Consider the following 44315-nt stretch of genomic DNA (forward strand, 5'->3'; position numbering starts at 1 on the left):
ATCAAAATACCTATATTTCATTAGGGTTTTGGGATAAAAGTTTACATTTGGATAAGACTCTTGTTGCAAATGAAGTCACTATTGTCAACATAAAAATAGATTTTGAAAACTATCTTACAGAATCTTTTGAAGAAGAAATAAAAGTACAAAATAATCAAACTGAATTGATTTTTAAAAATCATTTTTCCGAAGAAGATGATGTTCTTCATTTTATCGCAATGAAGAAAAACTCTAGGATTGTACAAATGGGATTTGTTAAATAAAAAAAAATAGGCTGCAAACAAAGTTTACAGCCTATTTTAATTTATAATAGTTACATCTATTTTTTATCTTTCTCTCCGGTCCAAGACCCACTTCTTATAGGAGTTGGCGACTCATTTGTCCAGCTTCCATTTCCTTTTTTCTCTGTATTTAATGTTCCTGTAAACTGACCATCTGCGGGAACGACCAATTCTGCAGTAAGCTGCCCAGACCTGTCTAAGAACCCTGAAATATTATAATTTTCATTACTCGTTTCATTATACATTGTTCCAGTAACTTTTCCGTCACTGGCAACTACCAGCTTCCACAGGCCTTTTTCAGTACCTTGATAAGTTCCAGACCAGGTTCCTATGTAATCGTTTAGGGTTTCGTCGTCTGAAGTACAGCCAATTAATGAAAAAATGGTCAATAAAAGTAAAAAAAGTTTCTTCATAGGTTAGAATAGTTTATGAAATAAGTTTATTTATTCAATTAATTTTTAAAAAGCTATCCAATATTTCAATATAATTGTGAAAATATTAAAAAAAGGTATGCTTCTTTGAATTGGGCAAATATATTAATTTAATTTTATAGTTTAATATTTTACAGAAGATAATTTTTAACGGTTTTAAGGAAATTTATTTTCAAATAATATTTTTCGTCATTTAGGTTTTCTTCTGCTCAGTGAAGGGGGACTTCTAATGAAAAACAATTTTAAATTGAGAAGATTTTTGAAAATGTGATTAGAGTCATAAATAACTGACTAATAAATCATCTAGTTTTGAAAAAATTAATAACCACAGAGATTTAGGTTTAAGTACATATAAAAACCTTCCAAATTTGGAAGGTTTTTGTTTTTACGAGGTGGAGAATACGGGGATCGAACCCGTCACCTTTAGACTGCCAGTCTAACGCTCTAGCCAGATGAGCTAATTCCCCTTTTTCAGATTGTTATTTCTGAAGCCGTACAAAAGTAACTATTTAAAGTGCATACACAAACTTTTATTAAAATTTTCTTTCATTTTGCAAAATATTTTGAGTGAAAAATGAGAAAATTATTTAATAATCAATTAATTACCATTATTTATTGATTGTTTTTTAACTGTAAAACTCTTTGTAAAAAAGACTGCTTAGCAATTTTTTCTTCTGCTTCATTAATCGCTTTCAGTAAATGGTTCTCATTATCAGCTATTTCTTCTAATACTTTGGAGATAATTTCCCAGGCAGGTTTCATTTTTTCTATCAATTCAATGCCTTTTGGTGCCAACTCGATCAAGCGTTTGCGTTCATCTGTTTTATCTTTTTTGGATGTAATCATTTGTTGCCTTTCAAGTTCTTTTAAAAGGCTGATTGTTGAAGGGTGCGTATATCCTATTTCATTAGCAATTTCTACAACGCTGAGTGTATTTTTGTGATGAAGTGTAAAGATTACCGGAAACCATTTGGGTTCGAAATCTATTCCAAATTCTTTATAAACTAACGCTCCCTCTTTACGTAATTGCTCGCTAAGGCGTTGTAATCTTGTAGATAAAGCTAAAGTTCCAGATTCGTTGATGACATTCATAAACTATGATTTTAAACTAAGAAAACAAAATACATTATCGGCATTCATTAAAGGGAATTTTGAAGGAAGTGATTCTTTTTCAATGATCTTAAAGTGATTTCGTTCGTAAAAACGTAATGCAGCCTGAAGTATTGATACGGTCCCTAAATATACTTCATTTATTCCGTTTTTCTGACAATAAGCAATCAGTATTTCTAATAGTTTCTGAGCAATACTGTGTTCTTTTCCTCTGAATTCTTTTTTCACAAACATTTTTCGAATTGCCGCCGCTTTTTCATCAAATTTAACCAAAGCAATGGTTCCTACAAGTTCACCGTTTATGAAAGCTCCCCAAAAACTCCCGCCATTGGCAAAATAAAAATCCTCGATTTGCATAAGGTCTGGCTGGTCTTCTATTGTAATGGGAACATTAAATTCTTTTTGCTGAATATTCAGAACCAAGTCTATGATTTCTTCTGAATGTGTATCGTTTACAAGATTAATTTCTAACATAATATTTAATTTACGTACAAAACTACGTAGTTAACTACATACATGCAATAAAAAATTAAAATATATTTAAAAATAAAGAAATTCAGTTATTTTAAATTTTAGTTAAATAAAAAACGTGCACTGTTTCCAGCACACGTCTTAACAAGATTTGAATATATAATAACTAACTTTTCGTTATTTCCATCCGCCGCCTAAAGCTTGGTATAAATCTACTGCAGCTTTCATTTTACTGTATTCTGCATTTGAAATATTAAGCTCTGCGTTTAATGAGTTGACACTTGCATTTAAAACTTCAAGGTAATTTGCCATACCGTAGTTGACCAATTCCTGAGAATAATCAACCGATTTTTTATAAGAATCCAGCTCTTTTTTCTTTAAATCTATAAAAGAATCCTGAACCGAGAATACTCTTATGGCATCAGAAACTTCTTTTCCGGCAGTCAAAATAGACTTTCTGAAATTCAGATATGCCGTTTCTTTGTTGGCTAAGCTTACATCGTAATTGGTTTTGATTTGTCTCTTGTTTAAAATTGGTTGTGCTAAACCAGTTACAACATTTGCAAAAAGAGAGTTTACACTAAACAAATGATCGATATCTACCGACTGTACTCCTCCACTTCCTGTTAGTTTTAAGGTTGGATAAAACTGAGCTTTGGCAACATTGGTTAACTCGAAAGCATTCATTAAATTAAACTCTGCCTGCATCACATCGGGACGATTTGACAGCAAACTTGCAGGATATCCTAAGGCTAAACTCTCAGGTAACGACTGCGATTTTAAAGAAGATCTTGCAATCGTCTGCGAAGAATCACCCATCAACAAACTCATCGTGTTTTCCAAAAGTTGAATTTGAGTATCAATATCGATCAGTAAAGATTTAGCATTATAAACCAACGCTTGACTTTGCTGAACTGCAACTTCTGTTACTGTTCCTGATTCTTTTAAAGCTTTCGTGGTTTCTAAATTAGTTTCTCTTACTTTAATCGTTTCCTGAATGATCCTTTTTTGATCATCATACGTCAACAACTGAAAATAAGCAGAAGCGATTGATGCTACCAGGTCACTTTTTACTGCTTTATGTGCAGCTAAAGTTCCTAAATAAGTTGCCAACTGAGCTTTTTGCTGAGACTTCATTTTTCCCCACAAATCTGCTTCCCAACTGATGGTTGCTGTAATATCAAACTGATTGACATAACGTCTCTCCCCGATGATTTGACCAAACTGTGTGTTGATTGATTGGGTCTGGAAAGTGTAGTTTGGGCCAATTGATAAGGTAGGTTCGTAAGCTGCTTTCGCTTGTTTTAAATAAGCTTCTGCAGAAGTGATACTCTGTACTGCGATTCTTACATCAAGATTGTTTTCTAAAGCTTTTGTGATGTGGCCCTGAAGAATAGGATCTGTGAAGATTTCTTTCCAGGAAACATTCGCAATACTTGTACTGTCTTGAGGCAGCATATCGGTACGGAATAGTTTTTCGTCAACTGCAGTTGCAGGCCTTTCGTACTCTTTTCTTACCATACAAGATGATAAAACAGCGAACGTGACCACTGAAAAAGCTGTTCCTTTTATTATTATTGATAAATTTTTCATTATTTAAATCTTAAAGATTTCTTATTCAGCTAAGTTCATTTCTTCGTGCTTGATAGGTTTTATTTTTTCCTGTAAAGTCTGGAAAATAACATATAAAACCGGAATCACAAATACTCCCATAATTGTACCTATCAATAATCCAATCGATGCACCTGTTGCAATTGATCGGTTACCAACCGCACCAATTCCACTTGCTAAAACCAATGGTAATAAACCGAAGATAAATGCCAATGATGTCATCAAAATTGGTCTCAATCTCGCTTTGGCTGCATTTACGGCAGACTCTACAATGGTTTCACCATGATGTCTTCTCTGAACAGCAAATTCGATAATCAAAATCGCATTTTTCGCCAACAAACCTACCAACATGATTAATGCAATCTGGAAGTAAATATTGTTTTCCAAGCCCATTATTTTCTGTCCGAAATAAGCTCCCATTACCCCAAGAGGAAGTGAAATTACCACAACCAAAGGAAGAATATAACTTTCGTACTGAGCAGAAAGAATGAAATAAACAAAAACCAAACTCAAAGCAAAAATCAATAAAGTCTGAGATCCTGAATTTAATTCTTCTCTTGTAAGACCTGTAAACTCAACATCGTAATTTTGATCAAGTGTTTCTTTAGCTACTGCCTGAACTGCCGTAATTGCATCCCCTGAACTGTAACCAGCCTTGTTTGCTCCTGTAATCTTTACTGATGTAAATAGGTTATAACGACCCACAGATTGAGGTCCATAAGATTTCGTCAACGTCACAAACTGTGAAATAGGCGACATCTCTCCAGAGCTTGTTTTAATAAAGTATTGATTAAGATCTTCAGCATTTATTCTGTTTTCAGGAAGCGACTGAATCATTACCCTGAACTGTTTTCCATATTTGGTAAAGTCAGCACTGTAAATTCCACCAACATATCCCTGCATTGTAGACAAGATATCATTTACAGAAACTCCTTTTTGTTTAGCTAACGGAACATTGATTTCCATTAAATACTGAGGATATTTTGTATTAAATGAGGTCTGAGCAAATTCAATTTCTGGTCTTTGCATTAGGTTTCCGATAAACTCATTGGTTTTAGCATCAAGCTGAGCAAAATCACCTCCAGATTTATCTAAAAGTACCATCTCAAAACCTGCACTACTACCAAATCCTGGTACACTCGGTGGTTGGAAAAATACAACTTTAGCATCAGGAACTTTTCCTGCAAGACCAAATAGCCTCTTTGTAATCTCGTCAGAAGATAATCCATCTCCTTTTCTGTCGTTAAAAGGTTTAAGTTTAACAAAGGCAAGACCATTATTACTTCCATTTCCAGACAATAATCCTCTACCGGTGGAAATAGTTACATTCTGAATTCCAGGGATCTGCATTGCATTTTTCTGCAAAGTTTTCAGAACATTATAGGTTCTTTCCATAGATGCTCCTGGAGGAAGCTGTACGTCTGTAAAGATAATTCCTCTATCTTCTGTCGGTACAAAACCTTTCTTCATCGTTCCATTTGCCCAATAAATAATACCACATGTAGCGACAAGAATTACTACAGTGACCCATTTATGTTTGATCAGGAAATTAAATCCTCTTCCATAACGTTCAGTTGCTGTTTTGAAACCGATATTAAATTTATAAAAGAACTTCTGAATGAAATTTTTATTCTTGTAATCTTCATGATGATCTTCATGAGGTTTTAAAAATAATGAACATAAAACCGGACTTAAAGTCAATGCATTAATTGCTGAGATAATAATTGCAATAATTAAAGTAATCCCAAACTGCTGATAAAATACTCCGGTAGGACCTGTAATAAATGTAACAGGAATAAATACCGCCGCCATTACCAATGTAATTGAAATGATCGCACCTGTAATCTCGTCCATTGCCTCTACCGTTGCTTTTTTAGCATTGGAGATTCCATGTTCCATTTTAGCGTGAACTGCCTCGACGACGACAATCGCATCATCTACCACAATACCAATTGCTAAAACTAAAGCGAAAAGCGTTAATAGGTTTAATGAATATCCAAAAAGATTCAGGAAGAAAAACGTACCCACAATTGAAACCGGAACCGCAATCGCCGGAATTAATGTTGATCTGAAATCTTGTAAGAAAATATATACTACAATAAATACAAGGATGAAAGCTTCAATCAAAGTATGAATTACTTTTTCGATAGATGCATCCAGGAATTCGTTGGTATCAAAGTTAAAGGTGTATTTTACACCTTCAGGGTAAGAACTTTCGTTTTCTTTCAGTTGTTTTTTAATGTTATCAATAATCTCCTGAGCATTAGATCCCGGAGTTTGAAATACCCCCATACTGATTGATGGGTAATCTCCGTTTTCACCAACACCACTGTAAGATAATCCGCCCAGTTCTACTTTGGCAACATCTTTCAACATTAAGTTTTGTCCGTCTGGAAGAGATTTGATGATAATGTCATCATATTGTTCCTTTTCACTGAACTTTCCTACATATTTAATGATATACTCAAAAGAACTTCCGCTGTTTTGACCTAAAGATCCTGCTGCAGCTTCTCTACTCTGGTCGTTAATGGCATTGGTAACATCGGTTGGAGTAATTCCGTATGCTGCTAATTTTGCCGGATCAAGCCATACTCTCATCGAGTAGTTTTTTCCACCAAAAACGTTGGCTTCCCCAACTCCATTAATCCTTTGTAAATTTGGAATTACATTGATATTCAGGAAGTTTTGAAGGTAAGTGTCATCAATGTTTTTGTTTTCAGAATAAAAAGAAAGGTACATCAACGCACTCGTTTGTTGTTTCTGAGTAACAACTCCCGCACGGGTAACCTCGCTTGGAAGTAATGGGCTTGCTCTCGAAACACGGTTTTGAACGTTCACCGCGGCAATATCTGCATCTATTCCCTGTTTAAAAAACACCTGGATTTGAGCTGAACCATCATTTCCTGCTGTTGAAGTAATATAATCCATCCCTTCAACTCCATTAATTTGTTCTTCCAAAGGAACAACAACACTTTTCATTACAGTTTCAGCATTAGCTCCTGTATAATTGGCTCTCACACTCACCGTTGCCGGAGCAATGTCGGGATATTGTGTAACCGGAAGTGCTGTAAGTCCCAAAACACCGAGAATAACGATGATAATGGAGATTACAGTGGATAAAACCGGTCTGTTAATAAAGTTCTTTATCATTAGAATTTCGGTTTTACAGATTGAACGAGACTATCCATGCTGATTTTTTTAGGCTTTACGGCTGTACCTGGCTTCACATTTCCAGTTCCTGCAGCAATAATTATTTCACCATTTTTAACTCCAGATTTTATTAAAGCCAAATTGTCTATTCTTTCAATGACATCAACAACTGTATTTCTTGCTGTATCTTTTTCAACTTTATAGACGTAAACAATTCCTTGTTGTTCGTACGTTGCGCTTTCCGGTACAACTAACACATTGTCATAATGTTTAGGGAATCTGATGGTTCCACTGTTACCATTACTTAAAAGTTTCTGTGCATTCTTAAAAGCTACTCTAAACTGAATTGTTCCTGTTGAACGGTCTAAAGAACCTGTAATGGCTTCAATTCTTCCTTTTTCAGGATAAATACTTCCGTTTGCTAACTGAAGCTCTACCATAGGAAGGTTTTTTATTTTTTCAGAAATATTTGCTCCTGTAGATTTTTCTAAGAAATTGAAATATTCTTTTTCATTCATTGAAAAATAAGCGAAAATTTCTGAAGTATCTGAAATTGTCGTTAAAGCAACCTGATCTGTAGGACCTACCAAACTTCCTACTTTTAGTGGAAGTTTACCAATTACACCTGAAATAGGAGCACGAATCACTGAATAATCAATGTTTGCTTCTACCCCTTTGTAATTAGCAACTGCTTGTCTTTTGGCAGCAATAGCCTGTTGTAAACCAGCTTGAGCCTGAGCTAAACTCGCTTGAGCGGTCTGTAACTGAACATTACTGATAATGTTTTTCTGAACCAGTGGTTTCAGTTTATTTACTTCCACATTCGCTGCATTTACCTGAGCTTGTGCTGCTGCAATGTTCGATTCTGCAGCACCGATTCCTGCTTTTGAGGCAGCGGCATTTTCCGTTAAAATGTTAGTTTCAAGACGGAATAATGGTTGTCCTTTAGTTACATACTGACCTTCGTCTACCAAAACCTGAGTAATATAACCCTGGATTTTTGCCCGAACATCATTATTAATTCTACCTTCAATACTTGCAGGGAAATTGTCGTACCCTACTATATTTTTAGTCTCTACCGAAACTACAGGAAAAGGTTTTGGGCCATCCTGTTTCGGAGCTTCTTTTTTGCAGGCAGTCAACGAAAATGCTGCTACAGAAAATAGTATAAGCTTGTTTGTCATTTTATAGTTTATTAAGAGATTCCTGAATATTTGTTATGTTTTTATTTAAAAGAGCTTTGTAGACTTCAATTCTTTCATCGTCTTCTTTATGCTCATTTTTTCTGAAGTTTTTAAGGTCATCTAGCAGTTTCAATTCATCCTGCATTTTTTGAACAATTTTTTCGAATCTTATCTTTTTATAATCATCGTTGGCAAAAAAATAACGCTTTCTTTCATCCATTTTATTAACATCAATAATTAATTCGGAGTTAATAAGTAAATTAAGATTAGTGGAAATCGAACTTTTGCTTGCTGAAAAGACTTCAACAAACTCATCAAAGGTAATTCCTACCTTATCAAAATCGAAAATAAGATAGGAATAAATTTTTGAAGCCAGAGGGGGCAGATTAAGAACAGTGCCATAAAATTTTACAGCATCCTGAAATATTTTCTCATCTACTTCTAGACTTTTTTTCATTATTGAAAATTTTGAACAAATGTAGAAATTAGTTCGGAACTAAACGAACAAAGGTGATAGAGTTTATAAATAAACAGTTTCTTAAAGAATCAATGAATATTGATTTAACCTTTAGTGCTTTTTCAAATCACCACTTTTTCAAACGCTTTTCTTACACCACCTGCAAGAACAACTTCACCACAATAGGAGTAACCTTTAGATTCTAAAATCTTTAACATAGCAATGTTATCAAAATTGGTATCTACTTTAATGCTTTGTACATTTTGTGTCCTTACAAAATCTTCTACATAATCAAATAATTTTTTCACAAGTCCTTGTCCTGCAAATTTTTCTGATACTGCAATCCTATGAATCACTAAAAATTCTCCTGTCGTTAACCATGCTCCTTCAATTGAGCTGTATGCGGGTTCATCATTGAAAATTAGTGCAACAAAAACAGCAACTTCATTATCTACTGTAATTACATATCCAAATTCTTTTGAAACATCACTTTCTACAGTTTGCAAATTGGGATAACCATTTTGCCACTGTGTACTTCCATCTATTCTTCTTCGTTCTATAGACTGTTGTATTATTTCCCAGATTATATTAATATCGGCAGCATTGGCTTTTCTAAAAAGGATTTCGTTTTTATTGATCATATGAGATTTATATTACAGACTTTAAAATTGGGAAACAACATAATTAATGCCAAAAATGAGACATTAAAATTTTATTAAGAATACTAATTTTTTTAAAGCTTAAGACCAAAAAACCGAAAATTAACAAGAATTAATTTTCGGTTCCGAAGTAGTAAAATTTAAAATTATGAAATTTTTTATTGATTTTGATTTTGTTGAAGATAGGCATCGATAATCTCGAATGCTTTCTTTTCGTCATGTAAATCTACCATTACTTTTAAACTTGTCGCTGTAGGCGTTGTTGTAAAAGTCAGATAATTATTTTCAACATCACTAGTGATTTTTGCATCATCTAATTTTGATTTTATTAACTGAATTTCGGTAGATTTATCGCTTTCAAAAACAGATACTCTCGTGTTACGTTCCATATAATATACATTTTGAGTATCTAAATATAGGACGTTTTTTTCAGAATTCCAAATTTTGAAGCTTTAAATCTTATTAATATTGTTTTCAATTTTATCTAAAGCGATCTGAATTTCCTCTTTCGCAACATTCAAATGGGGTCTGAATCTTATAGATTGATCTCCACACGAAAGAATAATTAAACCGTCGTTGTATAACTCATTTCTGATGTGATCTCTTTGTTCACCTGATGGTAGATCTATGGCACACATCAAACCTTTACCTCTTGCATTAGATAGTTTTTCAGGATGTTTCTGAGCTAGATTTTGAAGCCCTTCCAAAAGATATTCTCCTACAATATTGGCATTTTCTAAAAGGTTCTCTTTTTCGATAACTTCCATTACCAACTGGAAACGCAACATATCAATAAAGTTACCACCGAAAGTAGAATTGATTCTAGAGCTTTCTCTGAAAACATTATTAGGGATCTCGTCAAACTTTTCTTTATTTGCCAAAACTCCACAAACCTGAGTCTTTTTACCGAAAGAAATAATATCCGGTCTCACGCTTAAATGCTCAAACGCCCACATTTTACCTGTAATTCCGATTCCGGTTTGTACTTCGTCGAAAATTAAAAGAATCTCGTGCTCATCGCAGATATTTCTTAGACCTACAAAAAATTCGTCTCTGAAATGATTGTCACCGCCTTCAGCTTGTATTGGCTCAATAATGATACAAGCAACTTTATCAGGATTTGCAAGAATTGCTTCGGTAATTTGAATTAACGCTAAATTTTCGTTCTTAATGGTTTCTTCTAAATTCTCTTCTGTGATTGGGAAATGTAATTTAGGATTCAAGATCCTTGGCCACTCAAACATCGGAAAATATTGATATTTACGTGGGTCTGAAGTATTGGTTAAGCTTAAAGTATAACCGCTTCTTCCGTGAAATGCCTGTCTGAAATGGATACAGATACCAGCTTCAGTTTCAAGACCTTTTTCGAAATTTTTTCTGGTTTTCCAGTCGAAACATGCTTTCATCGCATTTTCAACACCAAGAGCTCCCCCTTCGATAAAAAATGCATACTGCAACTCTTCAGGAAGTACCACTCTTTCGAAAACTTCCAGAAAATGAGCATATTCTTTAGAATAAACATCTGCTAATGTGGGTTTGTTGACTGCCATTTTTCCCAACCACTCAGATTTTTCAACCAAATAAGGGTGATTGTATCCAATAGAAGCTGAGCCGAACATTGAAAACATATCAAGGAAATTTTTCCCTGAAACCGAATCGTGAATCCAAGACCCATGAGAATTTTCGATATCCATTACAAAATCGAAACCGTCTGCTAAAACGTGTTTACCTACTGTTTCTTTTACTTTATTTGACTGAATTTCTAATATATTATTCATATTAATTTTAAAATTTTTTAAGTGAAATGGATCAGGAGATTCAATAGATAAATGTATTGAATCTCCTGATTCTAAATTATTTTAAAGATCAAATTTAATTCCTTGAGCCAACGGAAGACTTGCTGTGTAATTGATGGTATTGGTTTGTCTTCTCATGTAGTATTTCCAGACATCAGAGCCCGATTCTCTACCACCTCCTGTTTCTTTTTCACCACCGAAAGCACCACCAATCTCTGCACCAGAAGTTCCGATATTTACATTCGCAATTCCACAATCTGAACCTGCATGAGAAAGGAATAATTCTGCTTCTCTCAAATTCTGGGTCATAATTGCTGAAGATAATCCTTGAGGAACATCATTCTGAATCGCAATAGCTTCTTCTAAAGTTTTGTATTTAATTAAATATAAAATTGGGGCAAAAGTTTCGTGTTGTACGATTTCGTAAGAATTTTTAACTTCTGCAATGCAAGGTTTTACATAACAGCCAGATTCGTAATCTTTACCTGTTAATACTCCACCTTCAACAACGAATTTTCCGCCTTCTTTTTTGCATTTTTCGATGGCTAATTCGTACTGATTTACCGCATGAACGTCGATAAGCGGACCAACATGCATATTTTCATCCAAAGGATTTCCGATTTTTAACTGTCCGTAAGCTTTTGCCAAACGGTTTTTCACTTCGTTATAAACAGATTCGTGAATGATTAATCTTCTTGTAGAGGTACATCTTTGTCCTGCAGTTCCTACAGCTCCGAAAACCGCTCCGATAATCGACATATCCAAGTCTGCATCTTTAGAAATAATGATGGCATTGTTTCCGCCTAATTCTAAGATTGATTTACCAAATCTTTCAGCAACTTTAGAAGAAACCATTCTTCCAACTCTTGTAGAACCTGTGAATGAAACCAACGCAACACGTTTGTCATCAACTAATTTTTGTCCAATCGTGTGGTCTGCAACCAATACACTTGAAATTCCTTCAGAAAGATTGTTTTCTGCTAAAACTTCATTCATAATATTCTGGCAAGCAATCGCACAAAGAGGTGTTTTTTCTGATGGTTTCCAAATGGTAACGTTTCCACAAATCCATGCTAAAGCAGTATTCCACGCCCAAACTGCTACCGGAAAGTTGAATGCAGTAATAATACTTACAATACCAATCGGGTGATATTGCTCGTACATTCTGTGACCCGGTCTTTCAGAATGCATGGTATAGCCGTGCAATTGTCTTGATAAACCAACTGCAAAATCGCAGATATCAATCATTTCCTGTACTTCACCAAGCCCTTCCTGTAAAGATTTTCCCATTTCGTAAGAAACAAGTTTCCCTAAGTCGTCTTTGTATTCTCTTAATTTTAAACCAAGCTGACGTACAATTTCTCCTCTTTTGGGAGCCGGTACCGTTCTGAATTCCAGAAATGCTTTCTGAGCAGATTCTAATACTTTGTCGTAATCTTTCTCGTTTGATAATTTTACTTTACCAATTAGTCTTCCATCTGCGGGAGAATAACTTTCTATAGATTTTCCTGATGCAAAAAATTTCCCTCCTGTAGAAGTTCCTTTATTTTCATCTTTGATTCCTAAATTTTTTAATGAATTTTCAATTCCGAAATCTTTGATTTTTTTTGACATAAAAATGTAACTTTTCGTTTTGCCTAAGATAAAAATAAATATGGTATCAGGAAAATTTTTATGATTTAATACTGTTTTTATTTGGAATAATTATAGATATACTTATCTTTGTACCACAACATTTACCAGTTTGAAATGGAAAATAAAGAAGTTATCAACGAGCAAAATGCAGAGAAAAGTACAAGATGGAAAAAGATGCTGAAGAAGTTCGGAATCTGGGGAATTGTCTTTTTTACCGTAAAAGGAATTATTACTTCTACCTTAATTTATTTTCTAGGTAAAAATTTCTGGAGTGTGATTAATGGTTTTTTTACTGGCGCTGCTCAATAAAAAAGCAAAGAAATTATTCTCTGCTTTTTTACTTTATTTAAAATAAATTTTACTCTTTTTTCTTTCTCCCGGCGTTGATTAGATTCTGATTAAGAAGGTACTCAATCTGTCCGTTGACGCTTCTAAACTCGTCATTTGCCCATTTTTCAAGAAGTTTGTAGGTAGACTCATCTATCCTTATCACGAAAGATTTTTTGCTTTTGTTTTCGGGAGAGTTCTGAGTTTTTTCTGATTTCATTTTCTTCTGTTTTTCAAATTGCTTCTTTTGACGCAAAGAGCGCAAAGATTTTTCTTAAATTATTGAAAATATTTTTCGTTCGCAAAGGCGTTTCACTCAGCAAAGAATATTCATAGATTATTATTAAGTCTTCTTATCATCAATCTTATTCTTAGCCTCAAACTCAACCTTAATTATACAATGTTCCTGCATTTAAAATTGGTTGTGCTGCTTTTTCACCACAGAGAACAACCATTAAATTGCTTACCATTGCGGCTTTCCTTTCGTCATCCAATTCAACAATATTTTCTTCTGAAAGTTTCTTTAAGGCTAAATCTACCATTCCTACAGCGCCTTCTACAATCTTAGTTCTTGCTGCAACAATCGCTGTTGCCTGTTGTCTTTGAAGCATTGCTCCTGCAATTTCTGATGCGTATGCCAAGTGAGAAATTCTTGCTTCTTGAATGATAATTCCCGCTTTTGAAAGTCGGTCGGTTAATTCTTGTTCCAAAATAGAATTGATCTTTTCACCGCCTTCTCTTAAAGTAATTGGTGCGTGGTCGTCTTCTAAATTATCATAAGGAAAGCTCATTGCTAAATGACGAACCGCCGCCTCGCTCTGCATTTTTACAAAATCTGAATATCTTTCAACATCAAATGCCGCTTTGTAGGTGTCTCCTACTTTCCAAACCATTACCACCGCAATTTCGATGGGATTACCCATTTTATCGTTTACCTTCAACGTCTGTCCTTGCAAGTTCTCCGAACGTAAAGACATTTTCTGAGAAGAGTACAAAGGATTAATAAAAAACATCCCGTTATCTTTTACAGAGCCTACATATTTTCCAAAGAAATTAAGCACTCTTGAATGGTTAGGTTGAATAATCATTAAACCTTTTAATAGAAAACAGGTAACAAAAAATGCAATAATTGAAATAATGATATAAGTGATATTAGGATTTTCTCCATCATTTATACCATAAACAAAAGCATAAGCTGAACCTCCCAATAATAGAAGAGAGATTACTAATGCCAAATAACCTGACATTGGTTTTAAAGTTTTTTCCATGATCTTTATTTTTAAAGTGATACTATTTTGATATCATAAAGATATGTATAAGTTTTGAATTATAAATTATTAGTTATTAGTTTTTTCTTGCTGGAAATTATACGATACTTTTCATCTAATCAATATTTTTATTGATAATTAAACTTTTTTAATTTCAATAAAAACAAAAAAAAATCCCGAAAAATAACTTTCGGGATTTCAATAATATAATTAAGATTAAATCTATTTTTTCTTTAATGCAGTAAATCTGAAATAAGAAACTAATGATAGTAAGAACATTGTTGCTAAACCAATATACACCCAAGCCGGAACCGGAACGGGGTCACCCGCTGCATAAGAGTGAAGTCCACTTAAGTAATAGTTTACTCCGAAATACGTCATTACCATTGAGCAAAATGCAAACATCGTTGCAACATGTATTGCCCATCTGCTTCTTAATCCCGGAACCAATCTCATGTGTAATACAAAAGCATATACCATAATTGAGATAAATGCCCACGTTTCTTTTGGATCCCAGCTCCAGTATCTTCCCCAAGATTCATTTGCCCAGATACCTCCTAAAAAGTTTCCTACCGTAAGAGCAAAAAGACCTATTGTTAAAGACATTTCAGAAACAATTGCCAATTCTTTCAACGTAGAATCATTGTGGGTTTTAAATAGGTTTTTATCTGCAATAATATAGAATACTAATGAAATTACTGCAATAATCATTGACAGTGCAAAGAAACCATAACTTGATACAATAATCGCAACATGCACAATTAACCAGTAAGATTTAAGAACGGGAACCAATGGCGTAATCTGTGGGTCTAACGCAGAACCTCCATGAGCAAATCCCATCATGATTACCGCAACCATAAATCCTGCAGCTGGAATTAATGCGTTTGAAGTATTTTCTTTCTTAATCTTTTTTGTGGTAGACTCTAATGCTTTTTTTCCTAAGCTCGGTTTACCAAACCCGAAATAGAACATTAATCCTGCAGAAATCCCTACCCATGAGATGAATATAATTGCTTCGTAACCGTTACTCCATGGAGCGTGGCCCGAGATAAACCATCTTGCAATTAATCCTAAGAAATGGCAAATATATCCTACTATTCCTACATAGATTATTCCTTTGATGATGTTATTAAGTCTTTTATTTGGTTTAAATAAGGCTACAAACCCTAAAATCAATAATAAACTTCCAATGATGGTATAGAAAATCAATAATTTGAAATTGATATCTGCTTTGTTCATGAATACCTCAAGATTAACTTTTGCTTCTGATGGAACGACTGCTTTCGCCCATTTTTGCTGATAATCTGAAAGTTTTTTCAGTTCTGCGTCTGCTTTGCTCCAATCTCCTGTTTTTTGTGCCTGAAGTGCTTCTGCGAAGTAAGGTCCCATTACTTTTTGAGATTCCATATCTGGCTCCATTTTTTGGTCTAACCAAGAATGCCAAGTGTGATTCGGGTCGTTTTTTACAGGAACAATTCTCATAAACTGGCCACTGAAAAATTCATTAAAAATCTGAACTCTCTCGTTTAGTTTAATGACTTGCTTATCGTATTCAGATTGTGCAGCTGGTTTTTTACGGAATGCAGTGTTGTACTCTTCATCTAAAATATAAGTAAGATTTCCGTTGGCATCAGCCGGGAAAAGGTTCATTAGAGAAGTATAACCGTCTTCATCAGCTTTTGTAATTCTTAAAAGCTCCTCACCTCCTTTTGCATCAACTTTAATTAAAGGAACCATCGTCCAGCTTGGTGTATCTGTGTTGATAGACAAGAACCACTGTTCGGCTGTTAAGTATTTTCCGTCTGTTCCTTTAAATTTATCTCTTTTGTAAAGTTTTCTTAAAACATCTAAAGCCTGGGTGTTAATAGGAACAATTCTACCTTCAAAATTCTGCACTAAAAGATATCCAAATTTATCAGCATGTTCTTTGGTGATTTTATTTCTGGCAATCATTTCGTCTGGCGAAATCATTCTCATTTTCGTTAAAGGAGCAGCTAAAGAATTCTGCTGATTTCCTTGTGGCTGAATTGCCTTAGGAGCAACGTCATGAGTATGCCCATCACCTTCTACGTGTACATGTTCTCTGCTTCCGTCTGTTGTACCGTGAGTTTCAATTTTCTGAGCGCTCAAACTTAAGCTTAACAATAATAAGATTACCGTTGCAGCTCTTTTCTTGTTGATGTCTTTAAGCATTTTATTAAGTTTCCAAAAATGGGTTCCTTTCCAGAAGAACATCACAAACATACCTCCGAATAAAAATGCATAACCAATATAAGAAATTAAAGTTCCCCAAAAGTCATGATTTACAGATAATAAAGTTCCCATTCTGTCTGGAGTATAACTCGCCTGGAAAAAGCGGTAACCTTTATAGTTAAGAACGTTATTCATGTAAATTTTATAAGGTGTCTGTTTTCCTTCATCGATGATTTTTATGTGACTTTCGTATGCGCTTGGAGATGAACTTCCAGGATAAGTTTCCATCACGAAATCATCTAATTTTATTGCAAAAGGAGTGGTGTAAATTTTAGGACCAAAACCCACCATAATATTTAGGTTATCCATGGTTACCTGTTTGTAAGCATTAGGATTTCCTCTTTCTACAGAAAGTTCTACAATTTGTTTTGTTTTCGGGCCTTCAATTTCTATAGTCATTGCATCAGGAACGTTTTGGTCCTTCTTTTTGTCGCCTTCAAAAGCCATTAGTTTTCCTTTTTTAAGACCTTCAGGAACTACTAATTTTAGTTCGTTAATACTGTAAAGGCTTCTTAAAACCAAAGGTTGATACTGGTCTTTCGCAGTATTTCCTGTTGCCTGGGTTGCCATGGTCATATAGGTAGCGTCAACGGGAGTTTTAATCAACATTTGTCCGTTTTCCTGTTTAAATTCTACAGCCCCTTCAATGGCTCTGTTGAAGGTCACCAAAGTTCCGTTGATTGATTTTGTTTCTCCAGATTTGATGTAGATATTCTGTCTTCCGGTTTCTGCGGTAGATACTAAATGAAGGTATTCTGCTCCATTTTTATCAGCTACTAAACTGTCTTTTTTTCTCTGAACATAATCCAAAGTTTTTATCTTAACCGGTTTTCCGTGGAAATCATAAGTTGCTTTAAAATCTTTGTGCAATGGAGACATTAGATATGGAACATCCTGATAATTCAGAACATCTCCCTTGTCTTCGATTTGAATTTTAAAGAAATTTTTATCGGTAACGATTTCGTTTGAGGTCTCACCTTCTCTGATGCTCATTTGACCTTCAAAACTAATGTATCTGGTAATGGCACCCCCAACGAAAATTAAGATAAATGAAAGGTGAAACACCAAAACGGGCCATTTTTCTCTTTTCCAGAGGCGGTATCGTCCGATATTTCCCACAAAATTAATGATGAGGAGAAGCATAATGAGTTCAAACCATTTTGCTTCATAAATTAAGGCTTTTGCCGTTGGTGTTCCATAATCGTTTTCTAGGAACGTTGCATATGCCATTGCAAATGCATAAACCAGCAATAGAACAGCCATTGTTCTGGTGGAGATAATTATATCCTGCAGCTTCTTCATGATATTTTTTACTTGACATGCAAAAATAAGGATGATAAACCGAAAGAGGGCTAAAAAAAGCTGTTTTTTGTCACATTAAAAGGGATTTAGCTTATTTTGAAGCATTCTTAATAAGCTTGGTTTTATTAAATAAAACACAAAAATAAGTCTTGATTTCAGGCATTAAATATGACATCAAAAAACAAACGTGATTTCTCCTAAAAAATATTTAAAATCTAAAAAAAACATTAAATTTGCGCAGACTGACATTATGGAAAAGAAATCACAAAAAAACCGAGCAGCAATGCCTGAAACTAGCAAAATCTTATCAAAACAACGTATTTTTTTCGGACTTACACTTATTGTTTTCGCCGGAGTATTAACGCTGTCTTTTATTTCCTATTTAATGAACTGGAAAGCAGACCAAAGCCAGGCAGGAACATTTTTAGATAAAACGGTAAAATCATCAAACCTATTTGGTAAGCTTGGCGATTGGCTTGGCAATATTTTTATTTTTGAAAGTATTGGTGTTGCTTCATTTATCATAGCTTTTCTATTTGTAGTCTTAGGAACGATGATTTTAAAGAAAAAAATCTTTAAACCTTGGATGACTTTTGGGCATTCACTATTTTTCATTTGCTGGTTACCAATATTATTGGGTGCAATTACAAGAGGAAATGGTAATGGTGGCGTTTTAAGTGGAGTGTATGGATATCAGATTATGGATTCTCTTTCTGCAATTATCGGAACCGTTGGTCTTTGGGTGGTTTTAGTTGTAAGTATTGCACTTTATTTTATTCTTGAATTTAATCTTAGACCAAGCTCAATAAAAGCTAAACTTGATGCAATTAATGAAAATACCATCGGGAAAGTAAAATCAATGATGCCAAATTCTGACCAGGATTTTGATGCCGATGAGGAATTGGAAGAAGAATTACATGATGAAGAACAGAATATTACGGTTACCGAAATGTCTAGTCCTAAAAAAAGCACTGAAGTAGCTAAAAAGAATGTAGCTGCTCAGGAAGTTAAAGAAAATCAGTCGATTGCAGAAGTTGAAACAATTATAACGCCTAATCAAACTTCTTTTGAGGAAGATAAAGAAATTACTCCTACTTTAAATTTAAATATTACTACAACGTCTACAATCCCTACGATAAAACCTGAGGATGCTTTTGATGCGCCTGTTTCAAATTTTTCAACATCTTCTTCTTCGTTTTCTTCTTCTCCTGCTGAACCAGACGAAATTAAATTTAAAGTAGAAGTTGCTCCTGTAATTGACATTATAGATGAAGCTGATAAACAATCTCAAGATTTGGTAGACAAACATGGTTTGTATGATCACCGATTAGATCTAGCGAAATTCCAAATGCCTCCAATCGATCTATTGAAAGAATATGGTAATGAAGAAATCTCAATTAATAAAGAAGAATTAGAAGAAAACAAAAATAAAATTGTTGGTCTTTTGAAGACTTTCAACGTTGGAATTGCTGAAATTAAAGCGACGATAGGGCCAACAGTTACTTTGTATGAAATTGTTCCTGAAGCAGGGATTAGAGTGGCTTCCATTAAAAAATTACAGGATGACATTGCCTTGAATCTTTCTGCTCTAGGAATTAGAATTATTGCGCCAATGCCTGGAAAAGGAACAATCGGTATTGAAGTTCCAAGAAAAAATCCTACAATGGTTTCGATGAGATCAGTGATTGCTTCTCAGAAGTTCCAAAATACAGATATGGATCTACCTGTGGTTTTCGGTAAGACAATTTCTAATGAAGTGTTTATGGCAGATTTGTCTAAAATGCCTCACCTTTTGATGGCGGGAGCAACAGGACAAGGGAAATCTGTAGGTATTAATGCAATCCTTACTTCTCTACTTTACAAAAAACATCCAAGTGAACTGAAGTTTGTGATGGTAGACCCTAAAAAGGTGGAACTTTCATTATATTCAAAAATTGAAAGACATTATTTGGCAAAACTTCCGGATTCTGATGATGCGATTATCACAGACACCAATAAAGTGATTAATACTTTGAATTCTCTTTGTGTAGAGATGGATCAGCGATATGATTTGCTTAAAAATGCTTTCTGTAAAAATTTAAAAGAATACAATAAAAAATTTACCGAAAGAAAATTAAACCCTGAAAACGGACATCGATATTTACCTTATATCGTTTTGGTAGTCGATGAGTTTGCAGACTTAATTATGACTGCCGGAAAAGAAGTTGAACTTCCGATTGCAAGGTTAGCGCAGTTGGCAAGAGCGGTAGGAATTCACTTAATTGTTGCTACGCAAAGACCTTCGGTTAATGTAATCACGGGTATGATTAAAGCCAACTTCCCTGCAAGAGCAGCATTTAGAGTAATCTCAAGTGTGGATTCAAGAACAATTTTAGATTCCACAGGTGCAGATCAATTGATTGGTAAAGGTGATATGCTTTATTTTAATGGGAATGAAATTTTAAGACTTCAATGTGCCTTTGTAGATACTCCGGAAGTTGAAAGACTTGCTGAATTTATTGGGGAACAAAAGGGTTATGCGTCTGCATTCTTACTTCCAGAATATGTTTCTGAAGAAGCGACAAGCACCGTAGGAGCTTTTGACCCTAACGAAAAAGATGCTTTATTTGAAGATGCAGCAAGAATTATTGTTTCCACTCAGCAAGGTTCTACTTCAATGCTTCAGAGACAGCTGAAATTAGGATACAATAGAGCTGGAAGAATTATGGATCAATTGGAAGCAAGCGGTATTGTTGGTGGATTTAATGGTGCTAAAGCGAGAGAAGTTCTGATCAGTGACCTGTATTCTTTGGAACAGTTTTTGGAAGATCTGCGAAATTAAAATTTTAAAAAAACAATTTTTAACTTTCAGGTTTTATGAAAGTCTAAATAATAGAAAAATTTAAAAATGAAAAAAATAATATCAAAAATTGTTGTAGGAACATTGGTAGTAGGAAGTATTGGTTTTGTGCAGGCTCAGAAAATTGATGCCAAAGCAAAGAAAATATTAGATGATATTACGGCAAATTACAATTCTAAAAAGAATTCATACTTCAAATTTGCTTTTGGAAGTGGAATGAACGGAACTGTTTCTAAAACCGAACCGGGAATTTATTATTCTGCAGGTGATAAATACAAGTTGAAAATCATGGAAACGGAACAGATTTTTGACGGAAATAAAATCTACAACATCAATACAGAAGACATGGAGGTGACCGTGGCAAAGCCAAATGCAAACAGCACGATGTTCTCCCCCATCAATTATCTTACTTCTTACAGAAAAGACTATAATGTTGCTTACAGCGGTAAAAAAACGGTAGATGGTGTGAGCGCAGATTTAATTAAATTAACGCCGGTAAAAGCAAACGGATTAAAATATATTTATCTTTATGTAGATTATGCAAAAAAGCAAATGCTGAAACTAGAGCAGCATGGTAGTAATAAAGATATCTCTGTAATTGCGATTAAAGAATACAAGGAAAACCAGCAATTAGACCCGAATATGTTTGTTTTTGACAAGACAAAATTTAAAAATTATCTTGTTACAGAATTATAATTCTAAATAAATATTAAAATTTCAAGTCACAAAGAAAACTTTGTGGCTTTTTCATTAATTTTGGCGAATGTTTAAAATCTTAGACCGATATATCATCAAGACCTTTTTTGGTCCGTTTTTATTTATATTCAGTGTACTGTTTTTTATATTTATTGTAAACATTATCTGGATTCAGCTGGGTCAGTTTATGGGTAAAGGTTTAACGACTTTACAAATCATGAAGCTCCTTTTCTACCTTGGAGTAAGTGTAGTAAGTATGGTTTTACCTTTAACGGTGCTTTTGGCGAGTATAATGTCTTTCGGTGAACTGGGAGAACGGTACGAACTTGCTGCTATGAAAGCCGCCGGAATATCTTTAACGCGTGTGATGTTACCGCTTTTAGGAGTAACAGCTGTTTTAGCGGTCATGCTCTATTTTTTCTCAAATAATATTATTCCCGATTTTCAGAGAAAAGCGAAGAATATGCTTTTTAATATTGCTCAAACCAAACCTGCATTGAATTTTACGCCGGGGCAGTTTATTGATCAGATTCCTGGTGTTATGGTAAAATTTGATAAAATTAAAGGTGAAGATGGAAGAGATCTGGAGGGTATATTTATTCACAAAAAAGCAGGTAATTTCGAAAATCAACAGACGATTGTTGCCGAAAAGGGAAAATTTGCAAATGCTGTGAATAGAAAATATATGAAGCTTATCCTTTATAACGGAAGTGTAATTGAAGATAGTTATGCCGGAAAAGCAGATAATGTAAGATTAAAACAACCCGACCAGGCAACAAAATTTGATACTTTAATTACGCATTTTGACATTAGCGAATTAATTGATAAAGCCATCGAAAAAGAACAGATTACAGACGACTACCGTTTTCAAACGTATACAGAGCTTTTAGGTACCATCGATAAAGCTAAAAAAGACAACAGTAGAACTGCGGACAATATCAGTAACGATATTATTTCTCAAACGAATTCTGTAGTTACATATATGGATAAAAATAAAACCAAAGCTCCGATAAAATCTCAATATAAATTAGACACCATAAAAGGAGATAAGAAACTACAGATTCTTACCAATGCGTATTCTAGGTTAGATAATCTGAAAACCAATTTAGATGCTAAAGAAAAAGAGATAGATCCTAGTGTAAAATATTTCAGCAAAGTGGTTATTTATCAGCAGAGAATTCTTACCTACTCTTTTACCTGTATCATATTTTTTATGATTGGTGCCAGTTTAGGATCTATTATCCGAAAAGGTGGAATGGGAGTTCCGGTAATCATAGCGATTGTAATATTCATTATTTTCTATGTCATTAATGTAGGTTTTGAAAATGTAGCGTGGTCTGGTAAAATGAGTCCGTATCTTGCGGCTTGGCTTCCCAATATTATCTTATTTCCTTTTGGAATTTTAATGACTTATAAAGCCTTAACAGATTCTCAGTTATTCGATTCTGAAAAATATAAAACTTTCCTTAAACCAATCACAAAATTGTTTGTGAAAAATAAAGAACATAAGAGATACCAATAATTATAAAAAATACTTAAAGATTCGGAGGTTTTCCGAATCTTTTTTTGTGGCATGTTAAAAAAATATCATTTAAGTTTATTTAATTATAAAAATTTACCTTTGCGGGAATTAAAATAAATTGATATGAAGAAATTATTACTTGTTGGATTATTAAGCCTGGTATCATTTAATGGATATGCTCAGGATGATAATACTGAATACGAAATGAGAGCTGGCGAAAAAACTGGCTATATCATCGACAAAAGCGGAAAGAAAATTGAAGGTATTGTAAGGTTGGCAGGTGACGAAATGAATCCTTGGACTAATCAAAAGAAAGTAAAATTCATTGCTTCTGCTGATATTGATAATGCTAAGAAGAAACAAAAATTCAAAACCTTCGATACAGATGATTTGAAAGGCTATATGGCGATTGACAACAATAACGAAAGACGTTTTGAATCCATAAAATACACCAATACAAAAGAAGCTTACAACACATCGAATGGTGGATTAAGCGGAGGATTAAAAGCATTTAATAATCTTACAAAAAGCAATCAGTTTGCTGAGTTAGTGGCAGATGGTAAGATTAAAGTATACAAATTGTACGGTTATCCGACAACTTTTTCAGCGGGAGGTCAGGTTGCTGTAGCAGAGGAAGAAACTAAAAAAATGAGAGAAAATCCGTCTTATATTTACTCTAAAAAAGGTGGAAAAGCGGAAGAACTAACAATGGCAAAAGCAAAAATAATCGTTGCAGACTGCCCTGTTGTAAAAGGAAAAGTGACAAGCGGAGAATACGGTTCTTTAAAAGAAGATAAAAAGAAAAGATCCGGATTGGGGAAATTCATCAAAAATGAAATCGACAATGCAATGTCTGACAATCTTTCTATTGTAAATGAGGTAATCTATGATTATAACGAAAATTGTAAATAAATTTTCATTAAAATAAAGAGGAAATACATTTGTATTTCCTCTTTATTTTTGAGTATATGTTAATCGTTGCAATGAGAAATTCCTCCATTAGAACTCAAAGGTGTATTTCCATTTCACCTTTCACAATAATATCGTCAACTACCAAAAAATTGTGAATCTCTATCTTTACGTTTCATACAAGGAATAAATGCAAAAAGAGGATCCATCACTGAATCCTCTCTTTTTATATTTTCAAAGCCTGAAAATTATACTTTCATAATTTCAGCCTCTTTTGTCTTCAAATGGTCGTCACAAAGTTTTACATGTTTGTCTGTAAGCTCTTGGATGGTAGCTTCCACATTTTTAACTAAATCTTCAGAAACTCCTTCCAATTTCTTTAGTTCTTTGATACCGTTTTGTCTTGCATTTCTTACAACGATTTTAGTATCTTCAGTTTCACCCTTAGCTTGTTTAGCCAATTCTTTTCTTCTGTCCTCCGTTAAAGGGGGTACGTTCAAGATGATATTTTCTCCGTTATTAGAAGGTGCAAATCCTAAGTTAGAATTAATAATTGCTTTTTCAATAGCACCGATTGCAGTTCTGTCCCAAGGTTGAATAGAGATGGTCATCGCATCCGGTACAGAAACGTTGGCAACCTGGTTAAGAGGAGTTGGAGCACCATAATATTCTACCATCACATCCTGAACCATATTCGTAGACGCACGTCCTGCTCTGATTCTTTGAAATGCATGATCTAAGTGCTTAATAGCCCCTTCCATATCATGTTTTACAGATTCTATAATAAGATCTAATTCTTCCATTATATAATAAAAATTTGATAAGTTACACATTGTTTAAAGATGAGTAATAGGTAATAAGTAATAAGTAATTATAATGCTAAAAACCTAATCCCTAAAATCTATTATCTGCTACCTTACTATAAATTTACTAAAGTTCCTACATTTTCTCCGTCTACAATTTTCAATAAATTACCGTCTTTATTCATATCAAAAACAATAATTGGCAATTTATTTTCGTGGCTTAATGTAAAGGCTGTCATATCCATTACTTTAAGGTCTTTTTCAAAAACTTCTTCGAAAGTTAAAGAATTATATTTTACTGCATTTTCGTTTTTCTCAGGATCGCTGTCGTAGATACCGTCTACTCTTGTTCCTTTTAGAATAACATCAGCTCCAATTTCGATAGCTCTTAATGTTGCAGCAGTATCTGTGGTAAAATAAGGGTTTCCTGTACCAGCTCCGAAGATTACGACTCTACCTTTTTCAAGATGTCTTACCGCTCTTCTTTTAATAAATGGTTCAGCCACTTTATCCATTTCGATAGCAGATTGTAATCTGGTTTTAATTCCTGCATCTTCCAAAGCGCCTTGTAACGCCATTCCGTTGATAACGGTTGCAAGCATTCCCATATAATCGCCCTGTACTCTATCCATTCCTTTTGCAGCTCCTGCTACACCACGGAAAATGTTTCCTCCTCCAATTACAATCGCAATTTCGCAGCCTCTGTCAACCACTTTCTTGATTTCCTGAGCATATTCCATCAGTCTGTCGGTATCGATACCGTATTGTCTGTTTCCCATTAATGCCTCACCGCTCAGTTTCAGAAGGATTCTTTTATATTTCATTGTAAATTTTAATAATAGTTTTTAAGAATTAATTTTCCTGAAAATTAACTTTGCAAATATAATCATTATAAATATTGAAAAAAAGAAAAATATTATACATAAATAATGACATAAATATTTTGATAAGTAGTAAAAAGGATTATTTTTGCATTAATTAAATACTGATTTGAAGAAAGTACTAATTTTTTCACTATTTCTTTCGGGAATTGTTTCATTTGCGCAAAATGGAACAAATGTTTATTCTTTCTTAAATATTCCCGTCTCTGCAAGACAGGCTGCTTTAGGTGGCGATGCAATTACCATTAGAGATCACGATGTATCTTTTGCTATTGCCAATCCGGCTTTGTTGAATAAAGATTCAGATAAACAGCTTTCGATAAATGCTTCTACTTATTTGGCAGACTCAAAATTCGGGACAATTGCTTTTGCTAAAGATTTAGACAATGGGCATATGGTGACTGTAAATGCGAGATATTTAGGCTATGGAAATATTCCCAGAACCGACGAAAGTGGTTTTGAAATGGGAGAATTCTCAGCTTCAGACGTTGCTGTAGGTGCAGGATATGCTTATCAGTTTGAAGAAGACTGGACGATTGGTGGTGGTTTAAACTTTATTACTTCAAAAATAGATACTTATACTTCTTCTGCCCTATCGGGAACTTTAGGAATGACCTATCACAATAAACAAAACAAAGAAGTAGCTTCTGTAGTTCTGAGAAATTTTGGATATCAGTTTAAATCGTTCAACGGGGAAAGAGAAAATCTTCCGTTTAGAATAGATTTAGGATATACAAGGATATTGAAAGCGATACCTCTTGCCATTACTATAACAGCTCACGATTTACAAAAATTTGACATTTCTTCTGATTATAATGTTAACGGACAGGAAATTGGTTTCGGAAGAAAACTTGCCGATCACTTTTCTCTAGGTGCCGAACTTTTCCCTGAAAAAGGCTTCAATATAAGATTAGGATATAACGTGAGAAGAGGAAACGAGCTTGCGGTAGTAGATCAAAGAAACTTTACCGGATTATCTGCTGGTTTTGGTCTCAAGATTTCAAAATTCCGTTTAGATTATGCTCATGTGAGGTATCATAACTCTTCCAATGTCAATCAAATCGGAATTTCTGTAGATTTAAGCGGTCATCGAGGAGAGTAAGTTTATTGCAAAACTTTAAATATTCAACTTTATCATTCATTCATACTTGATTTTTTCAGAAAATTTCTTGAAATTTGTCCTATGAAAAAACCAGTAATCGCTATTGATGGATTTTCTTCTACCGGAAAAAGTTCTATCTCAAAAATTATTGCCGAAAAATTGGGCATCGTCCATTTAGACACCGGTGCTTTATATCGGGGCATTACCTGGTTTGCTCTGCAAAACTGTATGAATGAAGATGGTACAATTAATTTACCTGAACTTTTCAAATCATTTCATTTAATTGAACTTGAATTTATAAAAGAAGAAGATGAATTGATTCTTTTGCTTAATCATATCAATATTTCCAAAGAAATCCGCAGCAATGAAGTTTCTGAAAATGTTAGCTTAATTGCAAAACAGAAAGAAGTAAGAGATTTTTTACTGGATGCACAAAGATTAATTGCAAAAAATGGCGGTGTAATTATGGATGGAAGAGATATCGGAACCGTAGTTTTACCTGATGCTGATTTTAAATTTTTTCTTACCGCAAGTATCGACGAACGTACAGCACGTAGATATAATGAGCTTTTATCTTTAGGAATTGAAGCTGATGAAACTCATGTAAAAGAAAATCTTATAGAAAGAGACCGTATTGACAGTGAAAGGGAAATTTCACCATTGCGACAGGCAGAAGATGCAATCTTAATTGACAATACAAACCTGACAAAAAGTCAAACAATAGAATGCATATTGCAATATCTTACAAAAATTAACAGTTTTTATTAGTCATAAATCTTGATTGGTATATTAATTGTAACCTTTTAAAACGAAAACTAGTATTTATTAACTATTAAAAAAACAAAAAATGTCTAGAAAAGGAAATAATACAGCAGGTATTTTAGCAGGTCTTTTAGCAGGTGCTGCAGCAGGTGTAATTTTAGGAATGCTTTATGCCCCTGAAGAAGGAAAAGAAACAAGAAAAAAAATCAAAACCAAAGCAAACGATCTAAAAGATCAGGCTAAAGATAAATATGGTGAAGTATCTGAAATCGTAAAAGATCAGTATGACAACATCTCTTCTACTTTCAAAGAAACTGCCAATAATGTGGCACATACTGTAAAAGATGGATATGACAAGTACAAAGATCAAATCGTTTCTAAAACGACCGACATGGTAAAAGATGTAGAATCTGGATTAAACGATCTTAAGAAATAATATTTAATTTTTATTGAATATAAAAAAGGAACTTTAAGTAAAAGAGTTCCTTTTTTTGTAACTTTTAAAAAAATATACGGATGATTGAAACTATTAAAGAATACGCATCAAAAAGAATAGATCTTCTGAAAATTGAAGCCACGGAAAAATCTTCAATTTCTGCAGGTGTTATTGCTTATTTAGTGATATTGTTGGTGGCATTTGGCTTTTTTATCATTCTCTTTAATTTTGGTTTGGCATTTCTTATTGGGAAAGCTTTAGATAATTATTCATATGGATTCTTAATTGTTGCTGCATTTTATTTTGTGGTGATGGTTTTAGTTGCTACCTTTAAAAAAAGAATCGTAAATATGGTGGCAAATAAAGTAATCGAATTTTTAAATCATTAAACTATGGGCAGAAATTACGAGAGTCTGGAAGAACTTAAAAGAAAGAAAAAACTTTTGAAAAGTGAAATTACCGATTTGGAAGCTCTTTTAACTTTTAAAAACACAAAAGAAAGTTTAAGCGCATTTACCAATGGGCTCAGCGATCAATATTTAAAAGAAAAGATTGATGAAGATGGTGAAGAAACAACCGTAATCAGAAAAGATGTTATCGCAAAGCAAATCACATCTGAAGTAAAAGACCTGTTGCTAAGTAAAAATACGGCAATGGGAATTGCAGGAAGTGCTTTTAAAGGTGATGCAATGGATGCTGTTGTAAAACTGGCTGTAACTGCTTTTGTAGCAAATTACGCAAAGAAAAACATGAGAAGTTCAAACTGGAAAAAGAAAATCTTGGGAGCAGCATTAATTTATGTAGCACCCATGGCTTTAAAATTTGTCCGCACTAAGTTAGAAGCATATCAAAAAACAAAAAGTGTATCCAGTATGGAGCAACTTATATAATCTTAGAAGTTAGAATCTAGAGGTTAGATGTTAGTTTAAAATAAAATTTGTTTTACTAATTTCTAACCTCTAACTTCTAATTTCTTTTCTATTTTGAAAACATTTGTCCTAAAATTATTCCTGCAGCCATAGAAACATTTAGGCTTTCTGTAGACTGAGATTTTCCAAATCTAGGAATACTTATTTTTTTGTGAAGAAGTTTCTCTGTTTCATCACGCATTCCATTCCCTTCGTTTCCTAAAATTAAATTGATTTTCTTCGGTTTTTCGAAATGATAAATATTTTCTCCTTCCATATCGGTTCCCACGTTGATATTTTCAGTTTTTGAAAGATATTCTGTCAAATTACAATAAACGATATTTACTCTTGTAAAAGAACCCATCGTTGCCTGAATTACTTTCGGGTTGTAAAAATCTACGGTATCTTCACTGCAAATAATCTGTTCAATTCCAAACCAGTCTGCCAACCGGATAATCGTTCCTAAATTCCCAGGATCCTGAATTCCATCTAAAACCAATTGAAAATCTTCATCTATAAATTCAGATTTTTCTAGCAACTCACAAACCGCTACAGAATCTTTAGGATTTTGTAAAAAACTTATTTTTTTAAGTTCATTTTCAGTGATCTGTGTAAACTGTACATCTTTGGACAGAAAATTGTTAGGTTCTGTAGAAAATATTTCTTTAATTTTAAAGTTAGAATTAGGAAGTTCAAGAATAGTTTTATTCCCTTCAACCAAAAACAAATTGTATTTTTGTCTGAACTTCTTTTTATCTAAAGATTGTAAAATTTTAATTGTATGAGCTGTAAGCATTTTAAGAATTCTCCTCAAAAATATTATAAAATAATATCATTTGCAACATTTGTTGGATTACTTTATGCGTGCAGTACCACAAAAAAAGTTCCGGATGGTGAATATCTGCTTACTCAAAACAATTTTGAATTTGAAGATAAAAAACAGTTTTTCGACGATGAACTGCAAGATTATGTGCAGCAAAAGCCTAACAAAAAGCAGCTGCTCTTCATGCCTTTAAGCCTTCTTTTCTATAATGCGGCCAATCCTAAATACGATACTATTCTTAATGAGTACATGACGTATCCGAGTGAGATGAGAAATCAGAAACTTCGTGATTCTCTTTTCATTAAATACAATATGCAAAGTAGTGTAGGAAAAAGTCTTTTTATGGATAGGTTGTATCATAATTGGGGAACTCCGCCTGTGATTTTAGATCAGACAAGAACGGAAAAAAGTGCTCAATCTATTGAAAAAAGAATGACGTACAGAGGGTTTTGGGATGCCGAAGTGAAATACGCTCATAAGCTTGATTCAGCATCTAAAAAAGCATCTGTAAATTATTCTATTAAGCACAACAGCCCCACAAATATCAAAGAATATTATTACAATATTCCCGATCTTGGTATTAAAGGACTTTATCAGCAAAAAATGCATGAAAGTTTGGTAAGAAGTGGGCAATTGCTCGACCAGACGGTTTTAGAAAAAGAAATTACACGAATCAACGATTGGATGCGTGAAAATGGATATTACAGATTCAATGCAGGGAATGATGAAGTAGGTTTTGTAGCAGATTCTCTTTTGAGCCGAAAAGAAGTTCCTTTGATTTTAGAAATCCGTAAAGATTCGATAAATCGTCCGTACAAAAGAGCTACATTTGGTAATATTGATGTTGCAATTGTAAATCATCACTCAGATTTCCCTAAAAAAACAGTGAAAGACAGTCTTAGAAGAATTAGATTTCATAAAATGAATGAAAATTATAAGACTTCAGCGTTATGGAGAACGATTATTGTAGATAGCAAAACGGTCTATGATCAAAAAAAATTAGATCTTACTAAAAGAAATCTTTTGGCGATGAATAATTTCAGTATACTTAAAGCTCGAGATTCTTTGAGACAAGGTGGGGCAACTGCGCCAAACGACAGTATTGTAGATGTTTTATATATTTTAAAACCTTTAGATAAATATGAACTGAAAATAGGGACCGATGTTAATTATTCGCAATTATTAAATTTAGGGGTCTCGCCTTCGGTAGATCTTACGACTCGAAATGTTTTTCGTGGTGCCGAAAACTTGACGACGAGTGTTGCAGGAACTTTTGGGTCGATCAGAAATCCTAAAAATTTAGATACCAGAATTTTAGCATACGAATATTCTGCACAAGGTTCTTTGAGTTTTCCGAGACTTTTGCTTCCTTTTAATTATTATAAACTGATTCCTAAAAGATACACTCCTACTTCATCGATTGTTTTGGGAGCTTCGGTACAGAATAATATTGGTTTGGGAAGAACCAACTTTAATACTGGTTTAAATTATTTTGCCAATGTAAATGATCAGGTTTCTCATAGATTAACACTGTTTAATACCCTTTTCAGTTTAACGAAAAATAAAGAGAGTTATTACGATTTCTTTGTGAATGATGATGTGGTAAGGCAGACCGTTTTTAACGACTATTTCCTTACTAACCCTCAAATTAAACAAGATTTTGAATCCGGAGTTTTGACCAGAGACCAAGTTTCAGAAAAAATCGTTACAGATCTAGGATACGCGGCATCAGCAGCACTCGATCCTAAAAGAAAAGACGATCTACTTTCTTTTCTTGGAACAATTGTCAATAAAGACAGGCAGACCCAGGACGTTCTTATTTCATCGATGATTTATAATTTTATTTATAATGAAATTGGTAAGAAAGATTATCCTAATGCTTTCTATTTTAACGGAAAAGTAGAATTGGCAGGAAATATTCCAAGTGTTTTCAACCGAAGAAGAGAAGACGATGGTGGTATTTTAAGAAGTCCTGAAAGAACAATTTTCGGAATTCCATACGCGCAGTTTGTTAAATTTGATTTTGATGTAAGAAAATATTTTAAATTTAACGGTAATCAGACTTTAGCATTACGCCAATTTATTGGGATAGGTATTCCTTATGGAAATTCATCAGCAATGCCATTTGTAAGATCGTATTTTAACGGAGGTTCCAATGATATCCGTGCTTGGGTTGCATTTGGTGGTTTAGGGCCAGGGGCTTCTCAGATTGATGAAAAAGTGCGTACTTATTTGATGGGAAATATTAAACTGACAACCAACATAGAATACAGAATTCCGTTTACCGAGATGTATGAAGGTGCTATTTTTACCGATATTGGAAACGTTTGGAATACTGAAAATAATGGTTTTGATGATCAGTTCAAATTCAATAAATTCATCAGAGAAATGGGGATTGGTAGCGGGTTTGGTTTAAGAGTGAACGTTGCTTATATTACGCTGAGAGTCGATTTAGCATATAAAATCTATGATCCAAACAAACCAGATGGCGACCGATGGAGATTTCATGATATTAAACCATTAAAACCTACTTTAAATATCGCTTTCGGATATCCTTTCTAATCAATCAGGGGAAATCCCAAAGATAAAATAAACTACAGCGGCCACTCTTGCCAGTATTTCGCGAGATTGGTTTCTGTAGTAACTCTCTGGTTTTGTTACATCTTGCGCATCAAAACCTAAAGCATTCATATTGTTGTTTCTTGCAAAAAACAATGCTCTCAAATTATGAAACCCCTGAGAAACAATAATTACGTTTTTCTTTTTGTAAACATCTTTACAACGTAGAATACTTTTGTACGTATTAAAACCTTCAGGGTCTTCCATAATGATGTCTTCAGGCACACCTTCCTGATAAATCAAATAATTCTTCATAGCAGCAGGCTCGTTATAACCTTTGCTTTTTTCCCCGCTTACAATGATTTTTTTAATTTTTCCGTGATGATAAAGCAATGCGGTAGCATCCATTCTTTTTGTAAAATACGGATTAGAAAGTCCGGAACGCATTCTTGGTGAGGTTCCTAAAACGAGCGCAATTTCTCTGGGTGGAATCTTTGAAATTTTCGTGTAAGTTCTTCCATTGGTAAGGCCGAAAACCCAGGCATTAGATAAACATATCAGAAGAAAAACAATTTCTACTGACACAAAAAATAATTTGAATATGTTTCTGATTATTCTCAATTGAAATCAAAGTTAAGCTTTATTTTCTTAGTTTTTGCAATAGACATGCATGCTAATATTTTTCCTTGCGCTTCTTCTTTTTCTGTAAGATATTCATTTTCCAAAAGCTCTACTTCGCCTTCTTCTACAGTACATTCGCAGCTTCCACAAATCCCGGATTTGCAGGAATAAGGAACAGGAAATTTTTGAATCAAAAGCTGCTGAAGAATTTTCTCACGGTTATTTGGAAGTTCAGTCTGATAGTTTTTACCTAAAAGCTGAAAATCTATCTGTACATTTTCTATAAGCGGAAACTCTTTTTCTACAGGATAAATATCATCATTAAATTCTTCAAACAATTCAAAATGAATATTCTTTTTAGGAATTCCATGATGGTAACAGGCATTCGCCAAAGTTTTTATCATCTCCCCTTTTCCACAAATTAAAACTTCGTCCACAGCATCCCAAATCGTAGATTCTTCATCAGTATCATCCAAATGCAGAATTTGATTGATAATTAAATTTAATTTTTTGGCATCCAGTCTTCCATAAAAAAATTGATCGGCGGTTTTCTCCTGCGAATAAAAATAGAAAATTTGCAGTCTATCCTGATGTTGTCTTGCAAGATTATCTAAAAGATCACGATAAACTAGCTCTTCAGATCTTTTGTTTCCTAGAAAAAGAAACAGTCTCGTTCTAGGTTCGTTATGAAGGATATTTTTAAAATGGCTTAAAATCGGGGTAATTCCTATTCCCGCAGCAAAACCTACAATCGTTCTGAACTCACTGGGTTTAGAAACTAAAGTAAATCTACCGTTGGGCTCACTTACAAGCAATTCATCACCAACCTTATAATTGTTATAAAACTGTGCGGTTGCGCCATTTTCAGAATTAATTTTAATTCCTAAAGCTATTTTTTTCTCATACGGAGCAGAAGTCATTGAGTAATCATTGATTACTTCTTTTCCTTCAGCATTGAATTTTATACTTACAAATTGTCCTGCTTCAAACGTGAAATTTTCCTTTAAATCCTCCGGGATTTCAAGCTCTAGCGAAAAAGTATTTTTGGTCAGGTCTTCCTTTTTAGCTATTTTTAGGCGGTGAAACTGCGTCAGTTTTCCTTTATAGATTTGTTGTTCCATACTTCATTTCAAAAATAAATAAAAAATAATTATGAAACCGACCTTCACCCAACTTTCTTGCAATAAAACCAATGAAAAATACCTTTCGTATAATTCATTTTAAAAAAGAATATTTATTTATGAAAAAAATAATTTTGACTGCACTTTTTGCGACTGTTATTATCGGTTGTAAAAAAGAAGCTGAAAAAACTAACGAAAATATCAGCACAACAGATTCTACAAATATTCAGGAGACTGCACAGCCAGAAATGGTAAATATTTCTTTAAAAGCAGTTTCTACACAACAAACTGCTGACTTTTTACAAAAGAAAAACGATACATTATATGTTACCAATTTCTTTGCAACCTGGTGTGGACCTTGTGTAAAAGAGATTCCTCATTTTAAAAAGAAAATTGAAGAGCTGAAAGATCAGCCTGTAAAAATTACGTTTGTAAGCTTAGATCAAAAAGAAATTTGGAATACTGAAGTTCCTCGTTTTACTCTAGAGCACGGAATTCAGGATCATACTGTTCTTTTAGACGGCCAACTTTTGGATGGGAATTTTTTCACAAGTAATTTTAAACAATGGACTGGAAACGCAATTCCGTTTACGTTTATGAGAAGAGGCGACAAAACTGACGAAACATTGGGAATGATAAGTGAAGAGCAGCTCAACGAAAAAATTTCTTCTCTTTTAAAATAAAAGTTAAGCTGTAATTCGAAATGTCTAAAAAATTTAAGATCCTGTGTTTATTTTTACTAATTGCAGTTACTTTGACAGCGATCATTAATCTGAATACAGGATTTTTGTCTTTAGATCTTCAGGATTTTTTCCTGGATTCTACCAATAGTCAGATCGCAGAAATTCGTGTGAATCGTGTTTTGGTAATGCTTTTAGCTGGGATTTCAATTCCAACTTCGGGTTTTCTGATGCAGGAGTATTTTCAAAATCCTCTTGCCGGACCAGATATTTTAGGAATTACCTCTGTTGCTAGCTTATCGGTCGCATTTTATATTTTCTTTTCGCATGATATTTTACTGCCTGAATTTCTTCAAAATAGTTTTCTGAGTTTGTCTGCAATTATCGGAAGTTTAGTGTTGATGCTTGTTCTGCTTTCAATGTCTAATAAATTTCAGGATAGATCTTATCTTATTATTTTCGGTTTTTTGGTGTCGGCTTTTGCCGGAGCTATTGTTTCTCTGCTTCAGTTTTATGCAGAAAATCAAAGCTTAAAAAATTATATTTTATGGTCTTTCGGAGCCAATAATATGGTATCGAGAAATCAGATTATCGTTCTTGCTGTTTTAGTTTTTATTGGATTATTAATTTGTTTTAAAACCATAAAACCTTTGATCGGAAATTCTCTGGGAAGTTCGTATGCTCAAAGTTTAGGAGTCAATTTAAATCACCTGAAATTGATGATCATTGTTGCTTCTTCTCTACTTTCAGCATCGGTTACAGCATTTTTAGGACCTATTTTATTCATCGGAATTATTGTTCCTCATTTCTGCAGATTGATTTATAATCCTGCGAAACTTTGGCAGCAATGGATCTTGAATATGTTTTTAGGAATGTTGATGATGTTATTATTTTCAGTTGTAGCCGAAAAAACGCAAATTCCTTTAAATGTAATCAGTTCAGTTTTCGGTATCCCTGTGATTTTAATGATGCTTTTGAAACAGAATAAAGTGTAATTGTTGGTATTTCGCAAAGGCGCAAAGTTTTTCATAAAAATAATGTTGTAAGGCGCAAGGATTTTATGTTTGATAAAATTTAAAACTGTAAAATATAAGTGAAAAAATAATTTCAATATTGGTTGAAAATCTTTGATTTTCTTGCGCCTTAAAAAGGTAAAAGGTTAAAAATCCTTGCGTCTTTGCGATTAACCAATAATGAATATAAAACACAAAATAAAAATCACAATACGATGACAGAAAATGAATTATCAAAAATTGTTTTTGAAACAGGATTAAAAATTCATAAAAAACTCGGAGCTGGATTATTCGAACACGTTTATGAAGAATGTCTATTTTATGAATTAACGAAAGCAGGATTAGTTGTTGAAAAACAAAAACTACTTCCAATTATCTATGAAGAATTAAAAATTGAAAACGCTTTCAGGTTAGATATGATTGTTGAAAATAAATTAATCTTAGAAATAAAAACCGTTGAGTATATTAATTCAATTCATAAAGCTCAACTTTTAACGTATTTAAAAATGACAAATTGTAAATTAGGACTACTATTAAATTTTCAATCTGATGTTTTCAAAAATGGGGTAACAAGAATCGTAAACTTTTTATAAAATAAAGCTAACAAAAACTTTGACAAAGTCAAATTCCTTGCGCCTTAAAACATTATTTTTGTAAAAGAAACTTTGCGTCTTTGCGATAAACCAACAAAATGCACCTACAAATAAAACAAGCCAATATCGGCTATGACAAAACCTTAATTTCAAATGCTAATGCATCGTTGAATTTAGGGGACGTTTGCTTGCTGATTGGAAATAACGGTGTCGGAAAAACCACTTTAATTAAATCTATTCTCCATCAAAATTCTTTATTAAATGGCGAAATTTTAATTAATAATAAAAATATAAAGCATTTATCAGTAAAAGAAATTGCTGAAAATATTGCTATTGTCTTTTCTAAAGCGGTCATTCCACAGAATTTTACGGTTGAAGATTTAATTTCTTTGGGGAAGTACATTTATTATCCTTTTTATTTTGAACTTAAAAAAGAAGACCGAGAAGAAGTTTCAGATATTATTACAGAATTAGATTTAGAACAATACAAAAATACTCCTTTAAAAAATCTATCTGATGGAAATCTGCAAAAAGCCTTTATTGGGCGTGCATTAACGCAGAACTCTCCTATTATTATTTTAGATGAGCCAACAACTCATTTGGATGAAAAGAATAAAATAATCATTCTAAAAACACTTCGGAAACTTGCCAAAGAACAAAATAAACTGATATTATTTTCTTCGCACGACTGGCGTTTGGCAAAAGAATTTGCCGATAAAATCTGGTATGTTAAAAACCAAGAATTATTTTCGGGAATTGTAGAAGATGTTTTATTGAAACATGATGAGCTAACCAATGCCTCTTTATTCCAGGTAAATAAAAATTTTGTAGCTCCTTCTATTATTTCGCCCGAAATTCAAAAAGAAATGCTCTATTCTTTATTGCAAAAAAACTTTCAAAAAGACCTTTCTTTATTCCATTTTCAATATAACAATACATTTTGGGAGATTTCTTATAAAAACGAAATCTATAAATGCGAATCTTTTGAAGAAATCGTAAATTTAGTCTCAAAGCTTCATTAATTCATTCTTTTACTTAATTATTTCATATACTATGCATGCATAGTATTATGCTTATCATACAATTTAACATACTGAAATTCAGGTAATTAATAAATTTTATTATTAATTAATACTATGCATGCATAATATTTACTAAATTTGATAAAACCGATAAGCAAAAAATATGATGGATAATAATAAAGAGAAAACAGAAAATGTAGACCTCATTCTAAAACAGACTTGGTTGGCTGTTTCTAAAATGTATACTGAGCTAGCTCAAGAACACGATTCTACGGCTGTTCAGGCACTAACATTACTAAAAATCGATCCAAAAGAAGGAACGAGAAGTACCAATTTAGGACCAAAAATGGCAATCGAGCCAACTTCACTCACAAGAATTATTAAACTCCTTGAAGACAACGGATATATTTACAAAGAAAAGACGACCACCGATAAACGAGAAGTGATTATCAAACTTACCGATAAAGGATTAAGCTCAAGAAACATGTCAAAAGAAGTGGTGGTAAATTTCAATAAAAAAGTAATGGAAAAAATTGCTCCCGAAAAGCTGGAAACCTTCAAAGAAGTAATGACGGAAATCATGAAAATTGCTACCGACTTAAATCACAGAAAATAAAAAATTCCAATCCTTTGGAAGGATAGCAAAATCTGAAAAAATTTGACGGAGTGGTTAAAAACCAATTTAATTAAGCGATAATAACTAAAATAAATATTAATGAAAAGAAGAATCAAACACGTTACGGTATTAGGTTCCGGAATTATGGGAAGCGGTATTGCTGCGCACTTTGCCAATATTGGCGTGCAGGTTTCACTGCTCGATATTGTTCCTTTTGAATTAAATGAAGCCGAACAGAAAAAAGGTTTGACAAAGGAGGACAAAGCTGTTCGTAACAGAATTGCTTCTGAAAACTTTGAAAAACTGAAGAAAGCAAGTCCTGCACTACTCTATTCTCCGAAATTTGCCGAGAGAATTAAAGTAGGGAATTTTGATGATGATTTAGCGAAAATAAAAGATACTGACTGGATTATTGAAGTTGTCGTTGAAAAACTTGACATCAAAAAATCTGTTTACGAAAAAATCGAACAGTTCAGAAAACCTGGAACTTTAGTTTCTTCAAATACTTCCGGTATCCCGATCAATATGTTGGTGGAAGGAAGAAGTGATGATTTTAAACATTATTTTGCAGGAACACATTTCTTTAATCCTGTAAGATATCTTCCTCTTTTAGAAATTATTCCTACAAAAGATACATCTCCTGAAATCATTGATTTCTATATGAATTACGGAGCAAAATTTTTAGGCAAAACAACTGTTTTAGCAAAAGATACTCCTGCGTTTATCGCCAACAGAATTGGGGTTTTCTCGATGATGGATTTGCTTCATAATGTTCAGAAATTAGGTTTAAATGTTTCTGATGTAGATAAATTGACGGGTCCGGTTATCGGTCGACCAAAATCTGCGACGTTCAGAACTGCCGATGTTGTAGGTTTAGATACTTTGGTAATGGTTGCAAATGGTGTTCGCCAAAGCGGTGCTGAAGCGAATGATTTCAACAATGTTTTTGCCCTTCCTGATTATATTCAGAAAATGGTAGACAACAAATGGTTGGGCTCAAAAACCGAACAAGGTTTCTACAAAAAAGTGAAAGGTGCAGATGGAAAATCTGAAATTCACGGATTAAATCTTGATACTTTAGAATACGAACTTCAAGGAAAATCTTCTTTCCCGACTTTAGAATTAACTAAAAATATTGATAAACCAATTGATAGATTTAAAGTCTTAATTGGTGGAAAAGACAAAGCCGGAGAGCTTTACAGAAAATCATTGGGAGCATTATTCGCTTATGTTTCGCACAAAGTTCCTGAAATTTCTGACGAAGTTTACAAAATCGACGATGCAATGAGAGCTGGTTTCGGTTGGGAAAACGGACCGTTTGAAATTTGGGATGCCGTTGGTGTTCAAAAAGGTGTTGAATTGGCTACAGAAGCTGGTTACGAAGTTTCAGACTGGGTTAAAAATGTGGAATCTTTCTATAAAGTAAATGAAGATGGACAAAGCATTTATGTTGATAAAAATTCAGGAGAATACAACAAAATTCCTGGGCAAGATGCTTTTATTATTTTAGATAATATCAGAAAAAATAAGACACTTTGGAGCAATTCAGGTTCTTCAATTGAAGATTTAGGCGACGGAATTATCAATTTTGAAATCCGTTCTAAAATGAATTCTCTTGGAGGCGAAGTTTTAGATGGATTAAACAGAGCCATTGATTTAGCTGAAAAAGAATACGACGGTTTAGTAATCGGAAACCAAGGTACAAATTTCTCCGTTGGAGCGAATTTGGCAATGATTTTAATGATGGCAATCGAGCAGGATTGGGATGATTTGAATATGGCAATTGCTTATTTCCAAAAATCGATGATGAGAGTTCGTTACTCTTCTATTCCTGTTGTTGTTGCTCCTCACGGAATGACTTTAGGTGGTGGTTGCGAAATGACAATGCACGCAGACAGAGTAGTTGCAGCAGCAGAAACTTACATAGGATTGGTAGAAACCGGAGTCGGTGTAATTCCTGGTGGTGGTGGAACTAAAGAATTTGCTTTGAGAACTTCAAGAGAATTCCACACTGATGATGTGAAAAATAATAGACTTCGTGAAGCTTTCATGAATATTGCCATGGGAAAAGTGGCAACTTCTGCTTATGAAGCTTACGATATGGGAATTCTTGAAAAAGGAAAAGATATCGTAGTGGTTGACAAAAAGCGTCAGATTGCAGAAGCTAAAAAAGTGGCAAAATTATTGGCTGAACAAGGTTATACTCAACCTATCGAGCAAACGGTAAAAGTTCTTGGTAAAGACGCTCTTGGAATGTTCTACGTAGGAACTGACCAAATGTTAACAGGAAATTTTATCTCTGCACACGACAAAAAAATTGCAGATAAATTAGCCAACGTTTTGGTAGGCGGAAATCTTTCTGAACCAACTGTTGTGACCGAACAATACTTATTGAATCTAGAAAGAGAAACCTTCTTACAGCTTTGTGGCGAAAGAAAAACTTTGGAGAGAATTCAGTTTATGTTACAGAAAGGAAAACCACTAAGGAATTAGACTTGAGACTTTAAGACTTGAGACTAAGAGATAAGTAACATAAATCTAAATATGTATGCATAATATTAAAAAATTGAAAATCTGGAGCGAATCAATTAATTTATGTGTTGATGTTTATAAAGCATTAGCAAATATGCCCAATGATGAAAAATACGGGCTTTCTTCACAAATTAAAAGAGCAGCTGTTTCAATTTCTTCCAATATAGCAGAAGGAGCTGGAAGAGAAAGAGAAAAAGAGTTTTATTATTTTTTAAATATTGCTTATGGTTCCTCATATGAGCTTCAAACACAATTAATAATTTGTGAAAAGCTGAGTTTTATTTCAGAAGAGGTAAACCAACCTTTATTAAATAAACTTGATGAAGTTCAGAAAATGATTTATGTTTTTAAAGAAAATATTAATAAAAGAATTATTTAAAACAGGCAAGAGTCTCAAATCTTTTGTCTAAAAATCTCTAATCTAAATGAAAACAGCATATATAGTAAAAGGATTTAGAACAGCGGTAGGAAAAGCGCCAAAAGGCTCCCTTCGTTTTACTCGTCCCGATGTAATGGCGGCAACCGTAATTGAAAAATTAATGGCTGAACTCCCGCAATTAGACAAAAACAGAATCGATGACCTTATCGTAGGTAATGCGATGCCGGAAGCTGAACAGGGCTTGAACGTTGCTCGTTTGATCTCTTTAATGGGATTGCAAACCGATAAAGTTCCAGGAGTTACGGTGAATAGATATTGTGCATCTGGAAGTGAGGCAATTGCTATAGCTTCTGCAAAAATTCAGGCAGGAATGGCAGATTGTATCATTGCAGGAGGTACAGAATCAATGTCTTACATTCCGATGGGTGGTTATAAACCAGTTCCTGAAACAGATATTGCCAAAACAAACCCTGATTATTATTGGGGAATGGGTTATACTGCGGAAGAAGTTGCAAAACAATATAACATCACAAGAGAAGAACAAGACCAGTTCGCTTTTGAATCTCATATGAAAGCTTTAAAAGCGAATGCGGAAGGAAGATTTGCCAACCAGATCGTTTCGATTCCTGTTGAATATAATTTCCTGGATGAAAACCAGAAAATGCAGACTAAGAAGTTTGATTTTTCAGTAGATGAAGGTCCAAGAGCAGATACTTCTATTGCTGGTTTATCTAAATTAAGACCCGTTTTCGCCAACGGAGGAAGCGTAACTGCCGGAAACTCTTCTCAAATGAGTGACGGAGCAGCTTTTGTAATGGTAATGAGTGAAGAAATGGTGAAAGAATTAGGTCTTGAACCAGAAGCAAGATTAGTTGCTTATGCTGCAGCTGGACTTGAACCAAGAATCATGGGAATGGGACCAATTTATGCAATTCCAAAAGCGTTAAAACAAGCTGGTTTAGAATTAAAAGATATTGAGTTAATTGAATTAAACGAAGCATTTGCATCACAATCTGTTGCTATCAAAAAAGAGTTAGGTTTAAACCCTGATATTTTAAATGTAAACGGTGGAGCAATTGCTCTCGGTCACCCACTTGGATGTACCGGAACAAAATTAACTGTTCAACTTCTTGACGAAATGAGAAAACGTGGAAACAAATACGGAATGGTTTCTATGTGTGTTGGAACGGGACAAGGAGCAGCAAGTATTTTTGAACTTCTATAAGAACAATTGGGAAGATCGATCTTTCTTTCTTCCCAAATTTTAGATTTCCATGAAAAACAAATTATCTTTTTTTTCTTTTTTTGCAATTGTTTTGGTGAGTTCTCAACAAAGCAAAACGACTTATTTTGACAAATCATGGAAAGAAACGACAAAAGATAACGCTGCTTTTTATAGACCTGCTCCGATCATATTAAATGATTCGATAGAATTTATAAGGGATTATTTCATTGATGGAAAGCTACAGTATCAGGGATATTCTTTGAAGAAAAAAGGCTACAAGAAAAATATTGGTTCAGAATATTGGTATAATGAAAATGGTTTTGATAAAGGTTCAGATTATTCAGAAGCTGATTCTGAAAAATTTAAAGGTGTTGAATTGAAATTTTATTATCCGAATGGAAAACTTTGGAAAATTCAGAAGCTTAATGGGAAAAAAACCTTAGAAGAAGTTTATTTTGAAGATGGAAATATTCGAAATATTGATTCCGTTAATTATGCAGATGACCAAAAAGGAAGAGTTGAAAAAATATATTGGATTAATAACAAGAATCTTGCTTCAGAAAAAATTTATAATGATGTCAATGAATTAATTAAAGTTAAAAATTATAGTCAAAATGGTAATTTGATTAATGAGATTGAAGAAAATAATATTCTTGACGGCTACATTATAAATCATCCATATTATGAATATGATATTATAAACAGTTTTGCGGTTTCTTCTAAACTTATTTCAATTAATAATGAGATCAATTTAAGTCCGATCGTTGAATTTTCTGATGCAAATCTTATAGATTGTAGTACATATACATCTATTATTAAAAAAAATAAAGATAGCTATACTTATTACAATTTTAAAAGTTGGGTTACAGATGCAAGTAAAAAATTTAGAGCATATACTGAACTGGAAGATGATGACAGAATGTTTTCTTTTAAAGAGCTCCATTATGATGACAAAAACTTTCTATTAGAAATTGATAAAATTAAACACCAAACAATTGAAGATCTTAAAAATGACATCAAAGTAAAAGTATTTGTTGTTTATAATAAGGAAGAAAATTTAGTATACAAGTATTTTTTTCCTTCTTCTGAAACGGTTGTTAAACAAGTATATAAATATGATGATCAGAAAAATTTGGAATTGTACACTTCGGATTCCTCTGTCGCTTTTATATTTAAATTAGGCAAAAACAGACCTATCATCTCTTTTAAGGATTCTTCGGATGTTTTTTTTGTTCCTTTAGAAAATGGAGAATATTTAATAAATAATACTCGAGTAAAAACAGAGAACAGAGCAGAAAATACGATCAGTCCTGTTTTAGAAGTAAAAGACCATTACACTATAGTAGAGGAAAACGGAAAAAAAATATTCGTTAGTGTTTTTGGTACATCTTTGTTAAAAGGAAATTTTGATGATATTATAATGAACAATTATTTTATAGTTACCAAATCAGGAAAGGACTTTAGTATTTATGATGTTTTTTTAAATAAATTAAATCTCAAAAATATAAAAAGTGTTTATCTGAATGACAATTATATCAATGTTTTGCATGATAATAAGGTTGAAAATCTTGATTCTCATTTAAAAGACGCTCCAGTTAGAAAATACTATCGTCAATCATGTGGTTCTGATCCGTATGTATATTATAATTTTTCAACTGCGTATGATAAAAAATCAAGAAACAATGTCATTATTCGAAAAGCAAACAACTATGCATTTTCAGAAATCAATACATTTCAATTCAATAATTTACCCAAAAGATCAAAATATAATTTTGTTTATGTAGGTGATTCTTGGGCTCCCGAGAGAAAAGATATTCTACAATATTTTAAAAATGTAGAGCCTTACAATAACAAAGAATTTTATTTTATAGCGAAGGCACATAACAAAAAAGGCTTGTATTATATAGATGAAGAAAAGTTAGATAAAATTGACGACAATATTGTTTTGAGTTTTGATGATGAAAATTTAAAATTCAAAAATGAATATGAAGAGATCAAAAAAGAGTCAAATTACAAATTTCTGGAAAATAAATATAACGATAATGATGAATGGAAAAGACGTTATTCAAATTATAATTACAAAACCAATGCTGTAGAATTGTTGCCTCGGAAATACGATGATATAATTTTTAAAGATAATATCATTATTTTCTATAAAAACAAAAAATACGGGGTCTACAAACTCTCTAAAGAACCAAAATACAAAAAAATAGGAATAAGAAAAGATAACTTTTTAGAAATAACAAATGAAAAGGATCAACAAGGATGGCTTGATCTTATAACCAACATAGAATACTATAATTAAAATAAAAAACAAATAATATGGCTACATTAAAAG

General features: G+C 33.3%; 40 protein-coding genes and 1 tRNA gene (1 of these 41 only partly in view). 21 read left to right on the plus strand and 20 right to left on the minus strand.

Annotation, left to right across the window (positions count from 1 at the left end; all coding sequences use genetic code 11):
• On the plus strand, positions 1 to 263 hold the end of the coding sequence (locus tag AB671_RS00610) for a hypothetical protein (RefSeq protein WP_066675571.1). It extends 391 nt beyond the left edge of the window; the window shows 263 of its 654 coding nt (coding positions 392–654); its start codon lies beyond the left edge, outside the window; it ends in the stop codon at positions 261 to 263.
• Between the two features lie 56 nt (positions 264 to 319).
• On the opposite strand, the gene AB671_RS00615 is transcribed toward AB671_RS00610, so the two are convergent.
• From AB671_RS00615 to AB671_RS00670, 12 genes are all read right to left on the minus strand, one after another.
• On the minus strand, positions 320 to 694 hold the full coding sequence (locus tag AB671_RS00615) for a hypothetical protein (protein ID WP_066675573.1): 375 nt from the start codon (positions 692 to 694) through the stop codon (positions 320 to 322).
• A gap of 411 nt (positions 695 to 1105) precedes the next feature.
• A tRNA-Ala gene (locus AB671_RS00620) sits at positions 1106 to 1179 on the minus strand.
• A gap of 145 nt (positions 1180 to 1324) precedes the next feature.
• Positions 1325 to 1804 carry a MarR family winged helix-turn-helix transcriptional regulator gene (locus tag AB671_RS00625; protein WP_066675576.1) on the minus strand — a complete coding sequence of 160 codons (480 nt, stop codon included), beginning with the start codon at positions 1802 to 1804 and terminating at the stop codon, positions 1325 to 1327.
• A 3-nt stretch (positions 1805 to 1807) separates the two neighbouring features.
• Positions 1808 to 2296 carry a GNAT family N-acetyltransferase gene (locus AB671_RS00630; RefSeq protein WP_066675578.1) on the minus strand — a complete coding sequence of 163 codons (489 nt, stop codon included), beginning with the start codon at positions 2294 to 2296 and terminating at the stop codon, positions 1808 to 1810.
• A 174-nt stretch (positions 2297 to 2470) separates the two neighbouring features.
• Positions 2471 to 3886, minus strand: coding sequence for an efflux transporter outer membrane subunit (locus AB671_RS00635; RefSeq protein WP_066675581.1), 1416 nt, complete (start codon positions 3884 to 3886; stop codon positions 2471 to 2473).
• 21 nt (positions 3887 to 3907) lie between these two features.
• Positions 3908 to 7054 (minus strand): efflux RND transporter permease subunit, encoded by a 3147-nt coding sequence (locus tag AB671_RS00640; protein WP_066675586.1) that lies wholly within the window; start codon positions 7052 to 7054, stop codon positions 3908 to 3910.
• Positions 7054 to 8238 (minus strand): efflux RND transporter periplasmic adaptor subunit, encoded by a 1185-nt coding sequence (locus AB671_RS00645; RefSeq protein WP_066675587.1) that lies wholly within the window; start codon positions 8236 to 8238, stop codon positions 7054 to 7056. Before AB671_RS00645 ends, AB671_RS00640 begins: the two co-directional genes overlap by 1 nt.
• Before the next feature lies 1 nt (position 8239).
• Entirely contained in the window at positions 8240 to 8695 is a 456-nt protein-coding gene (locus AB671_RS00650; RefSeq protein ID WP_066675588.1) for a GbsR/MarR family transcriptional regulator, read from the minus strand.
• 122 nt (positions 8696 to 8817) lie between these two features.
• On the minus strand, positions 8818 to 9336 hold the full coding sequence (locus AB671_RS00655) for a GNAT family N-acetyltransferase (protein ID WP_066675590.1): 519 nt from the start codon (positions 9334 to 9336) through the stop codon (positions 8818 to 8820).
• A 176-nt stretch (positions 9337 to 9512) separates the two neighbouring features.
• Positions 9513 to 9743: a DUF2007 domain-containing protein gene (locus AB671_RS00660; RefSeq protein ID WP_066675592.1), complete on the minus strand. Its 231-nt coding sequence runs from the start codon at positions 9741 to 9743 to the stop codon at positions 9513 to 9515.
• Between the two features lie 63 nt (positions 9744 to 9806).
• Positions 9807 to 11132, minus strand: a complete 1326-nt coding sequence (lat, locus tag AB671_RS00665) for an L-lysine 6-transaminase (protein ID WP_066675594.1) — start codon at positions 11130 to 11132, stop codon at positions 9807 to 9809.
• Between the two features lie 81 nt (positions 11133 to 11213).
• The gene (locus AB671_RS00670; RefSeq protein ID WP_066675596.1) at positions 11214 to 12764 is read right to left on the minus strand and encodes an aldehyde dehydrogenase family protein; all 1551 of its coding nucleotides are present in this window, start codon (positions 12762 to 12764) and stop codon (positions 11214 to 11216) included.
• Between the two features lie 135 nt (positions 12765 to 12899).
• On the opposite strand from AB671_RS00670, the gene AB671_RS00675 reads away from it, so the two are divergent.
• Entirely contained in the window at positions 12900 to 13094 is a 195-nt protein-coding gene (locus AB671_RS00675) for a hypothetical protein (protein ID WP_066675598.1), read from the plus strand.
• A gap of 49 nt (positions 13095 to 13143) precedes the next feature.
• Here AB671_RS00675 and AB671_RS00680 read toward each other — a convergent pair whose 3' ends face one another.
• From AB671_RS00680 to ccsA, 3 genes are all read right to left on the minus strand, one after another.
• Entirely contained in the window at positions 13144 to 13332 is a 189-nt protein-coding gene (locus AB671_RS00680; protein ID WP_066675600.1) for an Arc family DNA binding domain-containing protein, read from the minus strand.
• 169 nt (positions 13333 to 13501) lie between these two features.
• The gene (locus tag AB671_RS00685; protein ID WP_066675602.1) at positions 13502 to 14380 is read right to left on the minus strand and encodes an SPFH domain-containing protein; all 879 of its coding nucleotides are present in this window, start codon (positions 14378 to 14380) and stop codon (positions 13502 to 13504) included.
• A 222-nt stretch (positions 14381 to 14602) separates the two neighbouring features.
• Complete coding sequence (gene ccsA, locus AB671_RS00690; RefSeq protein ID WP_066675604.1) at positions 14603 to 17935, minus strand: cytochrome c biogenesis protein CcsA; 3333 nt, start codon at positions 17933 to 17935, stop codon at positions 14603 to 14605.
• Positions 17936 to 18185: 250 nt separating this feature from the next.
• On the opposite strand from ccsA, the gene AB671_RS00695 reads away from it, so the two are divergent.
• The 4 genes from AB671_RS00695 (at position 18186) to AB671_RS00710 (ending at position 23904) form a co-directional block, all read left to right on the plus strand.
• A complete protein-coding gene (locus tag AB671_RS00695; protein ID WP_066675722.1) occupies positions 18186 to 20756 on the plus strand; it encodes an FtsK/SpoIIIE family DNA translocase in 2571 nt (856 codons plus the stop codon).
• 66 nt (positions 20757 to 20822) lie between these two features.
• Complete coding sequence (locus tag AB671_RS00700; protein ID WP_066675606.1) at positions 20823 to 21470, plus strand: LolA family protein; 648 nt, start codon at positions 20823 to 20825, stop codon at positions 21468 to 21470.
• A 67-nt stretch (positions 21471 to 21537) separates the two neighbouring features.
• On the plus strand, positions 21538 to 22992 hold the full coding sequence (locus tag AB671_RS00705) for an LptF/LptG family permease (protein ID WP_066675607.1): 1455 nt from the start codon (positions 21538 to 21540) through the stop codon (positions 22990 to 22992).
• 123 nt (positions 22993 to 23115) lie between these two features.
• Positions 23116 to 23904, plus strand: a complete 789-nt coding sequence (locus AB671_RS00710; RefSeq protein WP_066675608.1) for a hypothetical protein — start codon at positions 23116 to 23118, stop codon at positions 23902 to 23904.
• A gap of 245 nt (positions 23905 to 24149) precedes the next feature.
• Here AB671_RS00710 and frr read toward each other — a convergent pair whose 3' ends face one another.
• Together frr and pyrH are read right to left on the minus strand one after the other, a co-directional pair.
• A complete protein-coding gene (gene frr, locus AB671_RS00715) occupies positions 24150 to 24704 on the minus strand; it encodes a ribosome recycling factor (protein ID WP_066675609.1) in 555 nt (184 codons plus the stop codon).
• Between the two features lie 116 nt (positions 24705 to 24820).
• A complete protein-coding gene (gene pyrH, locus AB671_RS00720) occupies positions 24821 to 25528 on the minus strand; it encodes a UMP kinase (protein ID WP_066675610.1) in 708 nt (235 codons plus the stop codon).
• Positions 25529 to 25694: 166 nt separating this feature from the next.
• On the opposite strand from pyrH, the gene porQ reads away from it, so the two are divergent.
• The 5 genes from porQ (at position 25695) to AB671_RS00745 (ending at position 28775) form a co-directional block, all read left to right on the plus strand.
• Positions 25695 to 26687, plus strand: a complete 993-nt coding sequence (gene porQ, locus AB671_RS00725; protein WP_066675612.1) for a type IX secretion system protein PorQ — start codon at positions 25695 to 25697, stop codon at positions 26685 to 26687.
• Between the two features lie 81 nt (positions 26688 to 26768).
• A complete protein-coding gene (cmk, locus tag AB671_RS00730; protein ID WP_066675614.1) occupies positions 26769 to 27455 on the plus strand; it encodes a (d)CMP kinase in 687 nt (228 codons plus the stop codon).
• A gap of 79 nt (positions 27456 to 27534) precedes the next feature.
• On the plus strand, positions 27535 to 27885 hold the full coding sequence (locus AB671_RS00735) for a YtxH domain-containing protein (RefSeq protein WP_066675615.1): 351 nt from the start codon (positions 27535 to 27537) through the stop codon (positions 27883 to 27885).
• 80 nt (positions 27886 to 27965) lie between these two features.
• The gene (locus AB671_RS00740) at positions 27966 to 28274 is read left to right on the plus strand and encodes a phage holin family protein (RefSeq protein ID WP_066675617.1); all 309 of its coding nucleotides are present in this window, start codon (positions 27966 to 27968) and stop codon (positions 28272 to 28274) included.
• A gap of 3 nt (positions 28275 to 28277) precedes the next feature.
• Positions 28278 to 28775, plus strand: coding sequence for a phosphoribosyl-ATP pyrophosphatase (locus tag AB671_RS00745; protein ID WP_066675619.1), 498 nt, complete (start codon positions 28278 to 28280; stop codon positions 28773 to 28775).
• Between the two features lie 88 nt (positions 28776 to 28863).
• Here the strand turns inward: AB671_RS00745 and AB671_RS00750 are convergent, their stop codons facing one another.
• Entirely contained in the window at positions 28864 to 29589 is a 726-nt protein-coding gene (locus AB671_RS00750; RefSeq protein ID WP_066675622.1) for a TrmH family RNA methyltransferase, read from the minus strand.
• Here AB671_RS00750 and AB671_RS00755 point away from each other — a divergent pair.
• A complete protein-coding gene (locus AB671_RS00755) occupies positions 29575 to 32178 on the plus strand; it encodes a BamA/TamA family outer membrane protein (RefSeq protein ID WP_066675624.1) in 2604 nt (867 codons plus the stop codon). The genes AB671_RS00750 and AB671_RS00755 overlap by 15 nt on opposite strands.
• On the opposite strand, the gene AB671_RS00760 is transcribed toward AB671_RS00755, so the two are convergent.
• Positions 32179 to 32796: a vancomycin high temperature exclusion protein gene (locus AB671_RS00760; RefSeq protein ID WP_066675630.1), complete on the minus strand. Its 618-nt coding sequence runs from the start codon at positions 32794 to 32796 to the stop codon at positions 32179 to 32181.
• Complete coding sequence (locus AB671_RS00765) at positions 32793 to 33917, minus strand: ferredoxin--NADP reductase (protein ID WP_066675631.1); 1125 nt, start codon at positions 33915 to 33917, stop codon at positions 32793 to 32795. Before AB671_RS00765 ends, AB671_RS00760 begins: the two co-directional genes overlap by 4 nt.
• A 119-nt stretch (positions 33918 to 34036) precedes the next feature.
• Here AB671_RS00765 and AB671_RS00770 point away from each other — a divergent pair, with 119 nt between their 5' ends.
• From AB671_RS00770 to AB671_RS00810, 9 genes are all read left to right on the plus strand, one after another.
• Complete coding sequence (locus tag AB671_RS00770; RefSeq protein ID WP_066675632.1) at positions 34037 to 34600, plus strand: TlpA family protein disulfide reductase; 564 nt, start codon at positions 34037 to 34039, stop codon at positions 34598 to 34600.
• Between the two features lie 20 nt (positions 34601 to 34620).
• On the plus strand, positions 34621 to 35592 hold the full coding sequence (locus AB671_RS00775) for an iron ABC transporter permease (RefSeq protein ID WP_066675634.1): 972 nt from the start codon (positions 34621 to 34623) through the stop codon (positions 35590 to 35592).
• A gap of 233 nt (positions 35593 to 35825) precedes the next feature.
• The gene (locus AB671_RS00780) at positions 35826 to 36203 is read left to right on the plus strand and encodes a GxxExxY protein (protein ID WP_066675724.1); all 378 of its coding nucleotides are present in this window, start codon (positions 35826 to 35828) and stop codon (positions 36201 to 36203) included.
• A gap of 98 nt (positions 36204 to 36301) precedes the next feature.
• Positions 36302 to 37225, plus strand: a complete 924-nt coding sequence (locus AB671_RS00785) for an ABC transporter ATP-binding protein (protein WP_066675635.1) — start codon at positions 36302 to 36304, stop codon at positions 37223 to 37225.
• A 166-nt stretch (positions 37226 to 37391) separates the two neighbouring features.
• Complete coding sequence (locus tag AB671_RS00790; RefSeq protein ID WP_066675726.1) at positions 37392 to 37841, plus strand: MarR family winged helix-turn-helix transcriptional regulator; 450 nt, start codon at positions 37392 to 37394, stop codon at positions 37839 to 37841.
• 99 nt (positions 37842 to 37940) lie between these two features.
• The gene (locus AB671_RS00795; RefSeq protein ID WP_066675636.1) at positions 37941 to 40334 is read left to right on the plus strand and encodes a 3-hydroxyacyl-CoA dehydrogenase/enoyl-CoA hydratase family protein; all 2394 of its coding nucleotides are present in this window, start codon (positions 37941 to 37943) and stop codon (positions 40332 to 40334) included.
• Between the two features lie 55 nt (positions 40335 to 40389).
• Positions 40390 to 40752, plus strand: coding sequence for a four helix bundle protein (locus tag AB671_RS00800; RefSeq protein ID WP_066675637.1), 363 nt, complete (start codon positions 40390 to 40392; stop codon positions 40750 to 40752).
• A gap of 46 nt (positions 40753 to 40798) precedes the next feature.
• Positions 40799 to 41977 (plus strand): thiolase family protein, encoded by a 1179-nt coding sequence (locus AB671_RS00805; protein WP_066675639.1) that lies wholly within the window; start codon positions 40799 to 40801, stop codon positions 41975 to 41977.
• Between the two features lie 49 nt (positions 41978 to 42026).
• Positions 42027 to 44282: a hypothetical protein gene (locus AB671_RS00810; RefSeq protein WP_066675641.1), complete on the plus strand. Its 2256-nt coding sequence runs from the start codon at positions 42027 to 42029 to the stop codon at positions 44280 to 44282.
• The last annotated feature ends 33 nt before the right edge of the window (positions 44283 to 44315 follow it).

Source organism: Chryseobacterium sp. BGARF1, assembly GCF_001677955.1.
In the GTDB taxonomy this organism is placed as follows: domain Bacteria; phylum Bacteroidota; class Bacteroidia; order Flavobacteriales; family Weeksellaceae; genus Chryseobacterium.

Bases quoted from the DNA above. Each gene is read 5' to 3' on its own strand.
- AB671_RS00615 (WP_066675573.1), bottom strand. From the start codon at position 694: ATGAAGAAACTTTTTTTACTTTTATTGACCATTTTTTCATTAATTGGC.
- AB671_RS00625 (WP_066675576.1), bottom strand. From the start codon at position 1,804: ATGAATGTCATCAACGAATCTGGAACTTTAGCTTTATCTACAAGATTA.
- AB671_RS00630 (WP_066675578.1), bottom strand. From the start codon at position 2,296: ATGTTAGAAATTAATCTTGTAAACGATACACATTCAGAAGAAATCATA.
- AB671_RS00635 (WP_066675581.1), bottom strand. From the start codon at position 3,886: ATGAAAAATTTATCAATAATAATAAAAGGAACAGCTTTTTCAGTGGTC.
- AB671_RS00640 (WP_066675586.1), bottom strand. From the start codon at position 7,054: ATGATAAAGAACTTTATTAACAGACCGGTTTTATCCACTGTAATCTCC.
- AB671_RS00645 (WP_066675587.1), bottom strand. From the start codon at position 8,238: ATGACAAACAAGCTTATACTATTTTCTGTAGCAGCATTTTCGTTGACT.
- AB671_RS00650 (WP_066675588.1), bottom strand. From the start codon at position 8,695: ATGAAAAAAAGTCTAGAAGTAGATGAGAAAATATTTCAGGATGCTGTA.
- AB671_RS00655 (WP_066675590.1), bottom strand. From the start codon at position 9,336: ATGATCAATAAAAACGAAATCCTTTTTAGAAAAGCCAATGCTGCCGAT.
- AB671_RS00660 (WP_066675592.1), bottom strand. From the start codon at position 9,743: ATGGAACGTAACACGAGAGTATCTGTTTTTGAAAGCGATAAATCTACC.
- lat (WP_066675594.1), bottom strand. From the start codon at position 11,132: ATGAATAATATATTAGAAATTCAGTCAAATAAAGTAAAAGAAACAGTA.
- AB671_RS00670 (WP_066675596.1), bottom strand. From the start codon at position 12,764: ATGTCAAAAAAAATCAAAGATTTCGGAATTGAAAATTCATTAAAAAAT.
- AB671_RS00675 (WP_066675598.1), top strand. From the start codon at position 12,900: ATGGAAAATAAAGAAGTTATCAACGAGCAAAATGCAGAGAAAAGTACA.
- AB671_RS00680 (WP_066675600.1), bottom strand. From the start codon at position 13,332: ATGAAATCAGAAAAAACTCAGAACTCTCCCGAAAACAAAAGCAAAAAA.
- AB671_RS00685 (WP_066675602.1), bottom strand. From the start codon at position 14,380: ATGGAAAAAACTTTAAAACCAATGTCAGGTTATTTGGCATTAGTAATC.
- ccsA (WP_066675604.1), bottom strand. From the start codon at position 17,935: ATGAAGAAGCTGCAGGATATAATTATCTCCACCAGAACAATGGCTGTT.
- AB671_RS00695 (WP_066675722.1), top strand. From the start codon at position 18,186: ATGGAAAAGAAATCACAAAAAAACCGAGCAGCAATGCCTGAAACTAGC.
- AB671_RS00700 (WP_066675606.1), top strand. From the start codon at position 20,823: ATGAAAAAAATAATATCAAAAATTGTTGTAGGAACATTGGTAGTAGGA.
- AB671_RS00705 (WP_066675607.1), top strand. From the start codon at position 21,538: ATGTTTAAAATCTTAGACCGATATATCATCAAGACCTTTTTTGGTCCG.
- AB671_RS00710 (WP_066675608.1), top strand. From the start codon at position 23,116: ATGAAGAAATTATTACTTGTTGGATTATTAAGCCTGGTATCATTTAAT.
- frr (WP_066675609.1), bottom strand. From the start codon at position 24,704: ATGGAAGAATTAGATCTTATTATAGAATCTGTAAAACATGATATGGAA.
- pyrH (WP_066675610.1), bottom strand. From the start codon at position 25,528: ATGAAATATAAAAGAATCCTTCTGAAACTGAGCGGTGAGGCATTAATG.
- cmk (WP_066675614.1), top strand. From the start codon at position 26,769: ATGAAAAAACCAGTAATCGCTATTGATGGATTTTCTTCTACCGGAAAA.
- AB671_RS00735 (WP_066675615.1), top strand. From the start codon at position 27,535: ATGTCTAGAAAAGGAAATAATACAGCAGGTATTTTAGCAGGTCTTTTA.
- AB671_RS00740 (WP_066675617.1), top strand. From the start codon at position 27,966: ATGATTGAAACTATTAAAGAATACGCATCAAAAAGAATAGATCTTCTG.
- AB671_RS00745 (WP_066675619.1), top strand. From the start codon at position 28,278: ATGGGCAGAAATTACGAGAGTCTGGAAGAACTTAAAAGAAAGAAAAAA.
- AB671_RS00755 (WP_066675624.1), top strand. From the start codon at position 29,575: ATGAGCTGTAAGCATTTTAAGAATTCTCCTCAAAAATATTATAAAATA.
- AB671_RS00750 (WP_066675622.1), bottom strand. From the start codon at position 29,589: ATGCTTACAGCTCATACAATTAAAATTTTACAATCTTTAGATAAAAAG.
- AB671_RS00765 (WP_066675631.1), bottom strand. From the start codon at position 33,917: ATGGAACAACAAATCTATAAAGGAAAACTGACGCAGTTTCACCGCCTA.
- AB671_RS00770 (WP_066675632.1), top strand. From the start codon at position 34,037: ATGAAAAAAATAATTTTGACTGCACTTTTTGCGACTGTTATTATCGGT.
- AB671_RS00775 (WP_066675634.1), top strand. From the start codon at position 34,621: ATGTCTAAAAAATTTAAGATCCTGTGTTTATTTTTACTAATTGCAGTT.
- AB671_RS00780 (WP_066675724.1), top strand. From the start codon at position 35,826: ATGACAGAAAATGAATTATCAAAAATTGTTTTTGAAACAGGATTAAAA.
- AB671_RS00785 (WP_066675635.1), top strand. From the start codon at position 36,302: ATGCACCTACAAATAAAACAAGCCAATATCGGCTATGACAAAACCTTA.
- AB671_RS00790 (WP_066675726.1), top strand. From the start codon at position 37,392: ATGGATAATAATAAAGAGAAAACAGAAAATGTAGACCTCATTCTAAAA.
- AB671_RS00795 (WP_066675636.1), top strand. From the start codon at position 37,941: ATGAAAAGAAGAATCAAACACGTTACGGTATTAGGTTCCGGAATTATG.
- AB671_RS00800 (WP_066675637.1), top strand. From the start codon at position 40,390: ATGCATAATATTAAAAAATTGAAAATCTGGAGCGAATCAATTAATTTA.
- AB671_RS00805 (WP_066675639.1), top strand. From the start codon at position 40,799: ATGAAAACAGCATATATAGTAAAAGGATTTAGAACAGCGGTAGGAAAA.
- AB671_RS00810 (WP_066675641.1), top strand. From the start codon at position 42,027: ATGAAAAACAAATTATCTTTTTTTTCTTTTTTTGCAATTGTTTTGGTG.